Origin of the sequence: Bacillus sp. TH30 (genome assembly GCF_016650875.1) — a bacterium.
In the GTDB taxonomy this organism is placed as follows: Bacteria; Bacillota; Bacilli; order Bacillales; family Bacillaceae_G; genus Bacillus_A; species Bacillus_A mycoides.
Map to the genome: position 1 here is coordinate 2,304,922 of NZ_JAEKEY010000002.1, position 57,671 is coordinate 2,362,592.

Genomic DNA, 57,671 nt, shown 5'->3' on the forward strand with positions numbered 1-57,671 from the left:
ATGCTTGCTCCCGCAATGTTAAAATTTGTCCTCTCACAAGACGAGCAAGTCCTGGCCATCCTACTAAACTTAAAATAATCATTACAACATATAGCCGGTATTCTGATGGTAATTTCCATTCTGATAAAATTGCTCCCATTATAATAAGTAGCGGTAATCCTGGAATGGACATTAACACATCTGCAACACGCATAATTAGATGATCCACAATTCCTCGATAAAAACCAGCAATGGCTCCTAACAGGGCACCAAGTATAACGGATAGTAACATTGATGCTAAACCAATTGTTAATGAAATACGTCCTGCTTGCATAAGTCTAGTTAAAATATCCCGTCCCAACTGATCTGTTCCGAGCCAATGTGACAGGCTGGGTGGTTTATTAATTTGTGTTACTTGCACTTTCCCCTCAGCATACGGTGAAAAGAATGGACCGATAAAACTAAATAAAAACATAAATATTAAAACGTATAATCCGAACAACGCCATCTTATTTTTCTTTATTTTTCTATACGCTTGGCGCCACGGTGATGATTCATTTCTTTTTTTCTGTTCCTTCTTTTTCTTTATTGTTGTTGTAATAGTCTCCATATCTTTCCCCCCTTACTTCAGTCGAATTCGTGGATCAACAAGCGCATACACAATATCCGCAAAGAAATTTGCCATAATTGTTAAACATGAAAGGAACATCGTAAATGCCATTAATACCGTATAATCACGGAAGTTTAATGCTTCTAATTGAATACTCCCGATCCCTGGCCAGTTAAAAATCTGTTCAATAATAATAGCTCCTGAGAATAAACCTGGTAATTCAAAAGCGAGTAATGTAATTGCTGGCAAAATTGCATTTTTCAATGCATGTTTATAAATAACCGTTCGTTCTTTTAATCCTTTTGCACGTGCAGTACGAATATAGTCTTGTCTTACAACATCCAGCATGCCCGTTCTAAAGTATCTTGTTAATGACCCTACACCGAGAAGCGTTAAAATAAATACAGGCAGAATCATATGACGTAATACTTCCAATATGTATGTAATACCTGTCGAATTACTTCCAATATCAATCATGCCGCCAATTGGTAATAAATTCAAATCAACCGCTAATAATTTAATTAAGAACAATCCTATAAAAAATGATGGAAATGACATTGCAGCAAAAACACCAATTGTTACAAGTCTATCAAACCATGAATGCTGTTTTGTTGCTGAAACAACACCAATTATAAGAGCAATAATCCAAGTGAAAAATAAAGCTGCAACAGCAACGATAAATGTATTCCAAATGAACTTATTAAGTAATGATGTTACTGACTCCTGATATTGTAAAGAGAAGCCAAAATCACCATGCAATGCGTTAACTAACCAATGAAAGTACCTTTCAATAATCGGCTTATTTAAACCATACAGTTCCCTTAATTCTTGAGCTCTCTCTGGTGTTAACTTTGGATTCGAATCAATATAATCACCTGGCAAGAGTGCAAATAAGAAAAAGATAATAATGGACGTACCAAACAATGTAGGAATCATTTGTAGAAACCTACGAATGATGTATGTTTTCAACTTTTGTCTCCCCAATCCTATTTACTTAAAAATAGAAGAACATTTTTTCAAAGCAGCGTTTATTTCTTGCTGTATGAAAAAATGTCCTCTATTATTTCAGTTAATCTTTATTTTTCAACTGATAGCACTGGTAAGTTAGAACTAATACCATCATATTTTTCTGGATTGATGCCTTGTATACGTGCATTGTGAGCGTAAAGTAGTTTACGATAGTTTAGTAAAATAACCGGTGGATCATCGCTTAACTCTTTATACAGTTCTTTATAAACTGCTTTACGTTTTTCAATATCTGTCGTCTCTATGCCTTTTACAATTAATTCATCAACTTTCGGATTACTATAACCTGTATCACTTTTTGGGTTAGTTGATAAGTAGTCACTTACAACTTCACTTGGATCACTAATTCCTGGTGTTGAAACCGCTGCTAAATCATAGTCACCTTTTCCCACTTTCGAAAGCATCGTATTAAAGTCCATTAGCTCTGGATTTATTTCAACACCGATTGCTTTGTAGCTTTCTTTTGCAATTGGAATAAAGATATCATTTGTTTTTCCTGTATTTGATGCGTAGTATGTTAATTTTAATTTTTGACCATCTTTTTCACGAACCCCGTCGGAACCTACTTTCCAACCAGCTTCATCCAATAATTTTTTAGCCTTTTCTACGTCGTATGGATATTTATTAATTCCTTCTTCCGTATATGCCCACGAAACTGGAGCAATTGGTACGTTAGCAACAGAACCATATCCTTGTAAAGCTGTATCAACGTACTTCTTACGATCTAACCCATAAGTAAGTGCTTGGCGGACTTTCTTATCTTTCAAATATGGCTTCTTATTATTCACATAAATATAAGCGATATCACTAGAAGACTCGAGATTAATGTTCGCAAAACCTAATCCTTTTAATTGTTCTATATTTTCAGGATTTGCTCTAAATCCACTATAATCTAGTTCACCTGTTTGGAATAATTGGAATCCAGTATCACCTGATGTTATTTTGTAAATAAAGTTTTTGATTTTCGGTTTTCCTGCATAATAATGTTCATTGGCAACAAAGCGAACTTCTTGACCTGGAACATATTTCTCAAATTTATATGGTCCCGCAGCAATTGGTTGCCCATATAACGCTTTTAAATAGTCTAAACTTGTATTTTGTTTATAATCTTTTCCATAATAAGCTTTTGATAACACTGACCCACCTAAAGCAGTTAGTGCCTGAGAATTAACTTTTTCAGTTATAATTTTAATTGTTTGTGGATTAACAACTTGAACTCCTTCAATAGAAGTTGCTTTGCCTTCTTTATATTCTTTCCCACCTTTAATGGCGTACTGAGCAATATCCACCCCACCTTCATATGCTTTATCATGGAGTAGTGTTAATGTGAATGCTACATCATCCGCTGTTAAAGGTGAACCATCACTAAACTTTAAATCTTTACGTAAATGGAATGTGTATGTTAACTGATCAGCAGAAATATCCCATTTTTCTGCAAGGTCTGGAGTAGGTTTACCTTGTTTGTCTGTTGTTACTAATGATGCAAAAATAACAGACGTTACGTTTCCATCCCAACCATTCTCTTGGAAATATGGTAAGAAAACTCCCCCCGGCTTAGAAATAGCCGTAATAAAAGTATCCTTCCGCTGATTTGCTTTTTCTGGACTTTTCTTCTTATCTGTAGCTGGAATTGTTTCAATCTTAGAATCTTTCAAATCCTGTTTTTTTACTGGTTCTGTAGAAGCCGTATCTTCCTGTCCCCCACAAGCAGATAACACAAGCGAACTACTCAGTAATACCGAAAATACACCAGCCCATTTTTTTGTCTTTTTCTTCATTGTCCCCACCCTAACTTTTTTTTAATAATTACACCTTATGAACTGCTTGCCTTATGTATGCCTCCCACAGCAACATTTTATAGCCAATCGGAAAAGTCGGTTTTAATTATAAAAAATAGATGTTTTTTTGAGGGGTAACAATCTTATTCCGACCTTTCCGGTAGACTTTATGGTTATTAGCTTATATCTTTCAGTATATTTTGTCAATTCTTTCTATATAAATATTTCCAATAATTTCTTCAAAATTATTGATCAATCTTTAATTTAGATAAACTTAGTAAAAAATTCATTCTATTACCTAATAGCCACGCATAGAATAATAACAATCAACTACCAAAAAGGGGGCGAAAATATGGACAACCTATTCCAATATGTCCTGCACTATATGCTATTAACAATCATAATAGTCGGGGCGTTATTACTATTCCCTTTCTTCCCAAAGTTCGTCCTCTTTTTAGCTTTTTTTATTATGCTCGGGATCGCTATTATAATTTCAACGAGAGAAGATGCCACACAAAAAGAAAGCAGAGTTCAGCGCGTAAAGCTGTGAACTCTGCTTTCTTTTTTCAGTCATAACGTATTCTTGTTAAACCAATTACGAAAAATACTCCCGCAAATAAAATGAGTATACCAATATATCCTCCTATATCTGCTAATGTACCTCCCCTTACAATTAACTCCGTAAAGCCACGCATCGCCCAAGTTTGCGGAACAAAGTTTGCTGCCGTTTGCATCCACACTGGTTCAATTTCGACCGGCCAATAAAGACCACTGATCATGCACGTTGAAATCACAACAATATTCCCTAGTGCGGACTGCTGTTCTGCTGTTTTCACGATACTTGCCAATAATAAAGCTAGACCAATAACCGCTAATAGTAATACTGAAACGAGTGTAATAACCCCTAATAAATTTCCCCACTGCACATCAAATAATGAATGCGTTAATATCATTAAAACACCAAATTGAATCCACCCTATTAAAAAGAAGGAAAGGATATATCCTGCTAGTATTTGAATTTTTGAAACTGGTGCCCCTAATAAACGAGACCAAACACCAAGTTGTCTAGCTTTCAAAATAGTTCCCGTCGCACTTAACATGACAATCATGACGAATAGAATTGAAAAACCTGTAGCTCGCCCTGTAACGTTATTTAACTTTTGATCATCGTGTAAAATCGATTCTTTTTGAATCGAAACAGGATCTATTTTTGTATAAATTGTTTCATACATCGTTTCCCACGAAGTGTTACTTTTCTTCTCAAAATCTCTTGCTGCACTAACTTCTATCTCCATCTTTTTTAATGCACTTGCTAATACTTGCTCTACAGAAGTTCCACCCGTAAAATCAGCACTGGCTTGAAATTGAATATTTTCTACTTTTCCATCTAGCATACTCTTTTGAAAATCTTTCGGAATGATGATTATACCAGATGATTTCTTGTCTTCGATCCTCTGTGTCCCTTCCCTATACGTTACCTTTTCTATAGAAATTAAATCACTTTTCTTTATTTCCTCATAATACTTGCCAGATAATACAGAACCATCTTTATCTACTAAACTAACATTTACTTTCTCATTCCCACTTCCGCCTAAAAGTCCACCGAAAATGAGTGTGAAAATAATAGGCATTCCAAACATGAGTATATAACTTTGTGGCTTAATTAAAATTTGTTTTAATTCTAGCCAACAAAGCGCCCAAACCTTCTTCATCATTTCCCCTCCTATCTCGTACGTAAACGTAACGTTCCAATCATAACGGAGATAATTCCTGCACTACATAAACTTAAAATGACAGGGAATAGCACATCCCAAGATGTTCCCGACATAATATTTAAGAAGCTCGTAAGTGCCCATTTATTCGGAGCAATATTCGCAACTGTTTGAAGTGTATCGGGAAATACGTAAATCGGTAACATTGATCCCCCTAATATAGCTAGTATTTGAATACCAATTCCCCCCATTAAATCTGCTGTTTTTTCCTCACGAATAAAGGCTGCAATTAACATGGATAAACCAGAAACACAAATTGCATAAGAAATCCCCAACACTACTATTTGAGACACGTCTTCGCCCCATTCCACATGAAACATAAAGTGTGTAGCAACTATAAATATTCCAAATTGTACACAGGCAAATAGTAATGTACCTAAAAACTTCCCGAATAAAATTGAAAATGAGCTCGTCGGTGTACTGAACAAACGCGCCAACGTTTCAGTTCGTTGCTCTGTTACAACTGACTTTGCACCTACTGTTATGTTATATAGTAAAAACATGACTAACATTGCTGCTGCATAATATTGCATCGCTGCAACTGTTTTTTTACCTATCGTTCCTTTTTGGATGTTATCCACACTTGCAGTTGCTATCGTCTGGAGACTTCCACTTACTTCTTTTGCAACTTGTGCTACATCACCATGCTGAGATTTCGCTAATTCTGTTACAACACTTTTAGTAGATACTGCGACTGTTTGAACACGTTCTGAAAAAGAGCGGATCATTGATTCGGCAATTTTCGCTTGTATATCTTTTGATGGGTCTATAAGCACCTTTGGTTCTTTTAATTTTCCATCTTGTATTTGTTCGCTCCATTTATTTGGGATGACAATTCCTACATCGATTTTCTTTTCCTTTAACATATCTTCAAGCTCTTCCTGAGAGTTAACTACATTTACTTTCACATCATCTTTTATTTCTTTAGATTGCAGTACATCTTTTTGAAAGACATCTGCAAACTCATCCGTTCCCCCTTGATAATAGCCAATTACTGTTTTCGGTAATCCACCACTATCAAATACATTACTTAACGCTGAACCTAAAATGGCCGTTAATACAAGTGGCATAATTAACATCATCATAAATCCGCGGCGATCAATTAAACGGATTTTTAAATCTTTCCATGCAATAATGAAACTTTTCATCTCGCACTAACCTCCTTAATCACGCAGTGAACGTCCTGTTAATTGTAAAAAGAGTGCCTCTAAATTCGGTTCTTGTACTTCCAGTTTTAAAATTTGAGCTTTGTTCTCAACAACTTCTGAAACAACTGTACCAATTGCCTCGCTACCATTTAGTCCAATGTCAATTGTGCTATTATCTTCGTCAAAAATAATCCGCTCAACAACAGGTAGTGCTTTCAACTTTTGTAGCAGTTCCGTACTATAGCGATTTAATTGCAATTTCACTATAAATCCATCTGTTAGACGATTACATAACTCTCTTTTCGTTCCTAGTGCAATTACCTTTCCGTGATCAACGATGGCAATTCGCTCACATAAATACTCAACTTCTTCCATGTAATGACTCGTATAAATGACCGTCATACCTTTTTCATTTAACTTTTTAACAGTCTCTAAAATATGATTTCTCGATTGCGGATCAATCCCGACTGTCGGTTCATCCATAATTAATAACTCTGGTTCGTGCATAAGTGCTGCACCAATATTAATACGCCTTTTCATTCCACCTGAAAATGTTTCAATTTTATCTTTTCCCCGGTCCTGTAAACCGACGTAAGCTAACACTTCCTCTGCACGCTCTTTTGCAACTTTTCCATTTAAACCGTACATCTTTCCCCAAAAAATCAAATTTTCCTTTGCTGAAAGTGTCGGATACAGCGCAATGTCTTGCGGGACAATACCGATTTTCTTTTTCGCTTCTAATGGATACTCTTTTACAGATTTCCCACCAACTTTTATATCACCACTATCGTATGGAATTAACCCGTAAATCATTGATATCGTCGTTGATTTCCCCGCTCCGTTTGGTCCAAGCAATCCAAATGTTTCACCTTTTTTCACTTCAAAAGAAACATTCTTTACGATTTCCTTCTTGCCAAATGATTTCGTAATATGATCTATGACTAACATATTGATTCAGCCCCTTTGCATTCATCTACACTTTCATTGTAGAAAAATTTCTTCTTCTCTCCATCACCCTTGAGATAGAAATACAAAATAAAAAAGCAGCAAATTCTGCTGCTTTTTTACACTTATATATGCCAAAAGTCATGTGTATGTCGTAACACCATATCTTACTGCGTATATTGCTGCTTGTGTTCGATCTCTCAGTTCTAGCTTACTAATCAAATTAGAAACATGATTCTTAACAGTTCCCTCTGTAATAAATAGCTTTTCGGCAATCTCTTTATTATTTAACCCCAGTCCAATTGCTCTTAAAACATCTACTTCTCGCTCAGTTAATTGTTTTAGTTGTTCTGGTGGGTTACACTCTACTGCCACTTTCGTCTTTTTTAATTCCTCTATAATTTGCGCTGTTATATCCTGAGGAAGCACAACCCCGCCACTATGCACCGTTAAAATTGCTTGCGCGATTGCATCTGTCTCCATATCCTTCAATAAATAACCACTCGCCCCTTGCTCCAATGCTTCAAAAATAAGCTCACTATCACTAAAAGTCGTCAACATAAGAACCTTTATATGAGGGAACTGTTCTCTAACTAAACGTGTTCCTTCAACACCATTCATACGAGGCATCCGAATATCCATCAAAATAATTTCAGGATGTAGCTCTTTCACTTTTTGTATCACTTCGTCTCCATCCGTAGCCGTTCCCACTACTTCGAGTTCTGGACGTAAATTTAATAACATCGCTAAACCATCACGAATGAGTGATTGATCATCAACAATCATAATGCGAATCATACCGTTCCCCCTATTAACCATGTTTTCTCCTGAAGCGGAAATTCAATCTGTAGCTGGAAGCCTTTTTCTATCTCACTCTCAAATTGAATAGTTCCACCATGTTCCTCTACACGTTCTTTCATATTAAGTAAACCAAAACCCGGACTTACCTCGTTGACTCCCACACCATTATCCGAAATACATAGTTTAACTTGTTTCATTGAACAAGTTAAACTCACTTCACATAAACTCGCTTTCCCGTGACGTTTTGCATTTGTTAAAGACTCTTGCATAATACGAAGTAATGTAGGGTGTAGCGACAATGGAATTGTAACAGGATCTCCTTGCAATCGAAAAGATGCTTGTACTTTCGTCATTTTAGAATATTCATTCAACATTCCACGCATATTTTCTACTATGTTTCCTAGTTTACTTTCCTCTTTTAAAGCATGAACAGAAGCTCTTACTTCTTGAAGTGACTTTCTAGCCAGTTCATAACATGTATGTAAAACCGTTTCTGTCGTATCTGAGTTTTGCTTCCATAGCGCTTCCGCTAGTTGCAACTGCACAAGCAAAGCTGTCATATTATGACCGACGGTATCATGAATTTCTCGGGCAATATCATTTCGCTCCCGAACCGCTGTCAATTCCTCTACCTCTTTGGCATATAGCCTTAATTGTTCATGTGCTTCTTTTAAAGCTGTATGAGATAATGCTAATTCCCCATATTGCTCATCTACCATTTGCCTAGCAGCTGTAAGTTTTTTTATTAAGTTTCCAGCTAAAGCACTAAAAATGATAAACATAAAGTTAATTGCATTACTCTCCAATTCCAAACTCCCTGTATGTTGGTACGTATGCATTATATTTATAAACCAACAAAGAAAGAAAAAAGCGATGAAAAAATAAGTCATACTTTTACGCCAATCATGAATAAATAATCCTACCGCATCAATTCCAAATATAATTAAATACAAACATGTCTCGGGAAATAAAAATCCTAATAACGCTGTGGCAATACCGTTTGCGAGCAAGGTATAAAAAATGAGTTTCCTACTCTCTTTTGCTTTTACAAGTAAAATATGATTCACAATATAAATGAAAAGTGCAATACCGACAAAAATTTGTAAATTTGCTGTTTCACGTGAAACATGATCTGCGTAAACGAAACAAATCATAACGATTGTAGCAATCCGCGCGTATCCTAACATAAAATTCTCCTCACATTTTAATAACCTAAAGTTCGTCTCGTTATCGCATTAACAAGAAAATTATACCAATTTTTTCTCTTTCCTTATAGAAAAAAGAACAAGCCCTCCCTCAAAATATGAGAAAACAACTTGCTCTTCCATTCTATTTTCTTTACCCCACAATATTCTCTAACTCATTATATAACTCCGCTCGTAAAAACTCTTTTTTCGTTTTTTCTTCATACAATTGTTCAAGCATTTCAACATCAACTACATGTTCCATTTTACATTCAAGTGCATATATATCTTCTTCTATATGCATTAACTCGTTTTCAACTTCCTCTAAATTCCTAGCCTTCTTCTTTTTTATAGGCATTACTTCTAACGCTTTATTCCCTTGCTGTTGCTGCTTCTGTTTTGCTACTTGTTTCTCAATTCTTTCTTCCCACTTTTGACGAGCCCATGCATAGTTCCCTGCAAACTCAAATAATTTGTGCTCATCAATCCAATATGTCTTTTCAAACAATTTATTTAAGAAATAACGATCATGTGAAACAGCTAAAATCGTCCCGTTATATTGTTCAAGGGCTTCCTCTAAAACTTCCCTTGATTCAATATCAAGATGATTCGTCGGTTCATCTAAAATAAGAAAATTAACATCTTGATACATAAGTTGCGCGAGTCTTAACCTCATTTTTTCTCCACCGCTAAGTTGCGTTACTTTCTTAAAAACAGCTGGACCATAAAATAAAAATCGCGCTAATATATGTCTTGCTTCTCCCTCAGTTACAGCTACACAATCTCTGAAAGCTTCCAATACATTGTTCTTCATATTCCCGTACGCATGTTGCGATAAATAACCGATTTTCACACTACTACCAATCCGAATTTCACCAGTATCTTGCTTCATTTCTTCTAGTAGTAATTTTAATAACGTAGTCTTTCCTGTACCGTTACGTCCAACGATAGCTGCGCGCTCCTGAAAACGAATATGCAAATTTACTTTCTCTAATAAAGATCTGTCAGCAAATCCTTTACTCACTTCTTTCATTACAACAACATCTTTCCCGCTTCTCTCTTGCCCATCAAACTGAAGTCCCATCTGTTTTCTATCCAAAATGGGTCTCTTTAGTTTCTCTATGCGCTCTAATGCACGTTCCATATTTCTCGCTCTCTTATGCAATCCTTCATTCGGCGGATTCGCTTGATTTGCCCATTCTCGCAAGCGCTTAATTGCTTCTTTCATTTTCTTTATTTTCTTTTGCTGTTCTTGATACGCTTGAAATTCTTGAAGCAATCTTTCTTCCTTTTCCTCAACAAACTGTGAATAGTTCGTATGATATACGTGAATTTCTCCATCTTCTAAATCAAAAATTTTCGTTACAACTTCATCAAGGAAATAGCGATCATGTGAAATGACCATAACTGTTCCTGTATACTCTTTTAGAAATTGCTCTAACCACTCGACTGCAAATAAGTCCAGATGATTTGTTGGTTCATCTAATAAAAGTAATTCTGGTTTCTGCAATAGCATGTACGCAAGGCTTACTTTTGTTTGTTCTCCACCACTTAACTCCATAAATGATCGGGGGAATAGTTCCGTCACCTGTAGACCATTTGCTACCTTCATAATATTCGCTTCTATTTCATAACCACCGAGAAACGCGTACCTTTCTTGAATTACTCCGTATCTCTCCATCAATTTTTGTAAAGCAGCTGATTCCTGTTCTTCCGCCATATTTTTTTCTAAAGCATGCATTTCTCTTTCTAATTCCTTTTCTGCTTTAAACGCGGAACTCAATACATCATATACAGTCATATCCTCATCAAATTTTGGAATTTGTGCCACATGACCAATACGTGTACCCTTCTTCATATGAATGGCCCCTGCATCCACATTCTCCATTCCTGTTAGTAGTTGAAAGATTGTTGTCTTCCCACTACCGTTACGACCAACTAACCCAACACGTTCACCATTCTTTACTTCAAGCGATATATTTTCAAATATGATGTTTCCACCAAAAGATTTCTTTACATTATTCACACTACAAATTGTCATTTTCCGTACTCCTTTCAATATAAAAAACCATGGGAAAGAAACGTTCCCCATGGTTTTTGGCATAGAAAAAGGAAGCCAAATAGCTCCCTTTTCACACGTTTATCAAAAATGGGTGAAGAGATTTCTATCGTTCAATAGCTACTATGCAATTGTTAAAAAAGGGCATACGTATCCCGTTAACAACTACATCATGAAAAATCGCACGACAAATATAGATATAATCTAAAAATTTTGCGCGCGTAGCTAAGGAACATTTCATCTCATTCACTCCTTTCGTACGGAATTTAATGCTTACTTCTTTATTATACTTTCCCATTTCATGTTTGAATAGTCATTTTTCTGAAAATAATGAAGATAGACTAAACATTTCAATAAGTGACATCAAATCTTACAAAACTGTTATGTTCACGTAATGGAAAGCGATAGTACGAAAAGACGCCTCCCTATACAATAAAGATGTAAACAAGAGAGACAAATAAAGGAGGAAACAATCATGATAAAAAAAATCGTAAAAGCAATCTTTGAGGTATTAGTGAACGGACAAGCAGTTGTAAAAGAATTAAACGAACTATAAAAGGGAGGAAAGAACTATGATGAACATGGTAAAAATGATTTTACACGCTTTAGTCGATGCAAAAGCAGTTAGCCAAGAATTAAACCAACAATAAAAAGGGGTATATGAATATGAAGAAAGCCATTATTGTAATCGCAAGTACAGCAATTGCCTTATACACAATGAAAAATAGAAAAAAGAAACAAAATGAAAATGCTCTATATTATCCATACACACTATTAAAGCAAAAATAAAAGACAAGGTACCCTATTGCAATGAGGATATCTTGTCTTTTATTTTTCCCTATTCCCTTTAAAGGATTTCCTTCTCCTTTTCCCGAATGTATTAAGCGGGATTTTTACATATATTTTAAAGGGGCATAAATACAAATGGATACACAACAACTATATTTTTTAAACGATATCGGTAAACAAAAACCAGAAAGTATTCGGAACAGAAACACTGCATGTCCTTTTTGTGACAGAGAAAATTTAACGGATATTTTAGCAACTGAGGGCTCTATTATTTGGTTAAAAAATAAATTCCCTACATTAAAGGATACCTTTCAAACCGTGCTAATCGAAACAGATAATTGCGAAGACCATATCGCAACATATACAGAAGAACATATGAGAAAACTAATTCGCTTCTCTATTCTCCATTGGTTAAACTTACAGGAAAATGAAGAATTCACTTCTGTGATTTTATACAAAAATCATGGTCCATTTTCAGGCGGAAGTTTGCATCATGCACATATGCAAATTATCGGAATGAAACATGTAGACTATCTTGAAAATATTGAGGAAGCAAATTTCCAAGGGGTAATTGTTCAAAAAAATGAACGCATTGAACTCAACATTTCAGAGCGTCCTATTATCGGCTTTACTGAATTTAATATCATCATTGAAGATATTGCATTTATAGATGAAATGGCCAATTATATTCAGCAAACTGTACGTTACATACTGACAGATTTCCATAAAGGATGTAGTAGTTATAACTTATTCTTCTATCATCTAAATGGAAAAATCATTTGTAAAGTTGTTCCTAGGTTTGTCGTTTCACCATTGTATGTAGGATATAAAATACCACAAGTTTCTACAAAACTAGAAGAGGTGAAAATACAACTAGCGCAGTATTTCATGAAGCACGAAGACAAAATTATTCATAAAAAAATAGAGTAGGTGTCGAAAACCTACTCTTTTATTACGCCTTTATTTCGATAGTATACATCCTCTAATCCGATGTTATACTTCATATTGTTATCCGTCCACTCTGGTCCTAAATTCCCTGGCCATCCAGATGTATTCGCTATATATTTCAGTAATGCAAAATCAGTCAAACCTTTTTGCACCCCGCGCTTATAACCTTTCATTAAATGCGGCATTGCAATTTGCGCATTTGTACGTGGATCTTTCAGCTCTTCATCAGTTAAATGATCTGGCGCAAGCCCACCACCGCGGTGTAATTGAAACAATCCGAATGAAGTTCCGTTATCTCCAACACTTCTTGGATTTAACCTACTTTCATGTTCGGCAATTGTAAGAGGTATCCATTCCGGAAGGTTTACTTTCTTTGCTTCCTCTATAATGATTTGTTTCATCTGTTTTGCTTCTTCTGAATCAACATAGCTTGTTTCATTCATTAGCTTACCCATTCCTTCAGACTTTCCTTGGAAATATAAATACACTCCAAGAACAACTAAAAATCCTACAAAGAATTTCTTCACTACCTCTACCTCTTTCTCCGCTGAAATTTGTCCCCTTTCAGCCTTCCTTTTACAATTACCAACACTCTATCATTCTCTTACCTTTCAATCATAGCAAATTACTATACATATTATCATCATGCTTTAGACCGATTTTGCGAAAAAACATATGGTAAATACGTGCAAAAATGTAACTTACATGGACTATAACTTATTTATTGTATATAATTGTAAATTGAATTCTATATATAGAATAGGAGCATAAATAAATGAAAAGAACTCTACTAATCTTTTTCAGCATTTTACTACTCATTCCTATACATACCTCTGCACAAACATCATCAAAATCAAAAGTACTCGTTTTGTATAGTACAGAAGACAACAAAATTACAAACAATGTACAAATCCTTAATACTCAGTTAGGGCACTTTACAAAAGATATAACAGTAAAAAGCTTAAAGGAAGTAAAGGAAAGTACTGAATCATCTTCTTATACACATATTGTTTATATCGGAGAGAAAAAAGAAGATTTTTCTATTGCAGCAAAACAATTTCTAGAAAACTTCTCAGGTCCCATATTAGTTTTAGGACAAAATGTTGAACAATTATCTAATCGTTTTTCTTTCATTACCTCGAAAGAAACCGATATACGAATTCACACTATAGAATATCCGACTAACCAGTTAAAAAATGAATTACATGAAGAACGCTTAATGAAGAAAATTGAAACAAAAGGAACAACTCTTGCTTACGCCTTGAGTGCTGATGGAACTCATCCGTTAATCATTCAGCAAGGAACATCCTATTATGTTGCAACTCCAAACCTTTTCGATTGGATGTCTCATTACGTCGGTGAAATGTTATTTTCTTATTTCGGACAAAAACCTGAAACAAATAAAACTTCAGCTTATTTACGTCTTGAAGACGTTCATCCAGCTGTAGATGTAAAGCAATTAAAAGAAATCGCTGAATTACTAAAAGAGAAAAAGCTCCCTTATATGATTACCGTTATCCCTGTTTACAAAGATCCAGACACAGGAAAAACAGTACATTTAAAGGATAACTCTGAATTAATCGATGTTTTACACTTTATGCAAGATAATGGTGGCTCTATCGTTATGCATGGTTACACACATCAGTTTTATGATAGTGAAACTGGCGAAGGTTTTGAATTTTGGGATGTAAAAACAGATCAACCAATTCGCCAACCAAACCATGAAAAATCAAAAACAAAAAAAGATTTTCAGTCTACAGAAGACTATAATAAATACGTAAAAAACGGGAAAGCCTTCGAAGAAAAATATATTAAAGATCATATTGAAAAAGGGATTACAGAGCTTGTAGAAGCTAAATTATATCCAGTTGCCTTTGAAGCTCCGCACTATACAATGTCTCAAAAAGGATATGAAATACTATCACAATATTTTTCAACTTATGTAGGACAAATACAACTAAACGATACAACTTGGAAATCAATGCACTCACCAGCTTATATAAGTACACCGTCATTTTTGCATGGGATGAAATTAATTCCTGAAACTGTTGGCTTTATTGAAGAAGGGAAGCCACAAGCTATAGCAAAAATGAAAGAACGTGCTTTATCTATCATTAAACTATCTGATGGAATTATCGGTGCATTTTATCATCCTTACTTGGGCGTTGAACCATTAAAAGAAGTATTAAAAGAACTAGAAAGTATTCCAAACATAGAGTGGATTGATTTACAAAAAGACATGAATGAAGTAAAAATGAAAGATATTCATATTACTACTAATAAAGAAGGCATTCACGTTGAAAAACCAACAAGTGCGAATGACATAATTGATTATATAAAACAATATGGGTTCTTCCTTATAATTGGGTTCATTATAATTGTCTTTCTTTTATTATTAAGACGTGCGAAAAAATTAGAGTCATAAAAAAAACACCAAGCGAGATGCTTGGTGTTTTTTTATGACTCACTAACTTTATAAAATCGCACCGTATTCGCATATATTTGCTCAGTAACTTTCTCTACTGATATTTTTTTTATTATACTAATTTCTTGTAATACATCTTTTATCATATAAGGATGTGTCATCGTATCCTTCTGAAATTCCCACGGCCCATCTGTTTCTACCATCATATATTCAAGCGGATAATACGAAACTATTTTTCTAATTTTCTCCTTATGTAAAACATCCGGTGTGATGGAAATATAATAACCGTTCCTCATCATCCGTTTCATTGTCTCTTCACTTCCTTTAAACCAATGAAAGTGTGCACGCGAAACTTTATATTCTTCAAGTAAACCACATACAGTGTCAGTATCTTCATAAACCGCATGCAATATAATTGGTAAATCGTATTTACTAGCTAGTTCCACAAACTTTTTTAACACCGCTATGTATGGATCAATAGCAATATTTTCATCTTCTTTCCTTAAATAATATGGGAGTCCCACTTCACCAATCGCAACAATTTCATCTACATGATCTTCAATTAATTTATAAATTTTCTCACATTCCTCTTTATGAATCGGCTGCTCCGGATGAAAACCTATTGCTGGATGTACAAAAGGATATCGCTTTACTAAAGATAAAGTTTCTAGACATGATTGATAATTCATAGATACTGCAATAAGCCCTTGTATCTCTTTACTGTTTTCCACATCTATAAATAATCTACTTTTCTCTTCATTCTCATATTGATCAACATGTATATGGCTATCAATCAATTTCATCTTTATGCCCCCATAAAAAAAACAAGAAAGGGTCTTCCTTCTTGTTTTATCATCTATATTAGTTAACAATTAAATTTGTTATTATATCAAATAATCCAATACATACTACGGCAACAGTAAAGTAGCTACAGAAATCTTTAATTGGAAACTTCACTACTTCTTCTTTACGCATCCCAGTTTTCTCCCTTCTTAATATATCCCTAATTATTTTTTATCTATTTGTATCTATTATGCAAAAAATATGACAAATTTACTATCGAATTAACTTACGTAAACCTTACAATGTTGTAAGGTTTGAAAAAGAGCCTCATCTAAATAGAGATGAGGGCTATTAAAAATTAGTTGGTTTTTCATTCTTCATTAACATTACAAACAGAAAGTGATACAGTAAGACTTTCTAGTTACACTATATGAAATTTACTATATTTTAACCATCGAATTACATTACAGAAGGCTTACATGTTTGTAAGCTATGTGTAATGTAATTCGATAGTTTCCCTTACCTATATTTCGTACAATAAAGTTAGAAAGTAAGCCAAATAAGAAGAACACTCACATAACCAAATTACATTGCTAGTAGCCGACTCTTCTTATACCTTTCACTCATGCTACTACAATGTACCCCCTTCCCCTTTATATAATAAGAAAAGTCTTAGTCCATATGGACTAAGACTTTTTCACGAACCTAAAATACCCCTACCTAGTATTTTTATTTTCGACAAAAAATAGGCGGGGGTATAATTCGCTATCTCATCGTTAAAAGTTTACTCTTCGCATTAATAGGAATATTTCCAGCTTCAATTTCTTCAATTGCCTCGCCGTAGCGTCCTTTTGCGTACACCTTTAATGCTTCATCTCTCTTTAACATATGCTTAACAGTCTTCTTTATTTTTTGTTCTCTTCCACGTTCATCAAATGCAATAAATTCATATTCATACCATTCATCACCAACATGCTGACCAATCGCATCCACAATTGTATAGTATTCTTTCGTCGTATAAAGCGGATTATATTTATCAATAACTGGTCCAAGTTTCGTAGGTAGTAATACTACTACTATCACTACCATAGCTATTACAGTAGTAATTATTTTTTTCTTCATAATACTGATCTTCCTCCTCTGCAGGATACTTATACATCCATTCTAAAGAGCAGGAATTTAATCTACCATTCAATCCCATTACATTACCCTTACATTTTTGTAAGAATAAAGTGAAACTTTAATCAGTGGGGGTTTACGGGCAGTTGATCTCCCACCTAACTTCTTTGCTCCAGCTGAATTTTGAGGTGGGAGTTCTACTGCCCGTTAATGCGGGATAAAAAAAAGATGAACGAATTTTCTCGTTCACCTTTTAGCTTGCTTTAAAGCCACCGCCAAGTACATCACGCACATCGTGAATGACAACGAAGGCATCTTCATCAACTCTACTAATAACTTGCTTTAACTTAACAAGCTCTTGTTTATTAATAACGATATATAAAACTTCTTTATTTTTACCAGTATATCCGCCGCGTCCTTCTAATACAGTGACACCGCGTGTCATGTTTTTTGTAATAGTTTCACGTATTAAATCCGGTTGATTTGAAATAATCGTAACAGCTGTTTTTGTATCCATACCTTCCACGATGAAATCAATTACTTTCGCTCCGACAAATACGGCTACAAGTGTATACATTGCCTTTTCTTGTCCTATTATAAATACAGAACCCGCAATTACAACGATATCAATAATAAGTACGCCTTTACCAACGCTCCAACCTAAATATTGATTTGCTAGTCGAGCTAAAATTGCCGATCCTCCTGATGTACCTCCAGCTTTGAACATACAGCCTAATCCGATACCTACAAATACACCAGCAAATAAAGCTGCTAGTAACGTATCACTATTTACTTGATATTCGATATGTTCTGTAACATATAAAAACAAAGATGTTTCCACAATACCTATAATTGTGTAAACCATCGTTTTCTTATCAAAAAATTTATAACCTACAGCTAATAAAATTGCATTCAAACCAAAATTCACAATTCCTGGTGACCAATCAAATAAATAGTACGTAACAACCGTTAAACCAATAATTCCACCCTCTGATAAACGGTTTGGAATTGCAAAGTAATTAATACCAATTGCGAATAATAATGAACCAATTGTAATTAGTGTTATTTCCTTTATACGTTGATTAACCATAGTTCATACCTCCCCCCATTTGACATTGTATCACTATCTCCTAGAGGTTTAGAAGTTGTTTTTATTCCGCATTTTCCCTCACAAAGACCAAGATATTATGTTTAAACAAAGGGGTGATTAATTATTCATATTCGCTCTAACTGTACGGACAAAGCGCTCCACATTCCCACTCTGAATATACTTAGCTCTAATGGTTTCACGATTACAAGTACATTCGAAATATGGACGGAAATCTATGTCATCTATATGCAAATATGAATACTCTTCAAATATCGCAGGATAGCACGGAAATTTCCCGTAAAACAGAAGACGTCTAGTAGTGGCAACAAAAATCCCATGTTGATAACATAAAGTAAAGTCATCCTTTTCAAATATCCCTACGACAAACGCTAAAATCTTTTCGTCATCCTCTACATATTTTTTCATACTTAATAAAAGTTCATTCATGCATATCCCTCCAAATTCTATTCATTGTTTTAACACTTGAAAAGAATCCATGGATTATTACAGACCGGTGTAACTCTTTTATAAAGTATGAAACGCGTTTCCTGTCAAAGACATTTCAAAAAATAATCCGTTACGTGATTATACACATAACGGATAAATACTAAACCGTCGAGCGTTCCACAAGTTTATACGGAATTTCCATCTTTTCTTGTTTAGAACTTTCATCACTTACTTGCCTATAAAACATTTCAAAAGCCGTCTTACCTATTCCCTTTAAATTTTGGTCAATGGTTGTCAGTTGTAAAACTTGAGAAATCGGTTGATTATCAAAACCAATAATCGCTAAATCCTCAGGAACTTCAATACCTAATTTTTCAACTTCTGTCATGATCCCAATAGCAACTTCATCTCCTGCCACTATTAATGCTTCAGGAGGATTCTCCATCTCCTTGAATTGATGTGCAACTCTTACACCATCTTCTAACGTAAAGCATTCTGTGAAAATCCGATCTTCCATCACTTCTTCATCTATTAATTGTAGCTGTTGTTTATAAGCATCAAAACGTTTCTTACTACTTGGCCCTAACTTTCTTCCCGTACAATATCCAATCTTCTTATAACCTTTTTCAATAAGGTAACTCATCCCTAATTGAAAGGCATTAAAATGATCTGTATATACACTCGATATGCTTTCAATATCATTATCCTCACAAGCAATAACCGCCCCATACGCTGCATAAGGCTCTATAGTTTCCCACTCATTGGCACGAGAACAAATGATAAGACCGTCTAGTTGCTTTGTTTTCAACATATGTAAACTTTTCATTTCTTCTTTTTTATTGTAGTTCGTTTGACAAAGAAGCACTCGATAGTTGTGAGCTAACGCAACTTCCATCATTCCACCCACCATCGCATCAAAAGACGGATGATTAATATAAGGTAAAATCACGCCAACAATATTCGTCTTCCCTTTTGATAAATGAACAGCATTTGCATTTTGCGAGTAATTCAATTTCTCAACTATTTCTAAAACAACTTTCCTTTTTTCTTCACTTACATATGGATGATCATTTAATACCCTCGAAACAGTCGTAACTGAAACCCCAGCCATCTTTGCAATATCTTTAATATTAGCCATACACTCACCTCTACTTTTAACTTAATGAATCACATGAACATATGTCAAATCTTCTCATCATGACACTTTCATTCGTTTTTCTTACAAAAGTGTAATTTTCCTGTAAGCTAATTCGATAGTGACTCTCCGCAACATTTCATATAATTAAGTCAGAAACAGGGCAACAACCATTTGAAAAGGAGCGGATCTATATGATGAACAAAATGAAAACGAACAATTTCTTAAATACAATGAGCTTGGTATTTTCCGCTCTTATCGATGCAAAAGCTGTTGCTTCTACATTAAACAAGTAAGGAGAATGCATTATGAACAACATCACTTTTAATAAATTAGATTTTTTAGGACTAGCTAGCGGCACGGTTCTTCTTACTGCTTTCATTTACGCTGCTACACTATAACTTTGTGTCCCCTTTCCCCTTTATATAAATAATAATAGAAAAGACGACCGTCTATGCACGATCGTCTTTTCTTATTTTTGATTTGGCTGCAAAACTTCCTTTAGTTCTTCAAACTTTGCATTTAATTCATCTGTCATCATTTTCATAGCCGTTTTTCGGTCTATTTGTTCTTCAGCATCGATTTGAATTGGGTCTCCAAAAACTAATCGCGCTTTTTTTCCTTTTATCAATTCTTTTATACTTGATGGACCAACATAAGCTGCCGGTATTAACGGAACATTAGAACGCATTGCAATCGTAACAGCCCCAGCTTTTAGTGAAACGTCTTCTGATGACCTCGTCCCACTCGGGAAAATCCCTACTACTTTTCCTTCTTTTAATAAACGTGATGGAATTTTTAATGTGCTTGGCCCTGGATTCGCACGGTCTACAGGGAATGCATTTACATTTTTAAAAAACCAATTTTTAAATTTCCCTTCAAACAATTCTTTTTTTGCCATGTAATGAATTTGGGTTGGGTACATTCCTGCCGCTAGCATTAAAACATCCATAAAACTTGTATGTGTACACGCAACAACGTAAGGGCCATCTTCCGGTAATTTCTCTCTCCCTTGTACTTCTACCTTCCCAGCCATTTTAAATATATATTTCAACGAAAATGTAATTGGTTTATACATTTGTTTCGTTCCTTTCTGAATATCCGAAGTATAATCATTTTCTTACAACGATTATAACACTAAGTTTTAGGAGTTGGTAATAAAAATAAGTATTTATTGTTAAATTTCAATTCTTACAAAAGTGTAATTTTCTTGTAAGCTAATTCGATAGTGGCTCCCTCCACTATCTTATACAATTAAGTCAGAAAGTAACAACAACCATTTGAAAAGGAGCGGATCTATATGATGAACAAAATGAAAACGAACAATTTCTTAAATACAATGTGCATAGTATTTTCCGCTCTTATCGATGCAAAAGCTGTTGCTTCTACATTAAACAAGTAAGGAGAATTTATAATGAATAACATGACTTTTAATAAATTAGATTTTTTAGGACTAGCTAGCGGCTCGATTCTTCTTACTGCTTTCATTTACGCTGCTACGCTTATATAACTTTGTGTCCCCTTTCCCCTTTATATAAATAATAATAGAAAAGACGACCGTCTATGCCCGGTCGTCTTTTTAATTTTTTCTTTCCTTCAAGTCTTTTAAAAGCTGTATCAGTTCAGCTTGTTGTTTTATATTTTCACGACCGTTTCGATTAATTGCTGCAAGCTCGCAGGCAACTCCAGCAGCAAAGAAAAACAATAAACTTTCTAACATATAAAATCCTCCAGTTGCCTATTAAACAGCTTGACGCAATTGCTTTTCTTGCAAAATTTGTTTATTTATATTTTCTTCTTTTCTCTGACAAACATTATTACGAATAAGCGCTGCAATAACAAATAATGTTCCTACAATATCAAATGTCGTTATTTTATACCCTTGTATCATCATAATAACTAACGTAGTAATTGGCACAAAGTTAATAAATAAAATACCATTAATGGATGATAAGATTTTCACACCGTAGTTCCAAGCAAGTAGTGCTACGATACCTGGTAATGTCATCATAAATAACAAATCATACTTCACAATAGAAATCGTTTCCATACTTGGAACAGACACATATCCAAGCACTGTAATGACTACAGTTATAATCCCTGTGACAGTTGTACCCAATACACACGTCAAAGTAGAATAGCGTAATGTTGACCAATCGCTACACGTTTGACCACCCATCGTATAAATTACCCATCCTACAACACCAACAAATATAAATGCTAGCGAAAACATGTTATCTTTCAATGTTAAAAAGAAACTCATATCACCTTTCGTAATAACAAATACAGCTCCTACAAATGCGATAATCATGCTCGTTATCATATACTTCTTCGGCTTTATATTTTTATATCCCCATAAAATACAAATTGAAATCATCGGCATAAGCGCCTCCATAATAGAAGCTACCATCACACCTGATTTTCCCATTAACATTTGTCCTAGAAAAATTAATACATTATATACGGTAAACGCCATTGTTCCAAAAAAGACGAGTAACTTTCCTCTTCCTTCTAAGCGAAATGCTTTCTTTCCTTCTTTCATTAGCAATAATACAATCAGTACAATTGCTACCGCACCATAACGAATAAACGAAAAATAAAATGGATCTATGTATTCTAGTGCATGATCAGCAACCGGAAACATCGCTCCCCATGACATACTTGCAATTAAACATGCCAAAGCACCTATTATCATTTGACCTTTTCTCACCACAATCCCCCGCTTCTTTCTATTTGCACAAAGAGAATTGTAAAAGAAAAAATATATCACGTAAAATGATTCAAAATGATGTTAACTATCATTTATAATGATAGTTAACATCAAGGAGGAGCATAAAATGGAATTACGAGACTTACAAATCTTCCAGAGCGTTGCCGACCGCGGTAGTGTAAGCGGCGCAGCAAAGGAATTAAATTACGTACAATCAAATGTAACCGCACGTATTAAACAATTAGAAAACGAGCTGAAAACACCTCTCTTTTACCGTCATAAGCGAGGCATGACTTTAACAGCTGAAGGAAGAAAAATGCTCGTTTACGTTCATAAAATTTTGCAAGATGTTGAAGAGCTAAAACAAGTGTTTTTAGATAGTGAAACACCATCTGGCATATTAAAAATCGGTACAGTCGAAACAGTCAGTACATTGCCTACCATTTTGTCTTCTTACTACAAAAGCTATCCAAATGTCGATTTATCATTACAAGCTGGTCTAACGGAAGAGCTTATTAGAGAAGTACTCGATCACCAATTAGATGGCGCCTTTATATCAGGTCCTATTAAACATCCACTAATTGAACAATACGATGTTAGTACTGAGAAATTAATGCTTGTTACACAAAATAAAGCTTTTCATATAGAAGAATTTACTACGACGCCCCTACTCGTTTTTAATCAAGGATGTGGATACCGTTCCAAGCTTGAACGATGGCTTAAAGATGAAGGTTTGCTACCAAAAAGAATTATGGAATTTAACATATTAGAAACTATATTAAATAGCGTAGCGCTCGGTCTTGGGATTACACTCGTCCCCCAGTCTGCGGTGCAGCACCTTTCTACAGCAGGTAAAGTCCACTGCCATCCAATTCCGGAGAAATACGGCAGTATTTCAACTGTTTTCATACGCCTTAAAGATAGTTACATGACCAATTCGATGCGCAGCTTTTTAAAAACAATTAAAGAGCACCATCATATCAATATGCTTTAAAAGACATTCTTACATGAATGTCTTTTTTTCTTACAAAAGTGTAATCCTCCCGTAAGCTAATTCGATAGTTGCAGGCGGCCATATTTCATATAATTAAGACAGTAAGCAGGGCAATAACAATTCGAAAAGGAGCGGATACGCATGATGAACAAAATGAAATCAAACAAATTTTTCAATACAATGGGCATGGTGCTATCCGCACTTGTCGATGCAAAAGCAGTTGCAACTACATTAAACAAATAAGGAGAGATTATAATGAACAACCTTACTTTCAACAAATCAGACTTTATCGGACTTGCAAGTGGAGCTACTCTTCTTACTGCATTCATTTATGCACTTGCTCAAAGTCTTATTTAACACTTTGTTTCCCCCAACCCCTTTATATATAGAAAAGGCTGCTCGTCTTATAGACAAGCAGCCTTTTAGTTTGTTTCATATATAATTTGGCCTGTTTTGCTTATATCATATCCACCAATTGCTTTTAATTCATTATGAAACTCTTCAGATTGCAAAACCTCTTTTATAACCTCAATAAGTTCCTCATTTTCTTTATTCTTCAGAAGTACTAAATCATACTGTTCTTTCATTATTGGAATAAAGTCTACGTTCACAATTTGGGAAAACTTTTCTGATCCTACCCCAACATCAGCTTTTCCATTCGCGACTTGCGAGGCAACGCCAAGGTGATTCGATTCTTCCCATTCATACCCGTTAATATCTTCTTTACTTAATTTTTGAATTCGCAATTGCTCATCTACTAACACCCTAATACCAGAACCTTTTTCTCGATTTACAAATCGTATAGATGACTGAGCTAAATCAGCCCATGTTTTTATATTTTGTGGGTTCCCTTTTTGCACATAAAATCCAACATTTCTTGCTAATAAATTCATCATAATATATGGTTGTCCAACTAAAATACGTTTTACGTAAGGAACATTATATGTACCCGTTTCACCATCAAATAAGTGTAAACTAACGACGCTTCCTTCTCCTTGGTACATCTTCACTAAACTCGTTAAACTACCTTGATACGCTCTCAATATATTAGAATTTGGCAATCGATTTTCTATATGCTTTGCCAACATATCTAACGTTAGTTCTTGACCACTAATGATGCGTGTATTCGAACTACTAATTTCGTCCTTCTTTACAGGAGTAAATTGTACCTTCCCTGTTTTCATTTGCTTTATATATTGTTCTAAATCAGCTGCATCAATGCGCATTTGTCTACCAACCCTATAAGAAGGAAGTTCTCCTTTTTTAATTAGGTCGTATACAGTTAATTTTGATACTTTTAATTGCTTTGCTACTTCTTCCGTTGTGTAGGAATGATGATCCATAGACGATTCCTCACTTTCTTCCTTCATTGTAACAAAGAAAAGAATATTTCTCCTAGTTTTTAAAAACAACTATATCGTTCAAATTATATTCAATTATAACTAGTTATAATTAGTTATATTTAGTTATAATTAATTTAGTAAACGAAGGGAGATTTTTTATGAACAAATTTACTTTACGATCCATTGGGGTACTTATACTTTCTTTTCTTCTTATATTCAGTGTAGCTTGTTCAAGTGAAGAAAAGTCAGCTGCTAAAGAGGGAGAATCAGTGGAGCTGACTATATCAGCTGCTGCAAGTTTACAAGATGCATTAAAAGAAATTGAAAAGCAATATAAAGAGAAAGAACCAAACATTAAACTTTCTTTTAACTTCGGTGCTTCTGGTGCACTTCAACAACAAATTGAGCAAGGTGCACCTGCTGATTTATTCTTCTCTGCAGCAGAGGATAAATTCCAAACTCTTGTTAAAAAAGGATTTATTAATGAAAAAGAAGGGAAAAACCTTCTTGGAAATGAACTAGTTCTAGTCGTTCCAAAAGATAGTGCTCTTACAAAATTTCAAGATTTAAAGGATGAGAAAATCAAGAAAATCGCACTTGGTACACCCGAATCTGTACCTGCAGGAAAATATGCAAAAGCTTCTCTCACATATGAAAATCTTTGGAATGACGTTCAAAATAAAATCGTATTTACAAAAGATGTTCGCCAAGTGTTAACATATGTAGAAACAGGTAATGTTGATGCTGGTATTGTATATAAAACAGACGCTCTCGTTTCAGACAAGGTAAAAATTGTAGAAGCGGTAGCAGCTAATTCTCATGAGCCAATCCACTATCCTTTAGGTGTTATAAAGGAATCTAAGCATAAGAAAGAGGCGACTTCATTCTATGAGTATTTACAATCAAAAGATGCACAATCTATCTTTAAGAAATATGGATTTACAATCCTGCCATAATCGCTATGAGCTTTGATGCAATTTTGTCACCTGTCTTTCTATCCTTGCGAGTAGCTGCGTGCGCCACAATAATCGTTACGATCTTAGGAACGATTATTGGACGAGCATTAGCGCGCTCCTCGTGGCGATATAAAGTACTACTAGAAACTATTTTCTTATTACCAATGGTGCTTCCACCAACTGTTATCGGCTTTTTTCTAATTATCATTTTTGGAAATAACAGTCCCATTGGAAAGTGGATTGAATCATTATTTCAGCAGTCCATTATGTTTACATCTACTGCTGCTATCATTGCTTCTACAGTCGTTGCATTTCCGCTCATGTACCAATCAGCAAAAACAGGATTTTCTATCGCAAATGTACAAATTGAAGATGGCGCGCGCGATCTTGGTGCAAGTGAATATCAAGTTTTTCTACATGTTACACTCCCGCTTGCATTCCCCGCACTACTTAGCGGTATGATTTTAAGCTTTGTTCGCGCACTCGGTGAATTTGGTGCAACTTTAATGTTTGCAGGAAATATACCTGGCAAAACTCAGACGATTCCAACGGCGATTTATATGGCTATTGATGCGAGTAATATGCAACTAGCTTGGACTCTTGTCATCATAACAATTAGCATGTCATTACTATTTTTATTATGTATTCAAATCATTAACAAGCGAATTACCACTTCCTAAAGCAGTTTTCGACAAAAGCTGCTTTTTTTATTTCCCGAAAAATAAAATGACCTAACTAATGACTGAATTTTATTTCTTATTTAAATATACATTTTATTTGAATTCACTTTCTAAAATAGGTAATTTCCTGTTATTATATGAAAGTGTTTCAAAAAGTGAAGAAATGAAAACGCATTTATATCGTAAGTTCTTCATCCTGTTTTAGCGATCGGTAATCTTCTACTCTATTAGTGGGGCATTACCGATCGTTAGAACGATATGTAATTATATTGGTATAGAAAACCGAAGGGAGTCTTGTAATGGACATTTTATTAGCGCTTCTTCCTGCAATCGCATGGGGAAACATCTTATTAGTAAGCGTAAAAATGGGCGGTGGTGCATATAGCCAAACGGTAGGTATGACAATCGGTGCTCTATTCTTCGCAACAACTATGTATGTATTTACTCAACCAACTTTAACAATGACAGTCTTGATTGTTGGCTTTATTTCAGGTTTATTCTGGGCTTTAGGACAAGTAAACCAATTAAAAACAGTTGAAAAACTAGGTGTTTCAACTACTGTAACTATTTCTACTGGTATGCAACTTGTTGCAACTTCTATCTTTGGAGTTATCGCTTTTCGTGAGTGGACTACTACTACAACGATTGTTCTGGGAACGATTGCAATCCTATTAATCGTAGTTGGTGTAGTATTCACATCACTAGATGATAAAGAAAATGCACAGCCACCAGGACAATTGAAAAAGGGACTTCTTACTTTAATTGTTTCTACTTTCGGCTATCTTGTATATGTAATTATTATTCGTTGGTATAATATCGATGGTTGGTCTGCTATTTTACCACAGGCAGTTGGTATGTTCGTTGGTGCGGTTGTACTGACGTCTAAACATAAACCATTTAACAAATATGCAATTCGTAATGCTGTATCTGGTTTACTTTGGGGAACAGGAAACTTATTCTTACTTCTTTCATTACCACGTGTCGGAGTAGCGACAAGCTTCCCATTATCTCAAACTGGAATCGTTATCTCAACATTCGGTGCGATTGTCTTCTTAGGTGAAAAGAAAACAAAACGGCAATTGATCTTTATTGCTCTAGGTAGTGTTTTAATTATCGGCGGCGCTGTATTGCTTGGTATGACAAAAGCATAAATTCACACTATATTTAACCCCCCTGAAACGTATATGCTTCAGGGGGGTTTTGGATTACAATTATTTTCTAAATATAATTATTTACACGTTCTCGCTCTTTATGGTTTTTCTTCCATTCTAGCAAGCCATCGATACATAAAAATAGATTAATAATAGCTAATACTAACATGACGTATAAGCCCGTTGAAATATAAATCACAATGCTAACTATGTTATACAAAATCCATAAATGCCAATTTTCTAAGATTTTTCGGCTCAGCATAAATTGAGCTACTAATCCTAATACAGCGTTTAAAGCATCTAAATATGGACTTGTCGATTCTAAATAATGGACTTGATAATATCCCCAACCAATCCAAGCAACTAAAATAAAAAGTATATAAATAATCCATCCTTTCAAATCTAAGCGAACTGTCGGTTTTACCTTCTCCTCCCCACTACGCGCAATCCAGTAATACCAACCGTACACATTAAATATAAATTGGAAGGCTGCTAATACTGCCATTGCGTATAAGCCTTGTGTAGTGAAAATATACAGAAATACCGCAACTGTAATCATCCCAAATAAAAAGTTTGATACCTTTTCCCTTGCAAGTAACCAAACATTAATAATCCCCATAACCGATGCGAAAATTTCAATATAACTTGATCGGATATAGAACCCAACTAATATGCAAATAATACTAGAAATGAGTAAAAAAAGTGGACTTCTAACCATATTTATCTCTCCCCAGATATGTAATAAACTCCCTATCAACAGTATAAGAACTAACTCTTATACTTACTATAAATTTTCTCCTGTAAAACTCCCCACTCATCTATTCCACTTACGATAAGCCGTTTCTTTTTACAAAATTCTCTTAAAAATGGTATCGTTTTTTATAACATATTCTCATCAGAAAGGAATAAAGGATATGCCTAATAAACATCGAATTTTATTTATTGGTGCCGGTCGTATGGCAGAAGCTATATTTGCTGGACTACTTACAACAAGTAAAGAATACATCGAAGAAATTATTATTTCCAACCGAAGTAACATAGAAAAACTAACGCAATTACAAACTCAATATGATCTATCGATTACAACAGATTGGAAACAGCATATTAAATCTGTAGATACAATCGTTTTAGCAATGCCGCCTGTCGCACATGAACAGCTATTAGCGGATCTATCCCCTCTTCTAACTAATCAATTTGTCGTGACAGTTGCTGCCGGAATCGGACCATCTTATCTAGAAGAAAGACTTCCCCAAGGGACACCTGTTGCTTGGATTATGCCAAATACAGCTGCTGGAATCGGAAAATCTATCTCCTTATATACGACGGGACATTCTGTAGATGAAACACATCAAGAAACGTTACAACTTCTTTTAAAAGGTATCGGTACCTCACAGTTTTGTACCGAAGAGGAAGTTCACCAACTTACCGCAGTTACTGGTAGTGCACCCGCTTTTCTCTATCACTTTGCTGAAGGTTTAATTGAAGCAACGAAAAGCTATGGTATTGATGAGGAAACAGCAAAACACCTTGTCATTCAAATGATTGCTGGCTCTGCCGCTATGCTCCAGCAAAATCAGGATCCAGCTATGCTCCGCGAACAAGTAACAACACCAGGAGGTTCAACGGCTGAAGGCTTAAAAGTTCTATATGAAAATAATTTTTCAGAAGTCATTCAACAAGCAGTTGAAGCGACCAATAAAAAAGCTAGGGGGAATTAATATGACTTTAACAAGTTTAAACGACTATACAACATTACATAACGGCGTGAAAATGCCTTGGTTCGGCTTGGGTGTTTTTAAAGTTGAAGATGGTACAGAAGTAATTGATTCTGTAAAAGCAGCTATAAAAAATGGATACCGTAGTATCGATACTGCTGCGATATATAAAAACGAAGAAGGCGTTGGACAGGCAATTCAAGAATCTGGTATTCCTCGTGAAGAGTTATTCATCACTTCAAAAGTGTGGAATAGTGATCAAGGTTACGAGTCAACACTACAAGCATTTGAAACTACATTAGAAAAATTAGGTCTAGAATATTTAGATCTATATTTAGTACATTGGCCTGTAAAAGGAAAATACACTGAATCATGGAAAGCTTTAGAGCAGCTTTATAAAGCTGGTCGTGTTCGTGCTATCGGTGTGAGTAATTTCCATATTCACCATTTGCAAGACGTATTTGAAATTGCAGAAATTAAACCAATGGTTAACCAAGTGGAATACCACCCACGTTTAGCACAAGAAGAATTACATGCCTTCTGTAAAGAACATAACATCCAGCTTGAGGCTTGGTCACCATTAATGCAGGGGCAGCTACTTAATCACCCAACATTACAAGAAATCGCTACGAAATATAATAAATCGACTGCACAAGTTATTTTACGTTGGGATCTACAAAATGAAGTTGTAACAATCCCTAAGTCTATTAAAGAACACCGCATTATTGAAAATGCAAACATCTTTGACTTTGAATTAAGCTCGGATGATATGAAAGCAATTCAAGCTTTGAATGAAAATCATCGCGTTGGTCCAGATCCAGATAACTTTAACTTCTAGTAGGGAAACCACTGCCATATGCAGTGGTTTTTTTATTTTTAATAAAACTGAAAATTTAAACTATATTCCATTTGATTGACACTTCATTATCTAAGGTGTAAGATTTTGAATTATCAAAGAAACACAAAAATTAATAAAATTTATTTGTTTACTCATTGTATCAAGAGAGGTGGAGGGACTGGCCCTTTGAAACCTCGGCAGCAGGTTCATTTTGAATACTGTGCCACTTCCTGCAAGCTTTGTGCTTGAAAGATAGAATGAGGGACTTCGTTTATATACGGGTGCATAACTTGTACGTAAAAATCCCTCTTTCTCAATACGAAAAGAGGGGTTTTTTGTTTTTCATTTCCCTCATCATCATCCAATCTTATTAACTATTTAGGAGGAAAATCAAATGAAAAAGAAGTTTGTACCCGGTATTGCATCAGTTGTAGGAGTAAGTATTTTATTATCTGGTTGCGGTAGTTATAAAAACGAAGCGAGCGGAGCAAATGCAAAAGATGAGGCACCTAGTAAGCAAGTTTTAAACTTATCTTCACCTACTGAGATTCGAACAATGGATACGGCTCGTGCTACAGATACTGATTCTGGTCAAGTAATGAGAAACGTATTTGAAGGTTTATACAATCTTGGTGAAGGTAATAAACCTGTTCCTGGCGTTGCGAAATCTCATGAAGTAAGTGCTGATAAAACGAAATACACATTCCATTTACGAGATTCAAAATGGTCGAACGGCACACCTGTAACAGCGAAAGATTTTGTCTTCGCTTGGCAAAGGGCTGTCGATCCAGCAACAGCTTCTGAATATGCTTTTTTATTCCTGGATATTAAAAACGCTAAAAAAATTAATAGCAAAGAACTCCCATCCGATCAACTTGGTATAAAAGCAGTTGATGACCATACGTTTGAAGTAGAATTAGAGCGCCCTGTTCCGTATTTTATTAGCTTAACGGCGTTCCCAACATTTCTACCAATCAACGAGGAATTCTTTAAAGCACAAGGTGATAAGTACGCTTTAGAAGATAACAAAATCTTGTACAACGGAGCTTTTACACTAAGCGATTGGAAGCATGAACAAAGCTTTAAATTTAAGAAAAACCCTACCTATTGGGATAAAGATAATGTCAAACTCGAAGAAATCAATTTCAACGTTGTGAAAGAGAAATCAACAGAAGTAAATTTATTCGAATCCAAACAATTAGACCGTATAAAACTAACATCTGACTTCGTTGATAAATATAAAAAGGATGCTAACTTTAAAGAACGTCCGAACGTAGGGGTACAGTTTTTACGTATGAATCAGCAAAACAAAGTACTTCAAAACGTTTCTGCACGCCAAGCAATCGATCAAACAATTGATCGAAAATCTTTTGTAAATACGTTATTAAATGATGGCTCTACACCAACCTTTAGTCTCGTGCCGAAAAACTTTGCAAAAGGGCCTGATGGAAAAGACTTCCGTACTGCAAACGGCGATTTAACAAAAGTTGATACAACATCTGCACAAGAATTATGGAAGAAAGCAAAAAAAGAACTTGGTTCTGAAAAGATAACATTAGAATTATTAACAAGTGATGGTGACCTTGAGAAGAAAACTGGTGAGTTCCTAAAAGGACAACTAGAAAAGAATTTAGATGGCTTAACGGTAAATATAAAACCGCAACCACGTAAACAACAAGTTTCACTCTTATTAAAAGGTGACTACGAGATTGGAATTGACGGTTGGAGCCCTGACTTTGCTGATCCAATTACATTCCTTGAACTATTTACGACAAATAACCCTTACAATTTAGATCATTACTCTAATAAAGAGTTTGATGACACAATTGAAAAAGTTAAAACTACCTTGGCTGGTGATGAAAAAGCTCGCTGGGAAGCGTTACTAGCATCAGAAAAAATCTTATTTAAGGACTCTGTTATCGCTCCTCTTTACCAAAAAGGAGAATCTTATTTAGAGCGTTCTTATGTGAAAGGCATTGTGCAAGTAGACTTTGCAGGTCAATTAAACTTCAAATGGGCAAAAATTGAAAAATAAAGTGAAACTTTAATCAGCCCTCACCAATCGGGCTTTTACGGGCAGTTGATCCCCCCTAACTTCTTTGCTTTCACTGAATTTTGAGGTGAGGATCTTACTGCCCGTTAATGCGGGATAAAATGCAACTTAGATTATCGTGTTCCCATCCACACCCATTGTTTTTTTAGCAAAATATATTAAAAGCAGATTCCCTAATATGAGGAAATCTGCTTTTTCAATATATTATTCCAAAAAATTAACACTCCACTTTTTATTATTGACATATAGTTCTTTTCAGTGTTAATATTCTAAATAATCAAAGAAACAAAATATTTTACCATCAAAATGTAATGTCTACTAAGTTGAAACATATAACGATAGATTATAGTTCAACATGTATATACATATAGAACACCTGATTACCTATATACACATATTTATAATAGGTTTTCTCTCCTTCTATAGCTACACTTCAAGACATGGACATTATGACGTTACGAACAACACATTTAGGGAGGAAAGAACAATGAAGAAAAAAGTTGTACCTGTTGTTGCATCTGTTTTAGGGGCAAGTCTACTACTAACTGCTTGTGGGGGAAATAAAGATAATGCAGGCGGAGCAAAAGCGAACGATAAAGCACCTGATAAACAAGCGATTAACTTATCATTTGCTTCAGAAATTCCAACAATGGATGTTGCAAAAGCGACGGATGGGGAATCCATGAATGTAATGAGAAATGTTTTTGAAGGTTTGTATGCAATGGGAGAAGATAATAAACCAATCCCTGGTGTCGCTGAGTCAGTTGACATTAGTCCCGATAAAACAAAATATACATTCCATCTTCGTGATTCGAAATGGTCAAACGGTACTCCTGTTACAGCAAAAGATTTTATTTTCGCTTGGCAACGTGCCGTTAACCCTGAAACAGCTGCTGAATATGCATTCTTATTCTTTGATATAAAAAATGCGAAACAAATAAACCAAAAAGAAGTAGCAATCGATCAATTAGGCGTTAAAGCTCTTGACGATAAAACTTTAGAAGTACAACTGGACCGCCCTGTTCCCTACTTCTTAAGCTTAACGACATTTGCAACATTCTTACCAATCAATGAAGAGTATTTAAAATCTCAAGGTGATAAATACGGTTTAGAAACGAATCATTTAATTTACAACGGGGCTTTCACATTAGATAACTGGAAACATGAACAAAGCTTCCAATTGAAGAAGAACCCTAACTATTGGGATGCTAAAACTGTAAAACTAGAAGAAATCAACTTCAATGTCGTTAAAGATAAATCTACAGAAGTTAACTTATATGATTCAGGACAAATTGATCGTGTTGCTTTAACTGCAGAGTTTGTTGATAAGTATAAGAACGATTCCAACTTCAAGGAACGCGCTGAAGTCGGTATCCAATTCTTACGACTACATCAGAAAAATGCAGTATTAAAAAATCAACATGCACGCCTCGCTATTAACGAAGCAATGAATAAAAAAGCGTACGTAGAAACAATTTTAAATAACGGTGCAATCCCAGCAGAAGGAATGGTTCCTGCGAAGTTCGCAAAGAGCCCAGACGGTAATGACTTCCGTAAAGAGAATGGAAATCTAGTCAAAGATGATGTGAAAACAGCAAAAGAAAACTGGAAGAAAGCGAAACAAGAACTTGGTACTGACAAAGTAACAATTGAACTATTAACAAGTGATAATGCTTTAGCTAAAAAGACTGGCGAATATTTAAAAGGTGAACTAGAAAAGAATCTAGATGGATTAACAGTGACTTTAAAACCTCAACCACGTAAACAACAGTTAAAACTACTATTAAGTGGTGATTACGAAATCGGAATCGATGGCTGGGGCCCTGACTTCGCAGATCCTATTACATTCTTAGATCTATTCACAACAGATAGTGCTTATAACTTCGATAAATACTCTAACAAAGAGTACGACGAGCTTATTCGTAAAGTAAAAACTGATTTAGCTGGTGATGAAAAAGGTCGCTGGGAAGCAATGAAGCAAGCTGAAAAAATCTTATTACAAGATGGTGCTGTTGCTCCTTTATACCAACAAGGTCGTTCTTACCTACAACGCGGATTTATTAAAGGACTTGTAACAACTGACTTCGGCGGTGAATTTAACTACAAGTGGACAGAAGTTGTAAAATAATAAACACTAGTAAAAAAGGTATCCCACGAAGGATACCTTTTTTACTTTATGCTTCTTTAACTACAGAGCTTCTTCCCTTTGCCATTCCTTTTATAACTATAGCGATTCCCGCTACTAATTGTGTAACTAAAATAATAAATAATAATGAAATAATATTTTTTTCTAAATTAACTCCGCCGAATATTATTGTATAATAACCATTCGCTGCGTATGTTGCGGGAAATAATTCACCAATCGTTTGATATGTTTTAGAAAGCATCTCATGTGGTACGATTACACCCGAACTTACAAGTTGTAACGATAGAGAGATAATATTAAAAATCATACCTGCATTTCCGAAAACAGTTATAAACATTTGTGTTAATGAAAGAAATGCGAAGAAGACTATCGCTTGAAACACCCATATACCCCCTACTGTTTCGTGCATTTCAATTTGGAATCCTTTCATCAAACCAATTGTAATACATGCAAGCAAAATTGATACTGTACCGTTAATGATTTGTCGTGATACGAAATTACTCCAACCTTCCTTTACTTCTTTTGCAACTTTTGATAATTCCATACTCATAATCATTGCTCCTACAAATGAAGCTAATACAATCATTAGTGGTACCATATTAACTGAAAATCCTTTTGCATCATTTACTTTATGAACTGTAAAACTAATTGAATCTCCTGTTAAACCTTTTATCACTTCCACATTCTCAGGTCCTATAGCTTGTAATTTTCCAACAATCGCTTGTTTCTTATAACTTGCTATTTCCTTATTTACATTATCTCGAATTTGTTTTGCTGCTCCTTCCATCATCTGCTTCGCCATCATGGCATTCGCTTGATTAATGTGGAAGTTTAAATTTGTTTTTCCTGTTTCATTTATATCTTTTGAAAAAGAAGCCGGAATTTCAATAATCATATCGTACACATGATCATTCATTTCTTCGTTTGCTCTTTCCATAGACTGTTCTTTCTTCACTTGAAATGGTAAATTTCTCTGTAAGCCTTCTACTATTTTACTACCTATATTTCCATCCTCATTAACAATAGCGATACGCATTTGATCTGCTCTTTCATTCACTCCATCATATGCAGTTAGCCACACACAAAAGAAAATAAGTTGGAACGATAATGCAACTACCATTCCTACATATGTACCTGGTCGTTTTAAAAACTGTTTTAATGTATCCATCTTCCCGCTCCCCCACTTAGCAAGTAAGTACTTACTTGCATTTTATTTTAAATAAATACTAGGGTCTTAAAGCCCTAGCATATAAAACTATATTATTCTCAATAAATTTCTCATCATCAATTTCCATAAGTCGGTTTTCAAAACGTAATTTAGATAGAAAGTACCCAAAATTAATCCATATAAAATTCATTACTTGCGCTTCAATATTTGTATGAATAATCTTGTCCTGTTCCTGCATCTTGGCAAAATAAATTATTAATTCCTCTTTTAATCCTTGTGGAATCTTAGAGATTTCCTCATCTAATTCAGGAAATTCTCTCGCCTCACGTATACCGATAAAAATAATATCTTTTATGCTATTTAAAAATCTATGATAATGCCTTGCTAAGTTTTTTAAATCCGTTTCTAATTCCCACACAATTTCTGTTTGCAAAAACTGTTTTAAATGCGGTACATATGAAAACTCAGCAACAGCTGCTTCAATAACACCCTTTTTGCTTTTAAAATTACGAAATATCGTTACTTCATTAACACCAGCACGCATTGCAATTTCTTTCGTCGTTGCTGCCGTATATCCTTTTTCTTTCACTAATTCAATCGCCGCTTGAATAATTTTTTCTGCTGTCTTTGAGCGCGCCATAAAACCCTCTCTTCCTTATGCAAGTGATCACTTACATTTTGATTATATTACTTTTCTAATAATTGTCAATAATTCTCTTTCGCTTCTTTTTGTATTTCAGTACCTCCTCACAACTTCAATTTACCATATACATACAAATTCTTTTTGATTTAAATTGCGGATTAATCCTTGAAGCTATAAGAAAATAATTTATTTTCATCACATACATAATTACATGAAATTAGGAAAAACTTGTATAGAACAAATTTACATAAGGAGGAATTTATAATGAGAATTTTACTATCAATTTTATTAGCTCTTATGCTAGTACCTGCATTAACAGGATGTAAAGCTCCTGCAAAAGAAGATACAACTTCTAATAAAAAGACTACAGAAGAGGCAAAAAACGAAACTCCTGCTGATTTAAAGCTAAACTTCAATGAATTCGATTTAAAAGCGGACTATCAGGATACAAAGAAAGACTACGAAGCTGATTATAAAAATGTAGCAGCCGATAAAAAAATGGAAGCAAAAGTTGAAGACCATAAAGCAGATGTAAAATTAACAGGCGACGAGGCTATTACAAAATTAAGCCCACTTCTACAAGAGTTGAAATTTGATAAAGATACCCCTGACCAAGAAGTAATTGATCAAGTAGTAAACGTGTTCAAACTTGATAAAGACTACCAAAAATTCGCTTTAGAAGTTGTATTCTCTGATGGAACGAAAAAAGAATATAAAAGAGAAATAAAATAAAGAAGTAGGCGATTGCCTACTTCTTTATTTTTGCATATCTTAAATCCGGCTTAGAACCAACATAATATTGAAGCCCAGATACTGATCCTTTTTGCAAATAGGAATCAGAAGGGAATATAATTGGGATTAACGGTGAATCTGTAAACATAATATCTTCCGCTTTATGCAATAGGTCAAAACGTTTATCTTCGTTTTGTTCAACTTCTGCCTCCTTTACTAAAGCATCAAATTCTTTATTATGCCATTTTGCATAGTTGTTTGGACCATCACCTGCATATAAATCTAGTTTAGTAATCGGATCCAATAAAGAGCCGCCCCATCCCATATAAGCTAATTGGAAATCACTTTGCTTATATGTGTCGATGTAACTCTTCCACTCTTTATTTTCTAATTTAATATCTACACCAAGATTTTTCTTAAACATTTCTTGCATTGCTTCTGCTACTTTTTTATGTTGTGTATCTGTAGTGAATTTTAATGTTACTTCAGGTAATGTAGACCAACCTTGCTCTTTCATGCCCTCTTCTAATAATTTTTTCGCTTCTGCTGAATCGAATTTTACGTAATCGCCTTTTTCTTTACGGAAATCACGACCACCTTGTGTTTTTGCCCCTTCTGGAACAAAAGCATATGCTTCTTGTGCATTATTTTTATACAGTTTTTCAACGATAAACTTACGATCAACCGCTAATGAAAATGCTTTACGTACTTTTGCATTTGTAAACGGCTCTTTTTCTACGTTAAACGAATAAATATAAGATGAGAATCCTGCAACACGCTTATATTCTTTGTTTCCTTTTTCTTTTTCAATCATCTCTTGTGGTAAGCTACTTAGCAAATCTAATTCTTTTGACTTGTACAATTGGTACGCTGTTTTAGAATCTGGAATAATACGAAACTCAATTTCTTTTAATGTTACCTTTTTATCATAGTATTCTTTATTTTTTTGTACTGTAATAGCTTGGTTATGCTTCCATTCTTTTAACGTGAATGGTCCGTTCGTAATTAACTCTTTTGGATCTGTTTTTAATTTATTATTATCATCAATTGATTTTTTAGATAATGGAATAAATAATGAACTTGCTAATTTTTGTTTAATAGAAGCAACTGGGTGCTCAAGTGTTACCTTTAATGTTTGAGGATCAACGACTTGAATACCAACTTGTCCTTCTTCACCTTTTCCAGTATTATATGCCTCTGCTCCTTTAATAAAGTACATTTCTGTCCCATTCATAGAACCCGTTTTCGGATTTAATAATCGCTTCCATGCAAATTCAAAATCATTTGCTGTAATAGGAGAACCATCTGACCATTTAATATCTTTCTTTAAATGGATTGTATATTCAGTTCCATCTGCATTTACTTCTTCTTTCTCTGCCAATTCATTTTGATATTTCCCATCACTATCTTGCGTATATAAGCTTGAGAATAAATGTCCAATTACATAACCTGACGTGCTATCTGTCGCAATGGCAGAATCAAGCGTATACGGATCACTGCTAATATTCGTTACTAATCGATCCCCTTCTCCCTTACCAGCACTCGCCTTTTGCGTCTCTTTCTTACCACAAGCAACAGAAGTTATTGCTAAAACAGTCATAATGACAAATAATAAAAACTTCTTCATCCTACATTCTCCTTTAACCTGAAATTTTTGGTGTTGATGCTAATAATGTTTTTGTATAAGAATGTTGTGGATTACGGAATACTTCGTCCGTATATCCAAATTCAACAAGTTCTCCTTTATATAAGACAGCCACTTTTTCACATAAATAGTGAACCATCGGTAAATCATGTGCGATAAATAAATATGTATAGCCTTGTTCCTTTTGAATCTTTTGCAGTAAATGTACAATTTGGATTTGCAGTGAAACATCTAATGCTGAAATTGGTTCATCAAGGATTAATACTTCTGGCTCACATAATAGCGCTCTTGCAATGGCAATACGTTGACGTTGTCCTCCGCTAAATTCGTGTGGATAGCGATCAATATATCGTCTATCTAATCCAACACGCTCTAGTGCATCACCTGCGACCTTATCTTTCAATCCTTTATCGCCTAAACCGAATGAAATATAGCCTTCTGTTACAATATCGCGTACTTTCCAGCGCGGATTTAATGCAGCTGTGGAATCTTGAAAAATGAACTGTACTTTCTGCAAGAAATCCCGCTTATGAGCTGACTTCAGCTTGTGAACAACTTGACCGTTATAATCAATTTCACCAGACGTTGGACGCTCGATCCCAGCTATGAGCTTACCAAGTGTTGTCTTTCCAGAACCACTTTCTCCAATAATGCCAAGCGTTGTTCCTTTTGGGATAGAAAGTGATATACCTTTTAACGCTGCGATTTCTTTATTTTTATTTCCATACGTTTTCGTTACTTGCTTTACAGTAATTAAATCTGTCGTCATGAGGCATTCACCCTCTCTTTTGATTTCGCTTTATTATGCTCCAGAATATGCTGCCAGCAATGTGAACTATGCTCCTCAGAATATGTTGTTCTCTCTGGGAAGCGATGAATACATTCTTTTATCGCTACAGGACAACGATTCACAAACGGGCATCCAAAACTATTTAACGTTTCAATTGAAGGTGTTGTTCCCTCAATTGCTCTAAGTACCTTTTCTGAATCATCCATATTCGGAATTGCTTGCAATAAACTTTTTGTGTAAGGGTGCTTAGGTGAGCCAATTACTTCTTGAATCGTTCCTTTTTCAACAACACGTCCCCCGTACATAACTACTACTCGGTCAGCTACTTCACGTACAAGTGCCAAATCATGTGTAATTAATAAAATACTCGTATTTTGTTTTTCCTTTCTTTCTTTTAACAACTCCATAATTTGCTTTTGAATCGTTACATCTAATGCTGTTGTAGGTTCATCTGCAATAACGAGCTTCGGGTGACAAGCAAATGCAATTGCTAAACAAATACGCTGCCTCATACCTCCGCTCAACTGATACGGGTATTGTTCAAAGCGTTTCTCTGCTTCATGTATCCCTAAATCATTTAGTAAGTTAATTGCAATTTCTTTTGCCTCTTTTTTCGATTTCTTTTCATGCTGCACAATTACTTCTGTAATTTGTCTTCCAACCTTCATCGTCGGATTTAAAGATGAAAGCGGGTCTTGAAAGATAAAGGAAATATCTTTCCCGCGAATTTGATTCCATTCTGATTCTTGTAAATCCGTTAATTCCTTTGATTGGAAAGATATATTTCCATCATCAATATGAATCGATTCTTGATTTAAGCCGATAATTGATTGTGCTGTAACACTTTTCCCTGAACCACTTTCTCCGACAAGTGCAACTATTTCACCTTCGTTAATAGAAAAGGAAACATGCTTCACAATTGCTTGCTTACTATTCTCTTTTTCAACGGCCAACGTTACGTTTTCTAAAGATAAGATTTGTGCCATGTTTTTTCTCCTTTCGATTACGTTTTACGATTTTCGGATCAATCGCATCTTGCAAACCATCACCAATCGCATTAAATGCGAACATGATGAGTGCAATCATGATTGCCGGGAAGAAAAGTTGCCACCATTCTCCACTTAGTAACGTCCCGAGTGCATCGTTTGTCATCGTGCCCCAGCTCGCTGCTGGTGATTGTACTCCAAGTCCGATAAAACTTAAAAATGATTCTGAGAAAATAGCTGCTGGAATTGTAAATGATAAATTTACGATAATAATCCCTGTTAAGTTTGGAATTAAATGTCCGTATATAATTTTCATATGAGGTGTACCTAATCGCTCTGCTGCAATAACAAATTCTCTTTGTTTCAATGAAAGTACTTGCGCCCGAATGAGACGTGCCATACCAATCCATCCCGTTAACGCAAGAGCTATAATAATTGTAAAAAGTCCTGGTTTCATAATGATTAATAGTAAAATAACAATCAGTAAATATGGGATACCGTATAACACTTCAATCCCTCTTATAATCCACTCATCAATTAACGTTCCAAGACGATTACGTCCTCTCACATATCCACTAAAGCCACCGATAAGTACACCAAGCCCTATATCAAGAGCTGCTGCTACTAATCCAACTGTTAATGAAATTTTCCCACCAGCCCAAGTACGCGCCCAAATATCTCTCCCTAAATCGTCTGTTCCGAACCAATGCTCACTACTAGGCGGTAAATTAGTTGCTTCTTTTACTTGTTCACTCGCAGTAAATGGCGTTAAACTTTCGCCAATAAGCGAGAAAACAATAATTAGTAATAACGTCACTGCCCCTAAAACTGCTATAGGGTTTGATATAAACTTGCGAAACACTTCCTTTTTCCGGCCAATCGTTTGCTGATCTTTATTTATCGTTAATTCTTTTTTCTCTTCATTCGTTAATAACTGGTCATTAATTTCATAAGCCCCCATTTAAACATCACCCTCCTTACGTAATAGAACGAATGCGCGGATCAACAATACGATGAATGATATCTGTAATAAAAATACATACAATTAATAGCGCACTATAGAAAATGGTTGTTCCCATAATCACCGGGTAATCTCGGTTGAAAATACTGTCTACAAAATATTTTCCTAAACCAGGAATTGAAAAGATTTTTTCAATAACGAAAGTCCCTGTTAAAAGTCCAGCCATTAATGGGCCAACAAATGTAAGTACCGGAACAATCGCATTTCGAAGAGCATGTCTTATAATGATTTTCTTAATTGGTATACCTTTCGCTCTCGCTAGCTTAATATAATCACTCTGCAACACTTCAATCATATTAGAGCGAACAAATCTTGTAATAACTGCGATTGGTCCTAACGCTAATGCGAAGGAGGGTAATACAGTATGCTCAAATGTTCCCCAAGACGCCACTGGTAGTAATTCAAATTGTATGGCGAATACTTGTATAAATAGTGGTGCTAAAATAAAACTAGGAATAGAAATACCGAGAATCGCAAGCAAGCTCACACTATAATCAATCACTTTCCCATGATATAGCGCGGCAAATGTACCTGCGGCAATTCCGACTAACAATGAAATAACAAGTGCTTGTAAACCAATAATTGCCGACGGTCCAAAACCAGTTGTTATAATTTCCGATACACCTTGACCTGTTGATTGAACAGATTCACCAAAATCAAAATGAACTACCCCATCCAAATAAGCAACATACTGATTCCATAACGGTTCATCAAGGTGATACTTAGCTCTCATGTTTTGTATCACTTCTTCAGGGAAGATTTTCGCATCTGACGAAAATGGATCCCCTGGAATAATATGCATAATTAAAAATGTTACTGTCGTAATGACCCATAGCGTGAATACCATAACCGATAGTTTTTTAATAACATACACTTCAATAACCCCCTAAACAAATGGATTTACTTTGTTTTATTGACATATTTGTTTCCATTACTCCTTCTCTACTTCTTAAAACACAAAAAGCCTTGATCTTAAAAAATAAGATCAAGGCTTAATAAACGAAGGCCCATCACTTATCTTTCAAGACTTGCTTGCTGGAATTAGCACGGTGTTCCTGTTACAGAACCCGCTGCTGAGGTGTCATAGGGCCAGTCCCTCTACCTCTCTGGATAAGTAAATTGCTATATTATTATTTGGTTCAAATTGTATATTTTGAATTATAATTCTGAAAAAATGAAAAGTCAATCAAATTGGATATATTTAGAAAAATCAGTTTTCTGTTATATTAGTTATTGAAATTACAATCTTTCGCTTATAATAAAAAGAAATTGTATTAAAGGAGTTATAAGATGGATCCCTTACTTCTTGCTACTATAGAATTACCATTAACAATCGTAATACTTGTACTTGTCATCATCGGCTTCTATAAAGTGAAACTTTAATCAGTGGGGGTTTTGTTCATCCCCCACTGATTATTAGTTGAACCAATCGGGCTTTTACGGGCAGTTGATCCCCTACCTAACTTCTTTGCTTTCATTGAACTTTGAGGTGGGGGTCTTACTGCCCGTTAATGCGGGATAAACTCTTCATTAAAAAGAAAAGCATCACTTCTTTTTACACTCCATTCGATAATATTACTGGACAAACAATTTCAGAATTTCACGAAGAACAGAAGATATTAGTATCCGAGGATGAAGACGGAGATGGTAAAAAGAAAAAATAACCTTGCACACGCAAGGTTATTTTTTCGCTTCTGTTTGAAAACGTTTATAGTATGTCGATGCTGTTGCAAAATTAATTTCTATATCACGAATTAATGATGAATCTTCTTCTTTAGCTAACTTCTGTAATTTTTTCATCGCTTGTTCCGATTCATTCAAGAAACCAACATATACCTCATGTTCTTGCTCTTTCGACTTTGGAACACGAATTTCTTTACGTATATTATCAATATCTTCTAACATGCTCGTTGTTACCTTTTGCACATCTTCTTTATATGTAGCATTCGTTATTTCCTTACCGCCCTTTTCTTTTGCCACTTCAAATAACTGTAACGCCTTATTAATTTCTTTATTTATTTTCGCATCATATTTTTCATGTACTGCGCTGTATTCTTTCATTTCTTCTGTTTGCTCAGTGGATTGCTCTACCTTTTCTTTCGGTTCTTTCGTATCTTTATTTCCATTACATCCTGCTAGAAGGATCATACTTCCCATTACAGCAATACCCAAAACCTTCTTCATCTCGAATTCTCCTTTTATCTACAGCTACTACTAATTATAGTTTCTTTTATCTCCACTTGTTATTATACCGAGAACGCCCCACTTTTTACACTTAAGACGATATCTTAATATACATACCAACATTTTTGTCACAGTATCGTCACTTTATGCAAATAACTTTTGCATCACTTTACTACATCACCTTACAAAACTGTAAGCACACATAGAGAACAAACCATGCTAGACTTACATATGCATAAAGTAAGCGTAGTTCAGTTTGTAAGGAGAATCATCAATGTACAATACAATACCCTTTATGGGCGAAGATATTCGCGTCCTTATTCGCGAAAAGTCACTTCATATTGAAAATACAGAGAGCCTTCGCCGCGTATTAAAGAAGAAGCATGCTCCATTTAAGCTGGCCCAATATTTAAAGAAACAACATATAAATCAATTTCATACTGTGCTAAATATATCCGATAAATCTTTAACAATCGAGATTATCGGTCATGTCTACATTGGAAATTTTGCAGATGTCTTAAAAGAAATTCCACGCATACCGAAGATTGCTCCTATTATCGTTGAGAGGGCATATAGAATTACAGATCATACTGATATTATTGATTGCGGGGAGAAAGAGGTCGACAGTAACCGCTGGGTATGGGATAAACTCGCTTTCTTATATGATGCGATCATGAATAATATGTATGAGTTATTTCAAAGAAATGAAAAAAAGAGCTGATTCAAAGAAATGTTTGAATCAGCTCTTTTGTATTAAGCTTCTAACTTTTTATTTTGTTGCAGTTCAAACTGCTTCTCACTTCTTCTAGCCATAAATAGATAACATAATACAGCACCAATTTCACAAAGAGCTATAACAACACCCATAGGAAGTGCTGTATTGCTTCCACCAATACCTACTAGCGGTGCTACAAGTGCTCCTGAAATGAACTGTAATAAACCTAGTAAAGCTGATGCTGTTCCTGCTGCTTGTTTTTGATTTCTCATCGCTAACGAGAAGCCGGTTGTTGATACAACCCCAACACTTGATACAACAAGAAATAGCGAGCATAAAACACCGATTAGCCCTATTCCAAGTGCGATTGTAAGTAGTAATGATAGACCGCCAACAGCCGCAATAATAATACCGGAAACGAATAAAGTTTTCTCATTCACTTTCCCTGCTAAACGGCCCGTAACCTGACTAGCAATAATAATACCGATACCGTTAATCGCAAAGAATAAGCTAAATTGCTGTGGTGATGCTCCGTATATGTTCTGCAACACAAACGGTGAACCAGAAATATAAGCAAACATTGCAGCTGTTACTAATCCTTGCGACAATGCATACCCCATAAATAAACGATCTTTCAGAAGCTTTCCGTATGTTGCAAGCGTTCCTGATAATCCACCTGTCTCTCTTTCTTCAGGAGGTAATGTTTCACGTAATACGAAAGTAGCTGATATTAGCATGAATACACTAATTGCTCCAAGAACGATAAAAACGCCGCGCCATGATGTGAACTGTAATAATTGTCCTCCAATAATCGGTGCCAAAATAGGCGCTGCTCCGTTTACTAACATAAGCAGTGAGAAAAACTTCGTCATTTCAGAACCTGAATACATATCACGTACCATTGCACGTGATATAACGATACCAGCAGATCCTGAAGCACCTTGTAAGAAACGCAATAAGACTAAAGTCCAAATAGATGGCGCAACAGCACAAAGTAAAGAAGAAGCAACATAAATAATAAGAGCGATAATAAGAGGTTTGCGTCTTCCGTAAATGTCACTAATTGAACCAATAAATAACTGCCCTACTGAAAGCCCAAGCAGACAAGCAGTTAATGTAAGCTGCGCGAGGGATGCACCCGTTTGTAAATCATCCGTTAACTTTGGTAAAGAAGGCAAATACATATCAATAGATAATGGCCCAATTGCCGTAAGTGTCCCTAATACAAGAATCATCCATAACCTGTTTGTCTTTACAGGTTTATATACTTCGTGATTAACTCCATTCACTTTTTCCATTCACCCTTTCATATAAATACTTAATCGTAACAATTATAGTTACAACATAAATATACGTCAAGTATACCGTATTTTCCTGTTTAATAATGTAAAAAAAAAGCGATAGAATCTCTATCGCTTTACTTTTTCAAATTACTATTTGTAAATTTAGATACAGATGCCATCATTTCTCCTGTGTCTAAATATGTGATTTGAATTGGATCTCCTACTTCTGTAAACATTGCATATGGGAATTTCTTCGCCGGTACCATGAATACTTTTTGCTCGTTTTCTAATAGTACGTACACAATCGTATTTTCACCTGATTTTTCTTTATACACACGTTGTACAGTACCTTCTTTTTGCGCTTCTTTCCCATTTGAAGTCGGTCTAAATGAATCACCACTTCCGCTCAGCGCATTTTTATAATTCTCAAGTGCTTCTTTTTGCGTTGAACCTGTTGCAAACACTTTTGCATTAGAAGCATATATGACAGTATGAGCACGTACTAATCCGCCGTCATCAATAACCGGTACAATCCAAGAAGGTTTACCATATACGTTATAAATAACCGGCATTGTTCCATGCCATTTCTCTCTCTTAAAGGAATTATCAACTACTTCTGTAGCAGCCGAACCATCCATAATTCCCTTTACTTCTTTTCCGTTATAGTAATACAACTTACCTGTACGCGCATCAATAAGCGAATAGCCTAGTGCAGAATCTACTCCTTCTTTCGGAGAGGTGAAATCAGTAAAATAATATAACGTTCCATCCTTACCGAAGATTGGTGTAACTCCTTCTTTCGTTCCCCACTCAGTCGGAATCTTCATATCCGTTTGTGAGAATTTTGTATTCCAAAATCCGTGAATATATTTACCGAAATACGTATTTAATGTAGATGCAGTCTCGTGATTTAATACGCCATCAACGAATTTAGGTGCCTTTCCTTTGTCGTATTTTTTCACTTCACCTGTTTGTGCGTCTACTACTACAACACCTTCTACTTCAAATCCAGATCTTCCTGAAATAAATTCACCATACGTCATTGTATAATACGGTTTCCCTTTATCATCCACTTCAAATTTAGGTTTCCCTTTAAAAATTAAATCCGGTTCTGCTTTTCTGACGACACGTTCTAATTTATTACCGAAAAACATGCTTGGTACATACTTCATTTTATATCCAAGGTGCAGTTTCGCTTCCGCATCAGGATTCGTACCTGACATCGTTACGTACCCTGGAATTGTCTCAGCTTTACGTGCTTTAAAAAATCCTGAAACTTCAATTGGTGCTACATATAAGGCCTCGCCATTTACCATTTGTGGCGTTAATTCTCCTAGCTCAAAATAAGCTACTTTCGGAATATCCCCAAATACTTTTTTCATCTTATTCTCCGCTGTCTTTGGCGGCACTGTAAACGGCTGATCATTTTCAGTAAATGGCTCTGAAATATCTTTCTCAATCTTCACAACAGAATCATATTTTTTTTGCGTGATTACTATATCGTGCAAATAACCAAAATAGCCGTAACTTGCGAGTAAAACAAACATTAGAAGTCCCTTTAACGTACCTTCTAATTTCCCTACCTGCTCTTGTGAGAATAAAACAAGCCCAATTAAAATCGCTACTGCAACAGAATAATGAGTAAGAATAGAATCTGCTCGATCATCAATTAGCCAGAAATATTCATAGATTGCAATACCTATCCAAAATAAAACAGGAATAACTAAAATAGATGATTTCTTACCCTTTACAACTTTCTCATTTCCTCCTTTATCCACCGCGCGAATTTTATTACCGCTTCTAGTCCATGGAATCAAAAACAAAGTGAGAATAGCTAAAACTATAAATTTCATCAAAGGCAATGTCCCCTTTTCTTTTGTCTTCTCCATAAGTATAACAAATAAAGGGTAATCAGGTAAAAATGGGAATGGAAATACTTTTAATTACTTATCACCGCGGCTTAATACAAATCCACTAACTACATATAAAACTGAAGCAATGTAAAAAATAGTCCCTATCGTAAAGAAATCCACTAGGTAACCAGTTGCAATTATAGCTACTCCGCCCCCAATTGATGTCCATACATGGTATTTTCCAATTTCGTAACCAGCTCCCTTATGCGCTACCTTTCGTGCTAACGATGTCTTCTCCGTATTACGCTGCACAGCACCTAAAATACCCATTAAAATTTGGAGAATGTATACATGCCAAACTTCTGTTGCAATAGGGAAAAAAAGCATTAATATAGCCATGGACCATGCGTATATAATTAATAACTTTCTATCACCTACCCTATCAGAGATTCTTCCAACTAACGGATATACTAGAGCTGAAGTTAAGGCAAATAAGCCGTACGCCCAGCCAAATTGCGAGAAACTATTTCCTATATTTCGAAGCAATAGTATATAAAAAGGAAATACCATACTACCCGCCATCATAATAATGCTTTGTGAGGCTACAAATCTTCTATATGTCATTTGCTATACTCCTTATAAAATAAATTCACAAACCTTTCCTCTGGGTCTACTTCCTTCTTCTTCTGAAGGAATTCTTCTATGCGAGGATAAGCTTTCTTTAGTTGCTCCTTTTCCGGATAAGAATAATACGGTAAATAATAACTTCCATTATGCTTTAACGTAACATCAATCATCTTTTGAATGACCACTTTTGTTTTCTTTATTTCATCTTCAGAACGCCCTTGATTAATTAGAAGCACAAGCGCAAACATATCATCTTTCGCATAAGATAGCACCGCATTCTCATTCTTTTCTACATAGCGGATTGTAATGTTAAGAAGGTTTAATTCCTCTTCATTTAAAACGCTTCGCAAATCATCTATATACGCTGCAAAACCATCTATCGGTACAAAGTACTCTTGTAAAACTTCGGTCAAGTTTGGATTATCGTATTCCATAAAAGTACTATCAGATCTCATTACGTTATTTCGCGTTTCGTACTTACCATCTGTACGTTCAAAATAACTTCTTTGTATGTCCCAAAATGCGCCCTTTCCCCAGTCACTATAACGTGATAACCCGAGCAAAAATTTCGGCGCAGCTATAATATTTTCTTCTTTTAATTTGCTGTACTCTTTCAACTTCTGTTGATCTTCTGCCAGTACATAATCTGTCACATACATCTCTTTTAAAAATGAATTTGGGGCAACAGAAATACGTGCTAAATGCATACGTATATTCTCATCCCTTCGCACTTTATTCTTAAAGTATGAAGAGTATTCTTTATAATCTAGTACTTTCGTATGCGTTTCATACAATTCATCGTTTGTTAACTGTAGCGTCACATCTAAAATCACACCAAATAATCCATATCCCCCAATTACATACGGAAACAAGTCAGCATTTTCTTCTCTATTTACATTACGCACCGTACCATCTGCCATTAACAATCTGAACGACTCTACTGTATCAATCAATGCTTCATGACGAATATCACGCCCATGTACATTTACACTTAATGAACCACCAACAGTAAAAATATTTTGAGATTGCATCACTTGAACTGCAAGACCATATGGATTGATTTTCTTTTGAATGTCATTCCATGTGACACCGCTTTGCACCCTAATCCTCTTCTTCTCCGGATCGAATTCTAATATTTCATTATATCCTTTCATATCAAGCATCGTACCGTTCGGATAATACGTCTGTCCGCCTTGGCTATGTTGCATACCTGCAATAGAAATCTTCTCTCCAGAAACATTTGCATCTTGCACTAACTGTTTTAATGAACGTTCATCCTCAGCATTTTCAACACGTTTAATTTTCGTTGGAAGCAACTTTCCTACATCGCTCATAATAGGATGTTCTAGTTGCTCTTTATATGTATTTATAGATGTCGCAAGCAACACTGTATAAGCTACAATGACCACCGCTATCTTTCTTTTTTTCAAATGACACTCTCCTCTTCCACAGTTTTCCCTCTTCATATTGTACCTATTTTCCTAAGAAGAAAGTATAAAAAAGAGAGGGCACCTTATTTTAGGTCCCCCCTGATCAAAACTGTTACTTTGCTGCCGGCAATTGTATTGGGTCAAACTTTTCGTACGACGTATATTTTGCATTCGTAATAATGTGTGCCTTATCCTTACCATTACTACTCATAATCATATCTATCTTCGCTGATTCATATTTAAAATCTTTTGTAATGATATATTCTGCATCCACTTCTTCTATCTTCGCATTTTGTGCTTGTAACATTTTCTTCTGCGTTTCATCCATGCTAGTTAACATACTTTCTGTTTCTTGCCCTTTTAATGTAAATTTCAGTTTATATTTATCTCCGCTTTTCTCCATCTTCATTTTATCTAAAACTACTGCTGGTACTTCTAAATTATCTATAATATCTTGAGTCGCTTTCATTCCACCAGCGTTTAATTGCTCCTCTGGTACGGTTATAACTTCTCCTGTATTAGGGTTTTTCACCTCACCAGCAACTTTACCATCCACAGTATACACTACAACATCTGTACCAGAAATATTCATTTCAGAACGAGAATTCTTTGTCTTTGGCTCTAATTGCATCTTAGCCTTTAATATATCCATCTCTGTTCCCTCAGCTTTTAACCCTACATCATATGTCATCGTTACATTTTCTTCATTTTTAAAAGCTTCGTTCGTTTTCTTGAAAACATCCTTCGCTTCTAATTCCTTTTCTTTTTGCATGGCTTCTTTTTTCGGTTCATCAGTCTTTGTTGTTTTCTCATTGCTACACCCTACCCCTAGACTGATTGCAAGCACTAAACTTGAAATAATAATAGTTTTTTTCATAATGTCGCCCCCTTTCCCAAAATAATATCACCTCTTTTCCTACGAAATCTATATAATTTTTAATCTTTATTCGCTATATAGCGACATGTTTAATGAAGGTTTTAAATATGATGTAAATAACAACAACTCATTTCAGGAGGTCATTATGAAGGCGATCATTTGCACACAGTATGGACCACCTAACGTTCTTCAGCTTCAAAATATAGAGAAACCTACACCTAAAAAGAACGAAGTATTAATTAAAATTCACGCAACAAGTGTAACGACTGGAGATTGTAGAATACGCGGCTTTAATAGCCCCCTCTTATTTTGGATTCCTATGAGGATCATATTAGGTTTCAGAAAACCGAGAAAACCTGTGCTCGGCGTAGAGTTATCCGGTGAAATCGAAGAAGTAGGAACAGATGTAACTCAATTTAAAAAAGGTGATCCAATTTTTGCATTAACAGAACTAAACCTCGGTGGTTATGCCGAGTACACATGCGTACATGAAAGTGGATTAATAACATTAAAACCTACCAATGTGACGTATGAAGAAGCGGCAGTTATTCCTTTTGGTGGAACTTCAGCATTACATTTCCTGAGAAAGGGCCGTATAAAAAAAGGGCAACAAGTGCTCATATATGGTGCCTCCGGATCAGTAGGAACAGCTGCTGTACAACTTGCTAAATATTTCGGCGCGACCGTTACGGCTGTTTGTAGTAATTCAAATTTTGAACTCGTGCAATCTTTAGGAGCTGATAAAGTAATTGATTATACGAAAGAAGATTTTACTAAGCAAGGCAAATGCTACGATATTATATTTGATGCAGTTGGGAAGTATAAAAAATCCCTTTGTACAAATACATTAACACCCAATGGAAAATATGTATCTGTTAATGGAATGATGGCCAAGGTAAGTAAAGAGGATATGATTCTATTAAAAAAACTAGTCGAAACGGAAAAACTAAAGCCCGTTATTGATAGAACTTACCGATTAGAAGAAATTGCTGAAGCTCATATGTATGTGGAAAAGGGACATAAAAAAGGGAACGTTTCGATTACCTTAAAATAAAATATATTCAGAAAATAATATTGACAATTCTTTTTGTAAGATTTACTATTAGTACCATATTAAAAAACTACATACACATACTCTTATCAAGAGTGGCGGAGGGACTGGCCCGATGATGCCCGGCAACCGAGCTTATAACGTATAAGCTAAGGTGCTAATTCCTGCAGAACGATTTTCGTTTTGGAAGATAAGAGAGGAACCTATTTCGTCTATTCGGCACCTCTCTTATTTTTGAGAGGTGCTTTTTATTTTGGAACGTATATTAAGGGGGAATTATAGATGAAAAAGGTGTTATTAAGTATTGTAAGTGGAGCGGTATTATTGTTAGGTGCATGTGGTGCTAATTCTGATAAAGAGGTAAAAGCATTAGATGAGAAAAAGATTACTGTCGGCGTAACGGGTGGACCGCATGAACAAATTTTTGAAAAGGTAAAAGAAGTGGCAGCAAAAGATGGCCTCCAAATCGATGTAAAAGTATTTAATGATTATGTAGCGCCAAACGTATCTTTAGATGAAAAAAGCCTCGATGTAAACAGCTATCAAACTAAATCTTATTTAGACGTATTTAAAGCTGAACGTAATATGAAATTAACTGAAGTATTTTCCACAGTAACATTCCCTATGGGCATATACTCTAAAAACTTAAAAGATGTAAAAGAATTAAAAGAGGGCGACGCAATTGCTGTCCCGAATGACCCAACAAATGAGCTGCGTGCTTTAAAGCTATTTGAAAAAGCAGGAGTTTTAAAAGTTGATCCAAAGGCTACGGAAAAAGCGACTGCAAAAGATGTAATTGAAAATCCGAAAAATTTAAAGATTGTTGAATTAGAGGCATCTCAATTACCAACGCAGCTAGGTGAAGTGAAGGCAGCTGCGATTAATACAAACTTTGCATTAGGTGCAAAATTAAGTCCAGCAAAAGACTCCATTTTCCGCGAAGGAAAAGATTCACCATATGTGAATTGGGTCGTTGTTCGTACTGAAAATAAAGATGATGCTGTTGTTAATAAATTAAAGAAAGCTTATCAATCTAAAGAAGTAAAAGATTTCATTGAGAAAAAATTCGATGGTTCTGTTTTACCGTCTTGGTAGGAGCTGACTATAATGATTGAATTAAAAAACGTCTCCAAAGTATTTACAACAAAAAAAGGGAATGTTGAGGCTCTTAAATCAACTTCCCTTAAAGTAAAAAAGGGTGAAGTATTTGGAATCATCGGATATAGCGGCGCTGGTAAAAGTACATTAATTCGTTGTGTAAATTTATTAGAAAAACCAACGACAGGAAATATCATTATAAACGAACAAGATTTAACAACCTTATCGACGAAAGAACTCGCAAAAGCGAGACAAAAAATCGGCATGATTTTTCAAGGATTCAATTTACTTAAAACCGTTACCGTTTATGAAAACATCGCACTACCCTTACGTCTATCTGGTCTTCCCAAAAATGAAATTGAAAAAAGGGTAGAAAAGTATTTACGCATTGTTGATCTCTTTAATAAAAAAGATGCCTATCCAAGTGAATTATCTGGTGGTCAAAAACAACGTGTAGCGATCGCTCGCGCACTATCTCATGAGCCAGAAGTTTTATTAAGTGATGAAGCAACGAGCGCATTAGATCCGGAAACGACCGATTCTATTCTTGATTTATTATTAAAGATCAACGAAGAAATCGGAATTACGATTTTGCTAATTACACACGAAATGAATGTCATCCAGCGTATTTGTGACCAAGTTGCTGTAATGGAACATGGGGCGGTAGTCGAAAGTGGAACCGTAAAAGATATTTTCACAAACCCACAACATGTAACAACGAAGAAATTTGTAAATAGCGCGTTTGCAGCTAAAATTCCAGAAGAGGTACAGAAAGAACTACAAAGCACCGGGGAAATCGTAACACTTTCATTTATAGGAACCGCTTCAGAAGAACCAGCGTTAGCTGTCGCTACAAAACGTTTCCACGTATATCCTAATATTTTATCAGGCAATATTACACAGTTAAAACATGAGGCATATGGAAAACTGATCGTTCATATGCAAGGTGAAAAAAATGAAGTACACCGTGCCTTATCATTTTTACAAGAACAAGGGATCATCGTAGAAGGAGGTAGAACAGATTATGGGAAACAAGTCCTTTTTGGATGAGTGGGGTAACGTAATATGGGAAGCAACAATTCAAACATTTCAAATGACATCTATTTCACTACTTATCTCTATTCTTATTGCATTACCACTCGGCGTCACACTTGTTTTAACGAGACCTGGTGGACAGCGAGAAAATAAAATTATCTATCCTATTCTTAATACAGTTATTAATATCATTCGTTCTCTTCCATTTATCATTCTATTATTCTTCATTTTACCTTTTACAAAGTTTCTAATGGGAACGTCCATTGGCGTACAAGGTGTTATCGTACCACTTGTTGTCTTCACAGCCCCTTACATTGCCCGTTTAATGGAAACTGCTTTATTAGAAGTGGATCGCGGTGTCATTGAAGCATATCAAGCAATGGGAGTCTCTACTATAAAAATCATTTGGCACGTTATGGTTAAAGAAGCTCGACCGTCTCTCGTACTTGGATTAACAATCGCAACGATCGGCTTAATCGGTGCAACAGCAATGGCTGGACTTGTAGGTGCTGGCGGCCTTGGTGATTTAGCATATCGATTCGGACATTTACGCTACGAACCTGAAGTAATGTATGCAACAGTCTTTATTTTAATCATTCTTGTTCAAGGATTACAGTCATTAGGTAATGGTATAGCACGAAGATTGAAGAAAGATTAAAAAGAAGGTATCTCACTGAAATGAGATACCTTCTTTTTATTTATAAATTTATCTCTTAAATCCACCTTCTGAATGAATAACTTGCCCTGTAATCCATCCGGCTTCTTCGCTCACTAAAAACTTAATAAGTCTTGCTGCATCCCTCGGCTCACCAATTCTACCAAAAGGAAACATCGGCTTTAATCCTTGCTTTATCTCTTCAGTCATCCATCCTGTACTAGTTGGACCTGGGTTAATTGCATTCACTGTTATCCCTAAATGGGCCACTTCCGCTGACAACGTACTAGTAAGAGCGTCAATTGCTCCCTTCGTTGTTGCATACGCTAATTCTCCTGCCATAGGTCCTTTAAATTGTCCCGACGTCATATTCACAATTCTACCACCAGATTTCTTATCAAAACCTTGGGCAAATTGACTACTTAACAATGTAGTCGCACGAACATTTACCATGTAGTGCTTATCTAGTTCTTCAGCAGTCAAATTAGAGAAATCATTATTCGTAGAATACGCTGCATTATTAATTAATATATGAGGGTACCCTAATTGTTCAGTAACTTTATTTATAAGCTGATTTGATGCATCATTCTGAGTTAGATCTAACTCCATGCTCGATACTTTGACACCGTTTTGTATCAATTTTTCTTTTAATTGTATTTGTTCATTTTTATCAACGCCCCAAGGCATCTCTTTATCGTATTCTGTCCAATACGTAAAAAATATATCGTATCCAGCCTCTGCTAACTCCGTGCAAATAGCTGCTCCTATACCGTCTAGACGACTTACACCTGTAACAACTGCTACTTTATTTTTTAATTGATTCATCATATACTCCTCCAATTTTAAAGGACGCATATTTTATATAAGAGATATAAATTTCCCCACATAGGCATCTATCCTTACAAAAGGGATGTACAAAACAAATATGCATTCCTTGAATGATTTATAGGTAGCTAAATAAACCCTCACTTACGAGAGAAAAATTCATCTATCTAATTTCTAATCATTACAAGTTCATCCACATATCTATTCTTTGCCTCCTTTTGATATATCTCCATTATTAGTCTACCAAAATAGATGAAATGTTACAAAAAATAAAACAATTGCTCACAACCTATCTTCGTTCACATTTCCTCCATTGTGAATTTATTCACAATGGATATATAATAAACATGTAAATAAGACATTGGAGGGATTTCAATGGTTATCAATTTTTTAAGAACTGATAAACGCGCTACTTTCTTATTATTATTTTTACGACTTTACATAGGATATGCATGGCTTGCTGCTGGAATAGGAAAAGTTTTTGGACAGTCTTTTGATGCAAGTGGTTTTCTAAAAGGAGCTATCGCTCAAGCATCAGGTGACCACCCTGCAGTACAAGGTTGGTGGGCAGATTTTCTTCAACATTTTGTTCTTCCAAACGCAGACCTATTTAGCTTTTTAGTTCAATGGGGAGAAATTTTAGTAGGACTAGGTTTGATTTTAGGTGGATTAACAAAAACAGCTGCATTTTTCGGCATCATAATGAACCTTTCATTTTTATTAAGCGGAACTGTTAGTGTAAACCCAAACCTGCTTATTTTAACTATGTTCATTTTAGTTGCAGGACAGAATGCTGGACGTATTGGATTAGATGGTTATGTTTTCCCAAAACTTTTCAAAAAAAATAACCGTGAAGCATATAAATTAAGTAAAACTGCATAAGAATAGTTCATCTTTTAAATATAAATAAGGAAAGAGCCTACATTCAGGCTCTTTTCTCATTTACACCAAAACATTTCACAGTTTGCCTTATCCGCAATGTTAAACTCAATCATATATAACCGAATAAATGTGTACGACTTTATTTCAAGCACCTAAAAAGCTTAAAGACTAAAACAAGCCATTATAAAACCCTAAATTCTTTCATACTTTCTCCAAGAATATAGTGTGAAAACCACATCAAATTCTGCTTCATAATAGCCACATTAATTTCTGGCTGGTCAGAACTATATGCCATTCCTTTAAAAATAATTAATTCTGTATTAACTTCCATATCCCTTAACCCTTGATATAGCTCATATGCATTGGAAGTTGGAATCCTTGCATCCTTTTCGCCATGTTGGATTAAGGTAGGCGTACAGGCTGATTTAATATATGTCATTGGCGATGTTTTTGTATATATATCTGGATCATTCCATGGAGTATTTCCTAAATGCATTCTAATAAAGTAAGGGATATCTGTATTTACATAATGGGTACTCCAGTTAGTAATTCCGCCCCCAACTGAAATAGCTTTAAATCTATTACTAAACGTAGAACAGAAGGCTGATATATATCCTCCGTTACTCCATCCCATAACTCCTACTCTATCTTTATCTACAATCCCTTGCTCAACTAGTTCATCCACTCCAGATATAACATCCTCGTAGTCAGCAATTCCCTGTTTTCTATAGTTGGCTTTTAAGAACTCATTACCATAGCCAGAACTTCCTCTATAGTTTGGCTCTAAAACTATAAAGCCTTTTTCGATAAACTGCTCAATCGGATATTTCTCATTAAAACAGTCTGAGAATATCGGAAAAGATGCCCAAGCTGGTCCACCATGGATTACTACTAATAAAGGATATTTTTTGTTAGCATCAAAATCTACTGGGGTTGATAAAACACCCTCTATTTCAAGACCATCACTACTTTGCCATGAGATTATTTCCCTGTTACTTTTCAGCTTCCCTTTAAAAAGGCTATTTTCATCCGTTATTTTTTTATCGTCTAAATAGATTTCAAAGGTTTCATTTGTTATAGCCTTACTATAGGATATATGATTTCCATCCCTTGTTATAGAAGCATCCATTATAAAGCCATCTACTTTGTCACCTAACATTTCCACAGTGCCATCCTCACATAGCAATCCAATACGATAGTTAGTTTTATCCTGCCATCTAATTAAAATCCCCTTATCTGTCCACTGTAATGGCATAACCGTACTATCAAAATCTAGTAAAGGTCGAATTAGCTTTCCATTATTCATATCATATATCTCTAATGTACTGTCTTGTATATGAGTCTTATAGTACTCCTTCTCCCTTATGCTTGCCGAGTAACATATTTTGCTGCCTTCAGGAGAAAAGCAAACGCTCCCTCCCAACAACTTATCTATATTCATCTTTTGTAGTTCTCGAGCTTCAATATCTAATATGTATAGATCACCATTCATATAATCGTTTAAGCTTGGTGTAGCCATAAATACAACCTTTGTCCCATCATTTGAA

General features: G+C 35.2%; 59 protein-coding genes and 3 riboswitches (2 of these 62 only partly in view). Of the genes, 23 read left to right on the forward strand and 36 right to left on the reverse strand.

The features are described from left to right. From opp4C to JFU20_RS13915, 3 genes are all read right to left on the reverse strand, one after another. On the reverse strand, positions 1-589 hold the 5' portion of the coding sequence (opp4C, locus tag JFU20_RS13905) for an oligopeptide ABC transporter permease (protein ID WP_002009873.1). Its footprint begins 335 nt before the window's first position; 589 of the gene's 924 nt are visible here — the first part of the coding sequence; its start codon is at positions 587-589; its stop codon lies off the left edge, out of view. A 12-nt stretch (positions 590-601) separates the two neighbouring features. Further along, positions 602-1,558, reverse strand: coding sequence for an ABC transporter permease (locus tag JFU20_RS13910; RefSeq protein ID WP_002167135.1), 957 nt, complete (start codon positions 1,556-1,558; stop codon positions 602-604). Positions 1,559-1,665: 107 nt separating this feature from the next. Further along, positions 1,666-3,393, reverse strand: a complete 1,728-nt coding sequence (locus tag JFU20_RS13915; RefSeq protein ID WP_002151363.1) for an ABC transporter substrate-binding protein — start codon at positions 3,391-3,393, stop codon at positions 1,666-1,668. Between the two features lie 352 nt (positions 3,394-3,745). Here JFU20_RS13915 and JFU20_RS13920 point away from each other — a divergent pair, with 352 nt between their 5' ends. Continuing rightward, positions 3,746-3,943: a hypothetical protein gene (locus JFU20_RS13920; RefSeq protein ID WP_002167136.1), complete on the forward strand. Its 198-nt coding sequence runs from the start codon at positions 3,746-3,748 to the stop codon at positions 3,941-3,943. A gap of 16 nt (positions 3,944-3,959) precedes the next feature. On the opposite strand, the gene JFU20_RS13925 is transcribed toward JFU20_RS13920, so the two are convergent. The 7 genes from JFU20_RS13925 to JFU20_RS13955 all read right to left on the reverse strand — a co-directional run bounded on the left by JFU20_RS13925 (position 3,960) and on the right by JFU20_RS13955 (position 11,543). Continuing rightward, positions 3,960-5,105, reverse strand: a complete 1,146-nt coding sequence (locus JFU20_RS13925; RefSeq protein WP_002167137.1) for an ABC transporter permease — start codon at positions 5,103-5,105, stop codon at positions 3,960-3,962. 11 nt (positions 5,106-5,116) lie between these two features. Then, complete coding sequence (locus JFU20_RS13930; protein ID WP_002009881.1) at positions 5,117-6,313, reverse strand: ABC transporter permease; 1,197 nt, start codon at positions 6,311-6,313, stop codon at positions 5,117-5,119. A 15-nt stretch (positions 6,314-6,328) separates the two neighbouring features. Next, positions 6,329-7,261, reverse strand: coding sequence for an ABC transporter ATP-binding protein (locus JFU20_RS13935; protein WP_002009882.1), 933 nt, complete (start codon positions 7,259-7,261; stop codon positions 6,329-6,331). Between the two features lie 138 nt (positions 7,262-7,399). After that, positions 7,400-8,056, reverse strand: coding sequence for a response regulator (locus JFU20_RS13940; RefSeq protein WP_033710332.1), 657 nt, complete (start codon positions 8,054-8,056; stop codon positions 7,400-7,402). Then, positions 8,053-9,246: a sensor histidine kinase gene (locus JFU20_RS13945; protein WP_002009887.1), complete on the reverse strand. Its 1,194-nt coding sequence runs from the start codon at positions 9,244-9,246 to the stop codon at positions 8,053-8,055. Before JFU20_RS13945 ends, JFU20_RS13940 begins: the two co-directional genes overlap by 4 nt. Before the next feature lie 151 nt (positions 9,247-9,397). Continuing rightward, a complete protein-coding gene (gene abc-f / locus JFU20_RS13950; RefSeq protein ID WP_201038701.1) occupies positions 9,398-11,284 on the reverse strand; it encodes a ribosomal protection-like ABC-F family protein in 1,887 nt (628 codons plus the stop codon). A gap of 124 nt (positions 11,285-11,408) precedes the next feature. Beyond that, entirely contained in the window at positions 11,409-11,543 is a 135-nt protein-coding gene (locus JFU20_RS13955; protein WP_002139888.1) for an RAxF-45 family protein, read from the reverse strand. Between the two features lie 419 nt (positions 11,544-11,962). Between JFU20_RS13955 and JFU20_RS13960 the strand changes: the two genes are divergently transcribed. After that, positions 11,963-12,091, forward strand: coding sequence for a hypothetical protein (locus JFU20_RS13960; RefSeq protein ID WP_002009896.1), 129 nt, complete (start codon positions 11,963-11,965; stop codon positions 12,089-12,091). Positions 12,092-12,226: 135 nt separating this feature from the next. Next, the gene (locus tag JFU20_RS13965; protein ID WP_002009899.1) at positions 12,227-13,021 is read left to right on the forward strand and encodes a DUF4931 domain-containing protein; all 795 of its coding nucleotides are present in this window, start codon (positions 12,227-12,229) and stop codon (positions 13,019-13,021) included. Positions 13,022-13,032: 11 nt separating this feature from the next. Here the strand turns inward: JFU20_RS13965 and JFU20_RS13970 are convergent, their stop codons facing one another. Further along, entirely contained in the window at positions 13,033-13,566 is a 534-nt protein-coding gene (locus tag JFU20_RS13970) for a transglycosylase SLT domain-containing protein (RefSeq protein ID WP_000713256.1), read from the reverse strand. A 248-nt stretch (positions 13,567-13,814) separates the two neighbouring features. Here JFU20_RS13970 and JFU20_RS13975 point away from each other — a divergent pair, with 248 nt between their 5' ends. Next, positions 13,815-15,464 carry a DUF2334 domain-containing protein gene (locus tag JFU20_RS13975; RefSeq protein ID WP_201038702.1) on the forward strand — a complete coding sequence of 550 codons (1,650 nt, stop codon included), beginning with the start codon at positions 13,815-13,817 and terminating at the stop codon, positions 15,462-15,464. A gap of 32 nt (positions 15,465-15,496) precedes the next feature. On the opposite strand, the gene JFU20_RS13980 is transcribed toward JFU20_RS13975, so the two are convergent. The 5 genes from JFU20_RS13980 to JFU20_RS14000 all read right to left on the reverse strand — a co-directional run bounded on the left by JFU20_RS13980 (position 15,497) and on the right by JFU20_RS14000 (position 20,041). Next, positions 15,497-16,267 carry a TatD family hydrolase gene (locus JFU20_RS13980; RefSeq protein WP_201038703.1) on the reverse strand — a complete coding sequence of 257 codons (771 nt, stop codon included), beginning with the start codon at positions 16,265-16,267 and terminating at the stop codon, positions 15,497-15,499. Positions 16,268-17,012: 745 nt separating this feature from the next. Then, positions 17,013-17,369, reverse strand: a complete 357-nt coding sequence (locus JFU20_RS13985; protein ID WP_002009906.1) for a YxeA family protein — start codon at positions 17,367-17,369, stop codon at positions 17,013-17,015. 250 nt (positions 17,370-17,619) lie between these two features. Continuing rightward, entirely contained in the window at positions 17,620-18,456 is an 837-nt protein-coding gene (locus tag JFU20_RS13990; RefSeq protein WP_002009911.1) for a YitT family protein, read from the reverse strand. Positions 18,457-18,573: 117 nt separating this feature from the next. Beyond that, positions 18,574-18,903 carry a PH domain-containing protein gene (locus tag JFU20_RS13995; RefSeq protein ID WP_002139893.1) on the reverse strand — a complete coding sequence of 110 codons (330 nt, stop codon included), beginning with the start codon at positions 18,901-18,903 and terminating at the stop codon, positions 18,574-18,576. A 160-nt stretch (positions 18,904-19,063) separates the two neighbouring features. Continuing rightward, positions 19,064-20,041 (reverse strand): LacI family DNA-binding transcriptional regulator, encoded by a 978-nt coding sequence (locus tag JFU20_RS14000; RefSeq protein ID WP_002009913.1) that lies wholly within the window; start codon positions 20,039-20,041, stop codon positions 19,064-19,066. A 305-nt stretch (positions 20,042-20,346) separates the two neighbouring features. Here JFU20_RS14000 and JFU20_RS14005 point away from each other — a divergent pair, with 305 nt between their 5' ends. Next, complete coding sequence (locus JFU20_RS14005) at positions 20,347-20,439, forward strand: DUF3948 family protein (protein ID WP_012260201.1); 93 nt, start codon at positions 20,347-20,349, stop codon at positions 20,437-20,439. 71 nt (positions 20,440-20,510) lie between these two features. Here JFU20_RS14005 and JFU20_RS14010 read toward each other — a convergent pair whose 3' ends face one another. Then, a complete protein-coding gene (locus tag JFU20_RS14010; protein WP_002091412.1) occupies positions 20,511-21,116 on the reverse strand; it encodes a lysophospholipid acyltransferase family protein in 606 nt (201 codons plus the stop codon). Positions 21,117-21,452: 336 nt separating this feature from the next. On the opposite strand from JFU20_RS14010, the gene JFU20_RS14015 reads away from it, so the two are divergent. Then, entirely contained in the window at positions 21,453-21,548 is a 96-nt protein-coding gene (locus JFU20_RS14015) for a DUF3948 family protein (RefSeq protein ID WP_002124767.1), read from the forward strand. A gap of 69 nt (positions 21,549-21,617) precedes the next feature. Here the strand turns inward: JFU20_RS14015 and JFU20_RS14020 are convergent, their stop codons facing one another. After that, complete coding sequence (locus tag JFU20_RS14020) at positions 21,618-21,758, reverse strand: YrzO family protein (RefSeq protein ID WP_002009916.1); 141 nt, start codon at positions 21,756-21,758, stop codon at positions 21,618-21,620. A gap of 21 nt (positions 21,759-21,779) precedes the next feature. Further along, on the reverse strand, positions 21,780-22,748 hold the full coding sequence (locus tag JFU20_RS14025) for a DMT family transporter (RefSeq protein ID WP_002167140.1): 969 nt from the start codon (positions 22,746-22,748) through the stop codon (positions 21,780-21,782). A gap of 127 nt (positions 22,749-22,875) precedes the next feature. Between JFU20_RS14025 and JFU20_RS14030 the strand changes: the two genes are divergently transcribed. Both JFU20_RS14030 and JFU20_RS14035 read left to right on the forward strand, forming a co-directional pair. Further along, on the forward strand, positions 22,876-23,742 hold the full coding sequence (locus JFU20_RS14030) for a LysR family transcriptional regulator (RefSeq protein WP_002009919.1): 867 nt from the start codon (positions 22,876-22,878) through the stop codon (positions 23,740-23,742). A gap of 255 nt (positions 23,743-23,997) precedes the next feature. Then, entirely contained in the window at positions 23,998-24,099 is a 102-nt protein-coding gene (locus tag JFU20_RS14035) for a DUF3948 family protein (protein ID WP_002167141.1), read from the forward strand. Positions 24,100-24,164: 65 nt separating this feature from the next. Here the strand turns inward: JFU20_RS14035 and JFU20_RS14040 are convergent, their stop codons facing one another. Then, positions 24,165-25,112 carry a substrate-binding domain-containing protein gene (locus JFU20_RS14040; RefSeq protein WP_002009921.1) on the reverse strand — a complete coding sequence of 316 codons (948 nt, stop codon included), beginning with the start codon at positions 25,110-25,112 and terminating at the stop codon, positions 24,165-24,167. Between the two features lie 131 nt (positions 25,113-25,243). Between JFU20_RS14040 and modA the strand changes: the two genes are divergently transcribed. The 3 genes from modA to JFU20_RS14055 all read left to right on the forward strand — a co-directional run bounded on the left by modA (position 25,244) and on the right by JFU20_RS14055 (position 27,872). Further along, complete coding sequence (modA, locus tag JFU20_RS14045; protein ID WP_002009922.1) at positions 25,244-26,041, forward strand: molybdate ABC transporter substrate-binding protein; 798 nt, start codon at positions 25,244-25,246, stop codon at positions 26,039-26,041. 5 nt (positions 26,042-26,046) lie between these two features. Then, the gene (modB, locus tag JFU20_RS14050; protein ID WP_002009923.1) at positions 26,047-26,721 is read left to right on the forward strand and encodes a molybdate ABC transporter permease subunit; all 675 of its coding nucleotides are present in this window, start codon (positions 26,047-26,049) and stop codon (positions 26,719-26,721) included. A gap of 299 nt (positions 26,722-27,020) precedes the next feature. Continuing rightward, complete coding sequence (locus JFU20_RS14055; RefSeq protein WP_002009926.1) at positions 27,021-27,872, forward strand: GRP family sugar transporter; 852 nt, start codon at positions 27,021-27,023, stop codon at positions 27,870-27,872. Between the two features lie 67 nt (positions 27,873-27,939). On the opposite strand, the gene pnuC is transcribed toward JFU20_RS14055, so the two are convergent. After that, complete coding sequence (pnuC, locus tag JFU20_RS14060) at positions 27,940-28,590, reverse strand: nicotinamide riboside transporter PnuC (RefSeq protein ID WP_002009928.1); 651 nt, start codon at positions 28,588-28,590, stop codon at positions 27,940-27,942. Positions 28,591-28,786: 196 nt separating this feature from the next. On the opposite strand from pnuC, the gene proC reads away from it, so the two are divergent. The 4 genes from proC to JFU20_RS14080 all read left to right on the forward strand — a co-directional run bounded on the left by proC (position 28,787) and on the right by JFU20_RS14080 (position 34,606). Next, positions 28,787-29,590 carry a pyrroline-5-carboxylate reductase gene (gene proC / locus JFU20_RS14065; RefSeq protein ID WP_002009930.1) on the forward strand — a complete coding sequence of 268 codons (804 nt, stop codon included), beginning with the start codon at positions 28,787-28,789 and terminating at the stop codon, positions 29,588-29,590. A 1-nt stretch (position 29,591) separates the two neighbouring features. Beyond that, positions 29,592-30,425 (forward strand): aldo/keto reductase, encoded by an 834-nt coding sequence (locus JFU20_RS14070; RefSeq protein ID WP_002009935.1) that lies wholly within the window; start codon positions 29,592-29,594, stop codon positions 30,423-30,425. Positions 30,426-30,579: 154 nt separating this feature from the next. Then, positions 30,580-30,684: riboswitch (SAM riboswitch) on the forward strand. Positions 30,685-30,819: 135 nt separating this feature from the next. After that, a complete protein-coding gene (locus JFU20_RS14075; protein ID WP_002009939.1) occupies positions 30,820-32,460 on the forward strand; it encodes a peptide ABC transporter substrate-binding protein in 1,641 nt (546 codons plus the stop codon). Between the two features lie 505 nt (positions 32,461-32,965). After that, positions 32,966-34,606 carry a peptide ABC transporter substrate-binding protein gene (locus JFU20_RS14080; protein WP_201038704.1) on the forward strand — a complete coding sequence of 547 codons (1,641 nt, stop codon included), beginning with the start codon at positions 32,966-32,968 and terminating at the stop codon, positions 34,604-34,606. Between the two features lie 46 nt (positions 34,607-34,652). On the opposite strand, the gene JFU20_RS14085 is transcribed toward JFU20_RS14080, so the two are convergent. After that, entirely contained in the window at positions 34,653-35,792 is a 1,140-nt protein-coding gene (locus JFU20_RS14085) for a YhgE/Pip domain-containing protein (RefSeq protein WP_002009942.1), read from the reverse strand. A 58-nt stretch (positions 35,793-35,850) separates the two neighbouring features. Beyond that, on the reverse strand, positions 35,851-36,432 hold the full coding sequence (locus JFU20_RS14090; RefSeq protein ID WP_000124368.1) for a TetR/AcrR family transcriptional regulator: 582 nt from the start codon (positions 36,430-36,432) through the stop codon (positions 35,851-35,853). Between the two features lie 267 nt (positions 36,433-36,699). Between JFU20_RS14090 and JFU20_RS14095 the strand changes: the two genes are divergently transcribed. After that, complete coding sequence (locus JFU20_RS14095; protein WP_002009944.1) at positions 36,700-37,167, forward strand: YusW family protein; 468 nt, start codon at positions 36,700-36,702, stop codon at positions 37,165-37,167. A 16-nt stretch (positions 37,168-37,183) separates the two neighbouring features. Here JFU20_RS14095 and JFU20_RS14100 read toward each other — a convergent pair whose 3' ends face one another. Genes JFU20_RS14100 through JFU20_RS14120 form a run of 5 tightly spaced genes read right to left on the reverse strand, consistent with a single transcriptional unit; the run spans position 37,184 to position 42,483 of the window. After that, entirely contained in the window at positions 37,184-38,794 is a 1,611-nt protein-coding gene (locus JFU20_RS14100) for a peptide ABC transporter substrate-binding protein (RefSeq protein ID WP_002009945.1), read from the reverse strand. Between the two features lie 13 nt (positions 38,795-38,807). Beyond that, on the reverse strand, positions 38,808-39,581 hold the full coding sequence (locus tag JFU20_RS14105) for an ABC transporter ATP-binding protein (protein ID WP_033715567.1): 774 nt from the start codon (positions 39,579-39,581) through the stop codon (positions 38,808-38,810). Beyond that, on the reverse strand, positions 39,578-40,588 hold the full coding sequence (locus JFU20_RS14110) for an ABC transporter ATP-binding protein (RefSeq protein ID WP_002091444.1): 1,011 nt from the start codon (positions 40,586-40,588) through the stop codon (positions 39,578-39,580). The genes JFU20_RS14105 and JFU20_RS14110 overlap by 4 nt, the downstream gene beginning before the upstream one ends. Further along, entirely contained in the window at positions 40,545-41,549 is a 1,005-nt protein-coding gene (locus JFU20_RS14115) for an ABC transporter permease (RefSeq protein WP_002009949.1), read from the reverse strand. Before JFU20_RS14115 ends, JFU20_RS14110 begins: the two co-directional genes overlap by 44 nt. Before the next feature lie 16 nt (positions 41,550-41,565). After that, on the reverse strand, positions 41,566-42,483 hold the full coding sequence (locus tag JFU20_RS14120; RefSeq protein WP_002140132.1) for an ABC transporter permease: 918 nt from the start codon (positions 42,481-42,483) through the stop codon (positions 41,566-41,568). Positions 42,484-42,620: 137 nt separating this feature from the next. After that, positions 42,621-42,726: riboswitch (SAM riboswitch) on the reverse strand. 394 nt (positions 42,727-43,120) lie between these two features. Here JFU20_RS14120 and JFU20_RS14125 point away from each other — a divergent pair. Continuing rightward, complete coding sequence (locus tag JFU20_RS14125; protein ID WP_002009827.1) at positions 43,121-43,273, forward strand: DUF3951 domain-containing protein; 153 nt, start codon at positions 43,121-43,123, stop codon at positions 43,271-43,273. A gap of 16 nt (positions 43,274-43,289) precedes the next feature. Here JFU20_RS14125 and JFU20_RS14130 read toward each other — a convergent pair whose 3' ends face one another. Beyond that, on the reverse strand, positions 43,290-43,793 hold the full coding sequence (locus tag JFU20_RS14130) for a hypothetical protein (protein ID WP_002139912.1): 504 nt from the start codon (positions 43,791-43,793) through the stop codon (positions 43,290-43,292). Positions 43,794-44,067: 274 nt separating this feature from the next. On the opposite strand from JFU20_RS14130, the gene JFU20_RS14135 reads away from it, so the two are divergent. After that, a complete protein-coding gene (locus JFU20_RS14135; protein ID WP_002167144.1) occupies positions 44,068-44,514 on the forward strand; it encodes a hypothetical protein in 447 nt (148 codons plus the stop codon). Between the two features lie 32 nt (positions 44,515-44,546). Here the strand turns inward: JFU20_RS14135 and JFU20_RS14140 are convergent, their stop codons facing one another. The 5 genes from JFU20_RS14140 to JFU20_RS14160 all read right to left on the reverse strand — a co-directional run bounded on the left by JFU20_RS14140 (position 44,547) and on the right by JFU20_RS14160 (position 50,578). Next, positions 44,547-45,806 (reverse strand): multidrug effflux MFS transporter, encoded by a 1,260-nt coding sequence (locus JFU20_RS14140; RefSeq protein ID WP_002009833.1) that lies wholly within the window; start codon positions 45,804-45,806, stop codon positions 44,547-44,549. A 119-nt stretch (positions 45,807-45,925) separates the two neighbouring features. Beyond that, the gene (locus JFU20_RS14145) at positions 45,926-47,644 is read right to left on the reverse strand and encodes a DUF3981 domain-containing protein (protein ID WP_002167145.1); all 1,719 of its coding nucleotides are present in this window, start codon (positions 47,642-47,644) and stop codon (positions 45,926-45,928) included. 90 nt (positions 47,645-47,734) lie between these two features. Then, positions 47,735-48,268: an MFS transporter gene (locus JFU20_RS14150; RefSeq protein WP_201038705.1), complete on the reverse strand. Its 534-nt coding sequence runs from the start codon at positions 48,266-48,268 to the stop codon at positions 47,735-47,737. Next, positions 48,265-49,701, reverse strand: coding sequence for an FAD-binding oxidoreductase (locus JFU20_RS14155; RefSeq protein ID WP_002167147.1), 1,437 nt, complete (start codon positions 49,699-49,701; stop codon positions 48,265-48,267). Before JFU20_RS14155 ends, JFU20_RS14150 begins: the two co-directional genes overlap by 4 nt. Positions 49,702-49,813: 112 nt before the next feature. Further along, positions 49,814-50,578 carry a DUF6612 family protein gene (locus tag JFU20_RS14160; protein WP_002009840.1) on the reverse strand — a complete coding sequence of 255 codons (765 nt, stop codon included), beginning with the start codon at positions 50,576-50,578 and terminating at the stop codon, positions 49,814-49,816. Positions 50,579-50,723: 145 nt separating this feature from the next. Between JFU20_RS14160 and JFU20_RS14165 the strand changes: the two genes are divergently transcribed. The 4 genes from JFU20_RS14165 (at position 50,724) to JFU20_RS14180 (ending at position 54,420) form a co-directional block, all read left to right on the forward strand. Further along, the gene (locus JFU20_RS14165; RefSeq protein ID WP_002167148.1) at positions 50,724-51,632 is read left to right on the forward strand and encodes an NAD(P)-dependent alcohol dehydrogenase; all 909 of its coding nucleotides are present in this window, start codon (positions 50,724-50,726) and stop codon (positions 51,630-51,632) included. A gap of 80 nt (positions 51,633-51,712) precedes the next feature. Continuing rightward, a riboswitch (SAM riboswitch) is annotated at positions 51,713-51,826 on the forward strand. 85 nt (positions 51,827-51,911) lie between these two features. Further along, entirely contained in the window at positions 51,912-52,724 is an 813-nt protein-coding gene (locus JFU20_RS14170) for a MetQ/NlpA family ABC transporter substrate-binding protein (RefSeq protein WP_002009844.1), read from the forward strand. Between the two features lie 12 nt (positions 52,725-52,736). Then, positions 52,737-53,777 carry a methionine ABC transporter ATP-binding protein gene (locus JFU20_RS14175; protein WP_002009845.1) on the forward strand — a complete coding sequence of 347 codons (1,041 nt, stop codon included), beginning with the start codon at positions 52,737-52,739 and terminating at the stop codon, positions 53,775-53,777. After that, the gene (locus tag JFU20_RS14180; protein ID WP_000527155.1) at positions 53,752-54,420 is read left to right on the forward strand and encodes a methionine ABC transporter permease; all 669 of its coding nucleotides are present in this window, start codon (positions 53,752-53,754) and stop codon (positions 54,418-54,420) included. Before JFU20_RS14175 ends, JFU20_RS14180 begins: the two co-directional genes overlap by 26 nt. 48 nt (positions 54,421-54,468) lie before the next feature. Here the strand turns inward: JFU20_RS14180 and JFU20_RS14185 are convergent, their stop codons facing one another. Further along, positions 54,469-55,245, reverse strand: a complete 777-nt coding sequence (locus JFU20_RS14185) for an SDR family oxidoreductase (protein WP_002167149.1) — start codon at positions 55,243-55,245, stop codon at positions 54,469-54,471. Positions 55,246-55,617: 372 nt separating this feature from the next. On the opposite strand from JFU20_RS14185, the gene JFU20_RS14190 reads away from it, so the two are divergent. Next, positions 55,618-56,124 carry a DoxX family membrane protein gene (locus JFU20_RS14190; RefSeq protein WP_002009850.1) on the forward strand — a complete coding sequence of 169 codons (507 nt, stop codon included), beginning with the start codon at positions 55,618-55,620 and terminating at the stop codon, positions 56,122-56,124. 181 nt (positions 56,125-56,305) lie between these two features. Here the strand turns inward: JFU20_RS14190 and JFU20_RS14195 are convergent, their stop codons facing one another. Then, on the reverse strand, positions 56,306-57,671 hold the 3' portion of the coding sequence (locus JFU20_RS14195; protein ID WP_002009851.1) for a S9 family peptidase. 602 nt of this gene lie beyond the right edge of the window; only the last 1,366 of its 1,968 coding nucleotides appear in the window; its start codon lies beyond the right edge, outside the window; the stop codon is at positions 56,306-56,308.

Coding starts and splice junctions, on each gene's coding strand:
- JFU20_RS14035 (WP_002167141.1), top strand. CDS start 23,998: ATGAACAACCTTACTTTCAACAAATCAGACTTTATCGGACTTGCAAGT.
- JFU20_RS14085 (WP_002009942.1), bottom strand. CDS start 35,792: ATGGATACATTAAAACAGTTTTTAAAACGACCAGGTACATATGTAGGA.
- JFU20_RS14135 (WP_002167144.1), top strand. CDS start 44,068: ATGTACAATACAATACCCTTTATGGGCGAAGATATTCGCGTCCTTATT.
- JFU20_RS14080 (WP_201038704.1), top strand. CDS start 32,966: ATGAAGAAAAAAGTTGTACCTGTTGTTGCATCTGTTTTAGGGGCAAGT.
- JFU20_RS13935 (WP_002009882.1), bottom strand. CDS start 7,261: ATGTTAGTCATAGATCATATTACGAAATCATTTGGCAAGAAGGAAATC.
- JFU20_RS14190 (WP_002009850.1), top strand. CDS start 55,618: ATGGTTATCAATTTTTTAAGAACTGATAAACGCGCTACTTTCTTATTA.
- JFU20_RS14180 (WP_000527155.1), top strand. CDS start 53,752: ATGGGAAACAAGTCCTTTTTGGATGAGTGGGGTAACGTAATATGGGAA.
- JFU20_RS13920 (WP_002167136.1), top strand. CDS start 3,746: ATGGACAACCTATTCCAATATGTCCTGCACTATATGCTATTAACAATC.
- JFU20_RS14055 (WP_002009926.1), top strand. CDS start 27,021: ATGGACATTTTATTAGCGCTTCTTCCTGCAATCGCATGGGGAAACATC.
- JFU20_RS14165 (WP_002167148.1), top strand. CDS start 50,724: ATGAAGGCGATCATTTGCACACAGTATGGACCACCTAACGTTCTTCAG.
- JFU20_RS13960 (WP_002009896.1), top strand. CDS start 11,963: ATGAATATGAAGAAAGCCATTATTGTAATCGCAAGTACAGCAATTGCC.
- JFU20_RS14115 (WP_002009949.1), bottom strand. CDS start 41,549: ATGGGGGCTTATGAAATTAATGACCAGTTATTAACGAATGAAGAGAAA.
- modA (WP_002009922.1), top strand. CDS start 25,244: ATGAACAAATTTACTTTACGATCCATTGGGGTACTTATACTTTCTTTT.
- JFU20_RS13925 (WP_002167137.1), bottom strand. CDS start 5,105: ATGAAGAAGGTTTGGGCGCTTTGTTGGCTAGAATTAAAACAAATTTTA.
- JFU20_RS14075 (WP_002009939.1), top strand. CDS start 30,820: ATGAAAAAGAAGTTTGTACCCGGTATTGCATCAGTTGTAGGAGTAAGT.
- JFU20_RS13965 (WP_002009899.1), top strand. CDS start 12,227: ATGGATACACAACAACTATATTTTTTAAACGATATCGGTAAACAAAAA.
- JFU20_RS13945 (WP_002009887.1), bottom strand. CDS start 9,246: ATGTTAGGATACGCGCGGATTGCTACAATCGTTATGATTTGTTTCGTT.
- JFU20_RS14185 (WP_002167149.1), bottom strand. CDS start 55,245: ATGATGAATCAATTAAAAAATAAAGTAGCAGTTGTTACAGGTGTAAGT.
- JFU20_RS14040 (WP_002009921.1), bottom strand. CDS start 25,112: ATGAAGGAAGAAAGTGAGGAATCGTCTATGGATCATCATTCCTACACA.
- JFU20_RS14020 (WP_002009916.1), bottom strand. CDS start 21,758: ATGTTAGAAAGTTTATTGTTTTTCTTTGCTGCTGGAGTTGCCTGCGAG.
- JFU20_RS13980 (WP_201038703.1), bottom strand. CDS start 16,267: ATGAAATTGATTGATAGCCATATACATGTTGATCAATATGAGAATGAA.
- JFU20_RS14150 (WP_201038705.1), bottom strand. CDS start 48,268: ATGACATATAGAAGATTTGTAGCCTCACAAAGCATTATTATGATGGCG.
- JFU20_RS14015 (WP_002124767.1), top strand. CDS start 21,453: ATGAATAACATGACTTTTAATAAATTAGATTTTTTAGGACTAGCTAGC.
- JFU20_RS14160 (WP_002009840.1), bottom strand. CDS start 50,578: ATGAAAAAAACTATTATTATTTCAAGTTTAGTGCTTGCAATCAGTCTA.
- JFU20_RS14095 (WP_002009944.1), top strand. CDS start 36,700: ATGAGAATTTTACTATCAATTTTATTAGCTCTTATGCTAGTACCTGCA.
- proC (WP_002009930.1), top strand. CDS start 28,787: ATGCCTAATAAACATCGAATTTTATTTATTGGTGCCGGTCGTATGGCA.
- JFU20_RS14005 (WP_012260201.1), top strand. CDS start 20,347: ATGAACAACATCACTTTTAATAAATTAGATTTTTTAGGACTAGCTAGC.
- JFU20_RS13990 (WP_002009911.1), bottom strand. CDS start 18,456: ATGGTTAATCAACGTATAAAGGAAATAACACTAATTACAATTGGTTCA.
- JFU20_RS14130 (WP_002139912.1), bottom strand. CDS start 43,793: ATGAAGAAGGTTTTGGGTATTGCTGTAATGGGAAGTATGATCCTTCTA.
- JFU20_RS14090 (WP_000124368.1), bottom strand. CDS start 36,432: ATGGCGCGCTCAAAGACAGCAGAAAAAATTATTCAAGCGGCGATTGAA.
- abc-f (WP_201038701.1), bottom strand. CDS start 11,284: ATGACAATTTGTAGTGTGAATAATGTAAAGAAATCTTTTGGTGGAAAC.
- JFU20_RS14110 (WP_002091444.1), bottom strand. CDS start 40,588: ATGGCACAAATCTTATCTTTAGAAAACGTAACGTTGGCCGTTGAAAAA.
- JFU20_RS14125 (WP_002009827.1), top strand. CDS start 43,121: ATGCGGGATAAACTCTTCATTAAAAAGAAAAGCATCACTTCTTTTTAC.
- JFU20_RS13915 (WP_002151363.1), bottom strand. CDS start 3,393: ATGAAGAAAAAGACAAAAAAATGGGCTGGTGTATTTTCGGTATTACTG.
- JFU20_RS13955 (WP_002139888.1), bottom strand. CDS start 11,543: ATGAAATGTTCCTTAGCTACGCGCGCAAAATTTTTAGATTATATCTAT.
- modB (WP_002009923.1), top strand. CDS start 26,047: ATGAGCTTTGATGCAATTTTGTCACCTGTCTTTCTATCCTTGCGAGTA.
- JFU20_RS14010 (WP_002091412.1), bottom strand. CDS start 21,116: ATGTATAAACCAATTACATTTTCGTTGAAATATATATTTAAAATGGCT.
- JFU20_RS13930 (WP_002009881.1), bottom strand. CDS start 6,313: ATGAAAAGTTTCATTATTGCATGGAAAGATTTAAAAATCCGTTTAATT.
- JFU20_RS14100 (WP_002009945.1), bottom strand. CDS start 38,794: ATGAAGAAGTTTTTATTATTTGTCATTATGACTGTTTTAGCAATAACT.
- JFU20_RS14030 (WP_002009919.1), top strand. CDS start 22,876: ATGGAATTACGAGACTTACAAATCTTCCAGAGCGTTGCCGACCGCGGT.
- JFU20_RS14170 (WP_002009844.1), top strand. CDS start 51,912: ATGAAAAAGGTGTTATTAAGTATTGTAAGTGGAGCGGTATTATTGTTA.
- JFU20_RS13985 (WP_002009906.1), bottom strand. CDS start 17,369: ATGAAGAAAAAAATAATTACTACTGTAATAGCTATGGTAGTGATAGTA.
- JFU20_RS13995 (WP_002139893.1), bottom strand. CDS start 18,903: ATGAATGAACTTTTATTAAGTATGAAAAAATATGTAGAGGATGACGAA.
- JFU20_RS14145 (WP_002167145.1), bottom strand. CDS start 47,644: ATGAAATTTATAGTTTTAGCTATTCTCACTTTGTTTTTGATTCCATGG.
- pnuC (WP_002009928.1), bottom strand. CDS start 28,590: ATGGTTAGAAGTCCACTTTTTTTACTCATTTCTAGTATTATTTGCATA.
- JFU20_RS14175 (WP_002009845.1), top strand. CDS start 52,737: ATGATTGAATTAAAAAACGTCTCCAAAGTATTTACAACAAAAAAAGGG.
- JFU20_RS14105 (WP_033715567.1), bottom strand. CDS start 39,581: ATGACGACAGATTTAATTACTGTAAAGCAAGTAACGAAAACGTATGGA.
- JFU20_RS13940 (WP_033710332.1), bottom strand. CDS start 8,056: ATGATTCGCATTATGATTGTTGATGATCAATCACTCATTCGTGATGGT.
- JFU20_RS14000 (WP_002009913.1), bottom strand. CDS start 20,041: ATGGCTAATATTAAAGATATTGCAAAGATGGCTGGGGTTTCAGTTACG.
- JFU20_RS14140 (WP_002009833.1), bottom strand. CDS start 45,806: ATGGAAAAAGTGAATGGAGTTAATCACGAAGTATATAAACCTGTAAAG.
- JFU20_RS14070 (WP_002009935.1), top strand. CDS start 29,592: ATGACTTTAACAAGTTTAAACGACTATACAACATTACATAACGGCGTG.
- JFU20_RS13975 (WP_201038702.1), top strand. CDS start 13,815: ATGAAAAGAACTCTACTAATCTTTTTCAGCATTTTACTACTCATTCCT.